This is a genomic window from Rubritalea tangerina, from assembly GCF_042683245.1.
GTDB classification, from domain to species: domain Bacteria; phylum Verrucomicrobiota; class Verrucomicrobiia; order Verrucomicrobiales; family Akkermansiaceae; genus Rubritalea; species Rubritalea tangerina.
The window spans coordinates 1-41,394 of record NZ_JBHUJB010000023.1 but is presented as its reverse complement, the minus strand read 5'-3'; the positions used below and the strand labels follow the sequence as shown (position 1 = coordinate 41,394).

Genomic DNA, 41,394 nt, shown 5'->3' with positions numbered 1-41,394 from the left:
AGCCATACTGAGCTGTCAGCAATATTCGCACCAATATGAAGAGGACTTCGCTGACAGCACACTAGTATAGCTCAGTCACATACTGCTCTTTTACACCGCCTCCACTTACGCGGACCAAATACACCCCACGAGAGTTTAGCAGCTTCGCTGGCTCAAAGTTGATAGTGTTCCCATAACTGTGCACATACTGCACCCCTATGCTGCGACCCTCCACCTCATCATTCCAACTGATCGATTTGATCGGGCGCTTCTTTAATTTATACACTTCCACTGTCAACTTGCCCGTCGGTGGTGCATTCTCCGTTAGGTAGAGCGACCATGCATTACCTAACACAAATTCCTTCGGGAACAGCCCCATTCCTGGGTAGGCATGCGGATCGCGAATCCCTCTCCCACCATGAGAAAAAACATGCATCGCTGAATAATTACCCGAACCGCCAAATCCAGTCTTATCAAGCTTCGGATAGAGACACCATCTCCGGTGACCGCGCTTCTCACGGTTGTTCGCTCCTGCATCATTGATGTACTGGTCGACAGAACTCGCCAAATTCCCATTCGATGCCATCGCCAGATTACACTCGTTTGTGTAGTGGCCAAAATCATGACTCAAACTTCCCTTCTTCTGACAGATCGTCCCCGCGGCAGTCGCCTTCTGGTTCAACCCTGGTGTCAATTCCACATCGTCACTCACCCCACAAAGGTAGCGGAAAATGTTCAGTCGAGTCAGCGCATCAAATTGCGCCTGGCTTGCAAAGGAGGGGCGCTCACGGCGCTCAATCTCTTTGATAGCCGCTTTGATCTCCTCCTTCGTCTTTGGATAATACTTCTTGTAGAGCTTCTCGTCAGACCCACTCACCCCTTCCTCTGGGCGCGAAGCTGCCTTCCCCCCCTTCAATTCCTCTTCAATTCCCTCAGCAATATTCTCATTGCCCCACGCCACGACCGCCTCCTGCGACAATTCATCAAGCTTGCTATAATCAAGCTGGAAGGTGCGCCGGTCTTTCTTGCGCATCACCTGCACTTGCGACCCTTTGATGTCCATAATCTTAACCACTAAAGAACGCCCTTTAGTGTCAGTTAGCATCTCCCAGCTATCAGCTTGGGCCGTCGTCATCCCGCCTATGCTAGCGCACATTGCCAGTGCTCCAGCCATCCAGATTGTTTTCATTTTCATAAGTAGGGTATAGGTGTGCAATGGGTTAAAACATGCCCTCAATCTAGAATCAAGCGACAAGCCCAAGGTCTACCATTGGCACCAATCCGCAATATTTCAAGAATACCACCCCAAAATTCCCCTCCTCATCCAACAAATGACTCCATAATGTTTTGACTCGGCTCTAATCTCGACCAACATCCCCACGTCCCCCCTATTACCCATCCTTACTTCATCTTATTATGGCTACGCATCACATCGGTATCGGCATGGCTGGCTTCGGCACAGTCGGCACAGGCGTCTGGGAAACCCTCGAACGCAACGGCCAACTCATTTCAAATCGCGCAAAAGAAGCATTCTCGCTCAGCATTAAAAAAGCTGCCGTCCGCGATATCACCAAAAAGCGTATCGATGATGCACCTGCAGACCTCTTCACCACCGACTGGCAAGAAGTAGTCAACCACCCAGAAGTGGACATCGTCGTCGAACTCATCGGTGGCACTACCACCGCTTTCGACATCGTCGCTGCCGCCATTAAGCTTAAAAAACCAGTCGTCACCGGCAACAAAGCTCTCCTAGCCGAACGCGGCGAAGAACTCTTCGCCCTCTCCCGCGAATTCAATACCCCAATCCATTTCGAAGCTGCCGTCGCCGGAGGAATCCCCGTCATTAAGGCAGTCCAAGATTCCTACGTTGGCAATCGCATCGAAACTATGTCCGGTATCATCAATGGCACCTCAAACTATATCCTTGAGCGCATGACCACCGCCGGACTCGATTACCAAACCGCCCTCAAGGAAGCCCAAGACCTCGGATACGCAGAAGCCGACCCCGCACTCGATGTCAATGGCTGGGATGCAGCACACAAAGCCATCCTCCTCGCCACACTCGCCTATGGCTTCACCATCCCCGCCGACCAAGTCTACGTTCGCGGCATTGAACGCGTCCGCACCATCGATATCGATTTCGCTACGAAGCTCGGCTATGCAGTCAAGCTCCTCTCAGTCGTCCGCGAACATGCTGACGGCTCAGTCGAACTCCGCACGCAGCCCTCGTTCATCGCCCAATCCCACATCCTCTCCTCAGTTAATGGCGTCTTCAATGCTGTCGCTGTGCGTGGAGATGCCTCCGGCGAAGCGCTCTTCTACGGACGCGGTGCAGGTAAAGAACCTACTGCTTCATCTGTCGTCGGTGACCTCGTCGAAGCCGCCTACACTTTCGTCCACACTGCCGGCCATCGTGGCTTCCTCCCCTACGCCCAATCAGGCAAAGTCCTGCCCGTCGACCAAACCGAAACTTCATACTACGTCCGCTTCGAAGTCGAAGACCGCCCAGGTGTGATCGCTGAAATCGCCAATATCCTCGCAAACGACGGAATCGGCATTTCGGGCACGCATTCCCCGGTCGACCCTGAAGACCCAGATAAAGATTTCTGTGATATGGTCTTCCTCCTCCACACTTGCCCCTTCGGAAAACTGCGTGAAACGCTCAAAAAATGCGAAACCCTCGACTGCGTCACCTCCGAGCCAGTCGTCTTCCGTATCGAGAAGCTAGCGACAAGCTAAGCCACACGCACTCAACACTCTCCAACATCCCGCAAGCTCCCACCCAGAGCTGCGGGATTTTTTTGTCCCCTAATCACCACTTGACGAGCCTAACACAGTTGCTTTGACTCAATAGCGTCGTTTGAACTACTATGAAATATTCATTCCTCCTGCTCACACTCTTCATTGCATCAGCTTCCGCCCGCCCATGGACCAACAACGCCGGGAAAACAATCGAAGCCGAATTCGGTGGTATCGAAGGCGACAATGTCGTCCTCCTGCTCAAGAAAAAAACCTATAAAGTCCCACTCAGCAGCCTCTCTGAACAAGATCAACAATACGCCAAAGAACAGGTCGCTCTCGCAGCCAAAGCCAAACAAGAAGCCGCTGAAAAAATTCGCACACAAGGATACCCCTTCGGTGACACACACATCAAACCCGGTGAGCTGAAAACTACCACCCTCCCCCTCTCCGAAGCAAACCAATCCCTCGCTCTCAAAGGGGGCAAAGGTTGGAAAGAAAGCTGGATCAATAACTACCGCGGCCAATGGCTAAAAGACATGGCCAAAGGATACCCGATCAGCGAAACAAACACACTCATCGGCCTCCCCCCCGCATTCGATCCCTCCCAGCCCACCACCATCTTCATCCAATGGGCCAGTGGAGATTCAAAAAATAATATCCGCGGCGCCAAAGCATACTGGAATAGCTGTAAGGAAAACAACTGGATCCTTCTCAGCATCGACTCCACCCCTGATTCAAAATCTGCTTGGTCCTTCTCCGCCTTCCTCGCCAGCATCAATACCGCACTCGACGCCCTCCATTCCCAATGGCCAAATGCAAAACAATGGCCCATCGTCTGCGGTGGCTTCTCAGGTGGCGCAAAGAACTCCCAAATTATGGCCGGCCTCCTCAGCCAATATGACCACAATGTCAAAGGCCTCTTTATGGGAGGATGCAACGAAACCTTCTTCGAACTCGGCACTCAAGACTACAACATCAAAAAAGCCACCTGGAGAAAACTCAAAGCCTTCGAATCCAGCGGCACTAAAGACCACCTCGTCGATAAAGCCTGGCGCGCCAAAGTCCGCAAAGGACTCAAAGATGCTAGCCTCAAAGACTTCAAAACAAAAACCTACGACGGCGGCCATTCCCTCCACCACGGCCAATTTGTCGAGGCAGTCAAATGGATCCTCACAGAGGATTCTTAGTGTGATGTCAGCGGACACCATACAAGTACACACCCCTTAAAGGAATGCCCCCGACATACAAGCGACAGACCAATCAAGAAATTCCACTGGCTGCCTACCACTACCCACGCTAAACTCCCTCCTCATGAAGGATACATTCGGCAATAGCTTTACCAAAACTCTCGCCACCGGTGCCGTCGTCACTGTCACAGCAATTCTTTTTATCACCACTGCCGCCGCTGGTCCTAATCTCGGAGGCTTCGCCGCATACCTCCCCATCATCATCCTCGTCACAAGCTCCGCATCCATCGCTAGCATCTGGTTCTTCGGACGCCCCAGAAACCTCGATTCCCCCACACTCAAACAACTCCACCAACTCGAACTCCGTATCCAAGAACTCGAACAACGCATCGCCAATGCCGAAATCGTTAACGACTTCGAAAATAGACTCGCGGAAAAAGAAATAAAATCGCGCCACAACCAGTTTGATACCCCCACCAATCCCTCCCATACCCCCACTCATCCCATCTCACAATAATCCCCAACCCACCCTTTTAATCATCCCCTAACTTGACTCTATCAGAGATTTTGTTAGCTAAGGTAGGCAACCCTATTACCTTAGTATGGCACGATTAATTATTGGACACACAACACACTCATCCACCAAAATCTGGGTCCGCGGCGACCGTAACTTCCCCCACGCCTTCGTTACCCTCACTGATCCTAACAAAAAAAACACCCAGAAAGTCAGCCTTGAGGAACGCCACTTCTATACAGGAGTCGTCGAATTCAGTAGCTTGAAACCCTCTACAAACTACAATGTTTCTGTCACCTTCGGCGAGGAAAGCACCGACACTGAAATAGAACAAGTCACATACGGGGACTGCACGGGAACACTTGAGACCTTCCCATCTCCCACGAGTAACGAAACGGTACGCTTTCTTCTAGGTAGCTGTAACCTTCACTCCCTAGGGATCCTCTCAAACCCAGACAAAGCCTTCCAACAAATCCTCGAACTCTCAAAGACACATAAGGCTCAGTTCATGATGCACTGCGGTGACCAGATCTACTACGATATTCCCAACTACCGGAAAGCTCCAGACATCCAAGAATACCGCGATAAGTACATCGACGCGTGGGGCCATAGCCGGCGGACCCGAAAGTTTCTTACCCAACTGCCGCAATACATGATCCTCGACGACCACGAGATCACAAATGACTTCTCTAACGATATGGATTCCGCCAGAACGGGATCAACCCCAAAGTCATTCCGCGACGCCTCACTGAAAGTCTACCGAGAATTCCAGCACATCCGCAACCCTCAGGTCTACGGCAACCAAGCACTCTACTACCCTTTCTCAGTAGGCAAAAACCAATTCTTCGTCCTCGACACACGCTCAGAACGCTACTGCTCGAGCGGTGAAATGATCGGCACCGAACAACTTAAAGACTTCCTCGCTTGGCTCAAAAAACATAAAGACGCCATGAAGTTTGTCGTTACCTCCGTCCCCTTCGTCTTCCACGTCAAACATGGTGATGACAAATGGTGTGGCTCCCAGTTCGCCAAACAGAGAGAAGCAATCCTTCAGTTCATCCTACAACATGACATCACTGGTATCACCTTCCTAACAGGTGACATGCATTGCTCAGGTCATGCACAACTTGAAGTGCGCCAAAATAACAAAGCCATCACCCTCCACGAAATCATGTCCAGCCCAATTAACCAAATCGGGAAAAGCTCTATCAATGACTTCACTCAGGACACCGGTTGGTCCAAATCCAAGGACACCCCCACACTCACCTACCGCTCCAGCTTCAAACGCAGCGAGTTCTTCGATGGCCACTCCAATGTCACACTCGTCACCGTAGATGGACGTAATATCAGTTTCGATATCCATCGCACTAAACGAAAAAAGAAAGCCCTTCCACGTAAGAAATTTTCAGTCTAATACCAATGAGCAAAAATTTCTGCTAGTATTTTCAAGCTGATTTTGCCGTTTCTTAAGGAATGAGAAAGAAGTGGTGCGTGCACCATGACTGACGAATAACGCAGAGAAAAGGCAAAAGCAGCCGAAACTCCTAAACGATGGCGTAGCCCAATCCATAACCTAACAATCATAAATACTACCAGAAAATTTTGTGAGTTGGTATGATACCATTGAATGATACGGAATAGACGAACGCTCAGAATCAACTTGCAGTAGATCAAGTCGGAGTGAAGGAGTCCCCCACGCGCGGGACAACTAAATGACAACGATGACATTGTGTATGATAATCCGACTTACTCTAAAATCGCGGAGCGCAAACCTCTCAAGACTTAACCACACCCCATTCGTCTATTCCGAGTCGAGAGATGACATAACACACCGACCACCCGTTACATAATAAGAGCTGGAGTATTTTCTCATATTACTTTGTTAGATTGAACACATGCAATCTTATCGACAACCTAACAAAAAAATAAAAACTTTAGCTCTTTTTTTCTAACAAACAATCACACACCCCAGTGATCGCCACTACTTAATGCCCGTGTTGTACCCTTCCTCATAGCCTTTCGCGAAATCTTTCGCCTCGCTTTGCTCATACATTGATGCATGCCGTGATGGAGTTCTAGATAAACCACAAGCCCCATCTTCGACTCCGCGCATCACCCCCTTCTTGTATGCACGCGTTGGCTGAGGCACCTTGATTCCACGCTTATAACCCGCTTCATAACCCTTTGCAAATTCACCCTTCGTAAGCTCAGAATAAAGAGAGTCATACCGCTTGGGACTCCGTGACATCCCGCTCCAACCATCGTCCACTCCACGAGAGTAAGCTAAGAAATAAATCGGCATCTCTCTCGCCTTTGGCAACTCCTCCCCCTTTCCGTCAACAAGCTCAACCCCGATCTCGTAACTCGCTGATTCATCCCGCCGTGCAGCATTGCGCATCATCAATACGCGTATGGTCAAGACTCCGTCCGCATCAACTCCTCCCTGGTACTCATTCCCATTTACTGTGCCATTAAAGAGCGCGGCATCTTTCCCAGCTATCTTCCCAGCCCCATACACCAAAAACGAAGTCGATAAATGCTTTGTCTCTAAAGTGACCACTAAACGCTGCCCTTTCTTCGCAGTCACTTTGTAGTCCTTGAAAGCATAACCTTTAATCTTCCCCTCTAGACTCACTCCCTGATGCGTCTTCGGAAACTTTACCGACTCCACCTCTTGGGCACGAACTACTCCACCGACTAACAAAGCCAATGCACTAAAATAAATAACTCTCCATTTCATAATATAATAAATAAGCACGCCATCCACCTCAGGGTCAATCCCACAAACCACTTCCCCCCCACTAAAAAACTTCCTCCCCAGCCAACTACTCCTTCTCTATCAAACTCAACATGCTCTCCACCGGCACACAGTTTCGAATCACCATTTGAAACGGCCCTTTCCCCTCTCCCTTCTTCTCCGAGGTGTAGTAAATCGATTGCGTGTTCGCGACCATCCCAATCACGTTCCCCCTAGAATCTATAACAGGACCACCACTTGAGCCGCGTGCAAACTCAGCAGTGACCGCCATCCACACCACTCCCCTCCGCGAAGTCCGATAATAACGCGACACCTTTCCATAAGTGTAAGTGAAAAAGCGCCCGTCTGGATGGGCAATAATATGCGCATCCCCCCCCACTTTACTAGCTTCCCCAAATGACAGCGGCTTGTAGCCCTCACCCGCAACTTTGAATATCGCTATATCCATCTCCTTGTTCGCAGCCAAAATCTCCTTCACCGCCGACACTTTCCCATCCCGTGTCAACACCCCCCAACCAGAATGCTCAGCATTCGCAAAAACATGGTAGTTCGTCACCATCACACCATCCGCGCTTAATACCCAACACGTCGCAGCCCCAGACCGATGCCAGTCGTCACAACGCCCACATTTGTAGACAGACGCTATGATCCCAACACTGTCCACCGCACCTCCATACACATCTTCAGAAATTTCCTTTCTCGCTTCCGCTAGTTCTATGGCAACCCTCTCCCGCTTCAATTGCTCACCCAAGTCTTTGGCACTCGTCGTCTGCCCTGCATCCACCATCGCCCCAATGCGATCCCCAAAATCAATCGAAAGCGCTCGATCATCAATCACCACAGGTGCCTCAGCTAACAGCCGAACACTCAGCCCTAAAAATAGTATACTCCGCCTAAATAAACGCATTGCTCACACTACTCCACCCATCCCATCCATCAACCCGATTCTCCACCACACATAAAAATAGCCACGAGGAACCTCCCCGTGGCCAAAAAACACGATAGATACCTCCCGGTACTAACCGTGATCAACGGCCTCACATGGCACGTCTTCCACAGGCTGAGAACCCTTAAGCTCCCATCCTCCCTTGCCACTCCAATCGCTCTTCAGACCAAAATGCGCTGTGAATGGCGCAAGATAAGACCCAATCGCTGGTGGTGGGAAAGAGACAAAACCTTCTCCCTCAAGTGATAACACCTTCGTGTATTCACCAAACCCAGTCGCACGTACTTGCCCCTTGATGTTGCTGATCGGCACGTCGCCACTCTCTACAGCCTGCGTAATGCGCCCCTGACCAGTCACTTCACCTGTCGCCGCATTTACTAAAAGCGAAAGACGAAGAATCGGTGCACCTGGTACGCCCTCGTTGCCCGCAATAAGGTCCACCTTGTATAGGCCAATCTTGTTTGCTGCTGCTGATGGATCTGCTGTCTGTGTTGTACTCATTTTCTGTTTCTTGTTGGTTTTTTTGTTTTCCAAATAACTTTGCTCAAAATCTCATGACCTTTCACAAAATTATCAGCATTATGAGCTACCTAACAACTAACAGAAATCAAGACAAAACTGTTAGAATTGAGAAATTTAGTGAAAATTTAAAATAAACAACATCAATCTAACAAACATCATCTACAGTCTAACATTCATTATGATATCCGATCAAAAGCCTCCCAAACCACTTCAACAAAACACCCTAAAAAACATGCCAGCCACACTCACATCCTCTAGAGAGCTCATCGTACCCTATTTCGAAAGCCTTCTAAAAACAACACCTGTAGGCCCCCACTCCTCAGAGTTAGCCTACGCCCTTGGTTGGATCACCCCCAATGGCGATGACTCCACATGGGCCATTCAAGACAGCGCCTACTTCGGCAGTTACCTCAAAGACCCATCAACCAATGAAGTAGTGCGTCCCTCCGATTCCACGCTCTGGGAGATCGGATCCTGCACAAAAACCTTCGCAGCCATGAGTTACGCCTTCCACCTCGCAAAAGGACATGTCCAGCGCGACGATAAAGTACTTCCAACTATCGCCCCCTACCTCCCCAGTACTGACAATCTCCCCGCAGCTCTCACTACCATGACCTGGGACGATTTGCGAACCATGCGCTCCCAGCTAGTCGGCAATCAACATAAAGGCCCCTCCATCGAAAGCTCCTCATCTGTCGAAACATTTTTCCAAGATCTAACTAACAAATCTAACTACACAGGAAACTCCCTATTTAACTACTCAAATTCTTCTTATGCGCTTCTGGGGTTCGGTATGCTCATCGTCGCCCACTCGCTTAAATCCTCAACACCGCTGAGCTTCGACGAGTTCCTCCCAAAGCTCAGAGAATACTGGTATGACACCCTCTTCAGCCCGATCGGCATGCCAGACACCCAACTATTTAATCAACAGAAGGTAGACAGTTACGATATCCCTCACTGGCAAAATAGCCCCCTCAAGAAAGCAAACTGGCCCGCCCATACTCCCGCTGGTGGCCTCCTCACCACCATGCCCGATGCACTCAACTGGCTCACCGCAAACATGAAACCCAATGGCGCCGTCCCAGCCAATGTCATCGAAAATATGCGTAGCCATCCATCCCATACACAGACCAGTAAATCTAACCCCCGCAAACGTAGCGGAGAAGGACAGTACATCGCCAATGGATGGTTCGAAAAATTCTATCCAAGCCTCTGTGCTCCCGGAAAACAAAACAGCATCTTTATCAAAGGCGGTAGCGTCCCACACTTCCGCGCCTCCTTCGCCTACGCCAAACCTGACAATGGCGCCATCTCTCAAAAAGGCATCGTCATCCTCACCAACGATGACGAACTCTCCTTGCAGCCCATTACTCAAAATCTCATGGATCTACTCATCCATGAAATCCCAGACTAAACCTACTCGCCCCCCACCCACTCATACTCGATCAACAAGGCTGCATGGTCGCTAGGAAAGGCCCTATCCTCCACCGGTATCGCATTGTCCTCCAATACCTCTGGGTACACCTTCGCCGATACCGCACGCAACATCGGAACCTCCCGATTCGACTTGTAATACAATCGATCAATCCGGTTCAGCGGTAACACCTCACCATCTTTCTCTCGAAATAATGGTGACCAAGTGTCCCCTGGTTGCTTCACCGGGTCAGGGTAAACTGCCCGAAAACTATCAACAAAACCCGCCTCTAGCATAGACCAGCTCACCGGCAATTTTAGCGCCCTGCGGTACGGGAACGCCTTCGCAGTCGCCTCAGTCCAATCAAGATGTGAAGGACAATTCCAGTCTCCTCCCACTAACAGTGGAGTCTTTAAACCTAACAAAGACTGAGCCTCCAGATATTTCAAAATACCCGCAGCCTGTGCCACCCTCCCAGACCGCTCACTCTCCCCATCTAACACTTCTTGATCGCTTGCGGATGGATGCGCTCGTAAATAAGCTCCAGCGCCACTCCGGTAATCAATCCAAATACTAAACGCGTGAAGTTTCCGACCCTTCGGGTCAGTAAGTTCAGCACCTATTGCGTGCCACGCCTTATGAAAAAAAGTCTGATCCATTGTGTAGGGACTCATCACACACAAATGCGGGCTCTTCCCCTGCCACACGTTCCAGCCTAACTGCTCAGCTGCCCAAGGGCCAAACTGAGGCCTTTCCCCCTCAATATCATAGCTCTCCTGTAATAGACAGACATCCGCCTTACTCTCCTTAATCAAAGCCAATGCCTTCTCTGGCCCCTGATCCACCTTGTTCGTCCCGCGCCAAACATTCCAGACCAACACTCTCAGCCTGTCATTCTCCGCTGCCCCAACAAACTCAGCACCCATCCCCCCAAGAACCACTCCCACCACCACTACCGCTCTGCATATCCATTGCTTTCTCATTCCCCAATGTACTAGCAAATTCACCCAAGCTATCAATAATACCATTGATCGAAACGGAATGGACGAATGGTCGGAATGAGCTTGCAGAATATCAAGGCGGAATGAAGGAGCCCCGCACGCGTGGGACAACTGAATGACAACGATGACATTATGCAAGATAATCCGATGCTCTCTAAAATCGCGCAGCGCAAAATCACAAGACTTTACCACACCCCATTCGTCTATTCCGAGTCGAGAGATGGTATAAACTCCTAGCAGATTGCGCCGCACACCTGCAGAAACCACATCCAAAAATCGCCTCTCTTACCGAAAAATTCCCTCTTGTCACCCCCTCCAAGCGTGCTACTTTCAGTCAATTCAGCAAAATATCGTGCAAACTCTGACTCGAACCATCGTCGCCCCTCTCGCCTACCAGATTCCATCTAAGCGCCCATTCTTAGACTAAGTATCCCTAGCTGCACGCACCCGATACCATGGAATTACTCATCTTCTACGTCGTTCTCGCCCTGGGCGTATCTTTCCTCTGCTCAGTCCTAGAGGCTGTCCTACTCTCCGTAACCCCAGGCTTTATCCAGCACGAGCTTAGCTCTGGCAAAAAATACGCCAAGCAACTCGCGGAAATGAAAGAAAATGTCGATGAACCACTCTCGGCAATTCTCACCCTCAATACTATCGCCCACACTATGGGCGCTGCCGGTGCCGGCGCTCAATGGAAGGCGCTCTACAATGATACAGGCGAGGCTATTTTCGCCAGTTTCCTCACCCTCCTCGTGCTCATTCTCTCCGAGATCATCCCCAAAACTCTCGGCGCAAAGCTCTGGAGACAACTCGCCAGCCCCACCACCTACACCCTCAGGATCATGACCTGGATCCTCACGCCCGTGCTCTTCTTCCTTAAAATGATCACCAAACTCTTCGGTGGACACGGCGAAGGACATGGCGTCAGCCGTATGGAACTCGCTGCCATGGCAGACGTCGCAACCCAGTCCGGTGGCCTCGAAGACGATGAAAGCCAGATCCTCAAAAACCTACTCATGTTTAAGTCCACGCAAGTGCGTGACATCATGACACCCCGCACCGTCGTCTACGCCGTGCGCGAGTCCACGGATCTCGACACCCTCCTCGAGGACTCCATGCAAAAGCCATTCTCCCGTATCCCTCTATTCGGCAAAGATCGTGACCACATCACTGGCTTTGTCCTCAAAAGCGACCTCATGTCCGCCAAACTCAAGGGCACCAATCACCCCCAAAACCTCACCGAGTTCATCCGCCCCATCAAGGCCGTCCACAGTGGTGACTCCATCTACCAGGTCTTCAAACTCATGACCCAAGAAAAGCAACACCTCATGCTTGTCGTTGATGAATTCGGCGGCATGGAAGGCGTCGTCTCCATGGAAGATGTTGTCGAAACCCTCCTGGGCATGGAAATCGTCGACGAGGCCGACCGCAATGAGGACATGCAGGTGCTCGCACGCAACCTCTGGGCCCAACGCGCCAAATCTATGGGGATCAACCCAGCATCAACCCAAGCTCGCGAAAACCCTCCGTCCTCATAAAAAAAGGGACCTGCGGTCATCACCCGCAAGCCCCTTCTGGGATGTGGCCACTTACTCCCCCTCAGGAGGTAAAATGACTGTGTCTATCACATGGATCACCCCATTTTTACCCACGATATCGGTCTTGATCACTTTGGCCTTACCTACCATCACATTGCCACCCTCGGTCCGCACCTCAAAGCTTCCCCCCTGCAAAGTCTTCACCTCCCCAGGCTTCACATCTTTTGCCATCACCTTCCCGGCCACGACATGATACTTCAAAATGTCCGCTAGCTTCCCTTTGTTTTCGGGCTTCAGTAATGTCTCCAATGTGCCTGCAGGCAATTTTTCAAATGCAGCATCCGTCGGCGCAAATACCGTGAACGGCCCATCGCCACTCAGCGCTTCCACCAAGCCCGCCGCCTTCACAGCAGCCACCAAAGTTTCAAAGTCACTGTTGCCTGCCGCGATCTCTACAATCCCAGGCTTGCTCTTATGATTGTCCGCGATCACTGGCTGTACACACAGACAAATGCTCGCTCCTACTGCTGTTACGATCTTCTTCATGGTCTTCTTTAATTTGGGTTCAGTTCTGACGCTTTTCTCTCACGCCATCCTCACCCATTCCCCCATTTTCCTAAACCGTCAAATTATTTTGTCTATGTTTTGTCTATATTTTTGAAAACGCCAGTTTTTCCCCCTCTTTACCCCCCTAAAATGCTACCCTCTAGTATGGCTCACTCCGCCCAAGATATGGTCGACACAGACCTACGCGCCCGAGGCATCACCTCACGACCGGTCCTCAATGCTATGCTCCACACGCCCAGAGAAGCATTCATACCTAATGAACTCCACGACCAAGCCTATGCCGATCGCGCCCTCCCCATCGGGCATCAACAAACCATCTCTCAGCCCTACATTGTTGCACGCATCCTTGAACTCGCTGAACTCAAACCCCACTTCCACATTCTCGATGTCGGCACCGGCTCTGGCTATCTTGCCGCCGTCGCTAGCCGCCTCGTCCAACAAGTCTCCACTATCGAACGCATCCCCGAACTCGCCCAACAAGCCCAGCGCCGCTTCCAGTCACTCTCCCTCACAAACATTCAAATCCACCTTGGAAATGCCACTCTCGCTTGGACTCCCCACACCCTCTTCGATGCCATCCTCGTGTCATGCGCCATCCCCGAAGCTCCCCCCACATTGCTAGACCAACTCGCCAAATCTGCCCGCCTCATCATCCCGATCGGTCACCCACACAAAACCCAACAACTTTGCTGCTACCAGAAACTCCCCAATGGCACCCTCAACTGCACTGAGCACCTTCCTGTCCGCTTTGTCCCAATGCTTTAGTGTGACCTCAGTTGTGTAATGAACATAATTGCGAAAGCCAAATGACTGACCAATACGGCCAGAGCATTCCTCCCGTTCCACATCCGAAACCTCCCCCCACCTCCCGACTTTACTCTCCACGGGCTGCGTGGAGAAATACATAGGTAGCCCCACCCCACGCAGCCATGAAACTTGCCACCTTCCTCACATGCTCGACCTTCTGCCACGCTTCCCCCACCACACTCTATAAAGACACCTTCGAAAACGATCTCTCCCAATGGATCATCGAACAGGCTCCCCCGGGCAACACCTTTCTTAAAAAGGGCAAACTCGTCATCCTCGATGCCTCCGGCTGCACAGTCTGGTTTAAACATAAACTCAAAGGCCCAATCAAAATTGATTTCGAAGCCACGCTCGTAGACCAAGGCGGCCCTTATGATCGAGTCAGTGACCTCAATTGCTTCTGGATGGCGACGCACCCCAAACAACCAAACCTCTTCACCCAGAACTCGAGAACTGGCACCTTCACCCAGTACCACCCACTGCGGCTCTATTATGTAGGATACGGCGCTAACCATAACACCACGACCAGATTCCGCCGCTACCCCGGGGACGGCACCCGCCCCTGCCTCCCACAACACGACCTCTCAGACCCTCAATTCCTCCACACCCCAAACACCACTCTCAAAATCACCATCCTCTCAGAAGGGGCGCGCCAACGCTACCTCTGCAATGGAAAAACAGTCTTCGACTATACCGATCCCTCCCCACTCACTGAGGGATGGTTCGGGTTTCGCACCGTCAATAATCACTTAGTCATCGACAACTTCCATGTCACCCTACTCCCCCCTGCCAATAACAAGTAAATAGCAGCTCTACCCTCCACGCACCTCACTTTCTAGTGGGTGTGATCTCCCGTACACACAGCCAGCTTCTCCACATAACCCTCATTGTCCTGCACCCAATACTCACCACAGGCCTCCTTCGGTAAATTGCTGTAGGTATAAATCATCGTCCCAAGAGGTGGCACATCCCCCCCAGCTCGCGTCTTGATTGCCTGCACATCCTCCAAGGCATAAGGCTCTTTCTTCTCCCCCCCCGCGCTCGTCGGAATCGGTGCCACCGGGTGCTTCCGAACGGCTTTATCCGGCTCAACGACCTCTTCCTGCTGCTCTTCAGGAACCACTTCCTCTTCTGACTTTACAGGCGCTGGTGGCTGATCCACAGCCGCTTTCTCTTCCTTCTTAGATTCTGGGGCCACACTCTCACTGCGCTCACAGCTAACCAAGGCCAAACCAATTGCCGAAAAAATAATGGGGATTCGCGGTTTCATCACCCAGCATGCTCCACATTCCCCCCACTCACCACAAGCACATTCCACCGATCCTTTTAACAAACCACTTTCAAAATCCACCTGATTGGTCGACTCTTCCAACCATTCCTCTCAGGCTTACGCCACCCCAACACTCTGCCATCCTCCCAACCATTACGTCCATGAACACACCTATCAACACCCTAACAACACCAAACCTCCCTCAGTCCATCCTCGTCCTCTGCCCCCACCCTGATGACTTCGATGTCGCAGGCGTCACCCTGCACCACTTCCATTCCCGTGCTTGCCCCATCCACGTTGCCATTGCCCCCACCTCATCCGGCGTACTCGATTCCTTCTTCCCCTCCTCTCCCACACCCGAACAATGCATCCACACTCGAGAAGCGGAACAAGCTGCTAGCCTCGACTTCTTCGGCCTCACAGAAAACCAACGCACCTTCTTCCCTCACTCCATGGACCTCGATGCCAATGGAGAAATGACCCACTCCCCCACCAACCTCCTATTGATCGAAGAGATTCTCCTAAAATCCTCCCCCGACACCGTCTTCCTCCCCCACCCAAACGACAATAACCCCGCCCATGAAGCAATGTACGCCATGCTCAGCGAGATCATCGTCAAACACCAACTAGACCTCACCCTCTACCTCCAAATGGACCCCAAGACGCATTCCCTCCAAATCGATGCCTTCACTCCCATCGATGAAAATATGTCTCAGTGGAAAACCCAACTCCTCACCCACCACCAAACCCAAGACCACCGAAACCAACAATCACGCGGCATCTCACTCGCCCAACGTATCCTCTCAAAAAACCAAGAAGCCGCTTCCCAACTCGCTCTTGCTTCCCCTGCTGCAGAAGCATTCGAACTCAGATCCAGCCGCAGCCTGCGCTTTCCCATCAGCCCAGCCACGGAACTGACCCCAGAGATCACTGAAGCCTTCCATCGCCTCACCCCACAACTAGCCGATATCCCCGTCCCCAACGATGCCCAACTCACCACAGTTATCCATTCGGAAGCCTCCACCCTCTTCCTCATGCACGATGCTTCTAACAATGCGATCATCGGCACCGCCACCCTCGCCACCTATCCCATCCCTACAGATAACCGCACTTGGATAGAAGATGTCATCATCGATCACACATACCGAGGAAAAGGCCTCGGACAACACCTCATCAATCACCTCCACAACTTCGCTCGCCAAAGCGGCATCCACACCATTAACCTCACATCCACTCCCTCCCGCCTGCCAGCTAACAAACTCTATCAGAGTCTCGGTTACGCCCAGCGAAACACTAATGCTTACCGGATCTCCCTCTAAAAAATCACATCCATCCCCACACGAGGGGCATTATTCGTTGTTGCCCAGCACCTTTATCTCCCCTTATCATAGTCCCCAGCTATGGCATCCCACCCAGAATCTAAACGTATCCTCGTCATCGATGTTGGCGGGTCCAATATCAAATTGATCGCTACGGGAATCGAAAAACGCCTCAAGATTCCATCAGACCCGGACCTCACCGCAGCCCAGCTCGTCGAACAAGTCCTCGATGTCACTAGCCACTGGAAATATGATGTGATCTCACTCGGCTGCCCCTGCGCTTGCCGCAATAACCGTCCAGTCAGAAACCCCCATAACCTTGGAAAAGGCTGGAAAGACTTCGACTTCGAAGCCGCCTTCCAACTCCCCACCAAAGTCATCAATGACGCCACCATGCAAGCCATCGGCTGCTACGAAGGCGGAACCATGCTCTTCCTCGGCTTCGGCACCGGACTCGGAACCACCCTCATCAAAGACGGTACCGCCATCCCACTCGAAGGTGGCCACCTCCCATACCGAAAAAAACAAAGCTTCGAAGACTATGTCGGCAAAACCGGCTTCGCACGACTCGGAGTCGAAAAATGGAACACCCACGTCCAACGCGTTATCAAAACCCTTCGCCTCGCTTTCAATGCTGACGATGTCGTCCTCGGTGGAGGCAATGCCAAACTGATAGAGCATCTCCCCCCACATACCCGCCGCGTTAATAACCACGCAGCCCTTACTGGAGGCTTCCGCATGTGGGACCACCAATGGTAAAGCCTCACCTAGATGAGCGCTCTCCGCAAACGATTCACCACGCTGCCTCCCCACGCCACCATGAGCCAGCCATTACATGCCTCCGCTTGGCTCAAGCACTTTCCCGTCCCCTGGTGGGCTCGTAGCCCACATGTCCAAACCATCCTCCCTACCCTCGTTCACACTCCCTCAGTCCCACTGCGCCGCGAACGCATGGAACTCCCAGATGGCGACTTCATCGACCTCGATTGGGCCGATGCCCCAGACTCCCCCTCTCGCGTCGTCCTCATATTCCACGGCTTAGAAGGCGGCTCAGACTCCCCCTATGTCAAACGGCTCATGGCCACCTGCCTCCAGCACAAACTCAGCTCAGTCGTCCACCACCACCGCAGTTGCTCCGGCGAAAATAACCGACTCGCCCGAAGCTACCACAGCGGAGAAACCCAAGACATCCAACACACTCTCCTCCACCTCAGACGCCTCTACCCAGAGGCTCATATCGATGCCGTCGGCTACAGCCTCGGTGGAAACGCCCTCGCCAAATACCTCGGAGAACAAGGCTCCAATAGCCTCATCGATCGCGCCACTATCATCTCCGCCCCACTCCAACTCTCCGCCTGCGCCAAACGACTCGAAGGCGGATTCTCCACCATCTACCAACGCCACCTCATCAAACGACTCCAACAAAAAACTCTCGAAAAAATTCACCACCCAGAGCTCAGCGAGGCAATGCCCGTCACCGCTGAACAAATCCCCTCACTCAATACCTTCCACAGCTTCGACCACCACGTCACCGCACCCCTCCACGGTTTCGACAGCGTCGACCACTATTACCAATCCTGCAGCGGACTCCAGTTCCTAAAAAAAGTCACCACACCCACACTCATCATCCACGCCGCAGATGACCCGTTCATGACCGACGCCGTCATCCCCACACCCACCGACCTCTCCCCACATGTCACCTACGAACTCTACCCGCTCGGTGGCCATGTCGGATTTATCTCAGGAGGCTCACCACTCCGCCCACGTTACTTCCTCGAACAACGTATCGCATCATATCTCAACCTAGACCGTGTAGACGCATTGACTCAGTAGCTGATGGGATGTGCCCACACCCACCAAGGATCTCTATTACCACTTCGTGATGCAAAAGAGTCAAATGACGCTGCGATTTGCTATAACATTCCATTTCCATCCTTGTCCCTCCACCACATCTGGTAAAACCTCCCCCCATGAAGCCATACCAAAACCTTGCCGAATCCACCATGCCCGACGGCACCACCTTCTCACTCCATGAGCACGACGGTGATTTCTACCTAAAGTACAATGGCTTCGAACTCATGAGTACCTCCCAGACCTACTCAGAACGTCACCTCGCGGATATCGGTTGTAAGCATATCCTAGAGCACTCTCCGTCACGCCCCTCTCACCCACGCGTCCTCATCGGTGGTCTCGGTCTAGGCTTTACCCTCAAACGCACCCTCGAACTCGTCGGCTCTCCAGCCACTGTCGAAGTCGCTGAACTCATGCCCCCCATCATTGAATGGAACCGCACCTTCCTCGTCGAATATAACGGCCCACTCCTCGAAGACCCGCGCACACAAATCACCCAAGGTGACTTTCACGACACCCTTCAGTCGAAACCTAAAGCCTCCTACGACGCCATCCTCATCGATATCGATAACACCCCCGATGACCTCATCACCTCTGGGAATAATAAAATGTACTCCCCCAGCTTCCTTAAAAAACTAAAGCAAACCCTCACTCCCAATGGTTGCCTCGCATACTGGCTCTCAGAACCCGCTCCCAAATTTAAAAAGTTGCTCGGCCAAGCCGGATTTAAAGTAGAAGAATACGCCTCAAAACCTCGTGAAAATGCCAAACGCGCACGCCACTGCATCCTCCTAGCACGTAAATAACTCTGAGCTTCTCCGACTTCCATTGCTAAGCCCCCTAACTACCTCTCCCGCGCGACTCCGGGCATCGGCACCACGCAACCACCCAAAAACAGTCCCCCGAGAAACCCTCCCAAGTGAGCACTGTAGGCCACTCCCATTGTTCCGCCTAAAAAACCCATGTAGTCCGTCACTAAGCCCATAATCCCCACTGCTGCCAACTGCGCCGGAGAAATCGGATGTGACATAGGCCAGATGTCTGGGTCCGGTAAACGCCAACGTACTGCCATCGCTAAATACAAACCTTCAAAACCTAACACTGCACCCGATGCTCCTAACATAGGAACTTCGCTTTCAGAGTTCAGCACAACATGCAGCAATGTCCCACACACCGCCGTAAATAGAAAACTCATAATCATCCACTTGCTCCCTAACAGCTTCATCGCGAGCCCTCCAAAAATCCACAAAAAGAGCATATTGAACATCCAATGATCAATCCCACCATGCAGCAAAGCGCAGCTCATCACCGGTATGAATGACGCCCAATCGACATCTCCAACTAAAGCATTCTCCCAGGCATCCACAAACTCCGCAGGTACCATCATAAAACGCCAATACCAACTAGGCCCAAAAACTTCCTGCCCCAGAAAAACCACCCCCATGAAGCCAATCAACCCCAATAAAACCCCTTGCTCTTTCCAGTGATTCCCACCCTGATATGCCATAATCAGCAGCCAACATACTCAGCTACAGTCATCCCTCAAGCCCATTATTCCCCCATCTCAAGCCCACCTCACCACGCTATATCAAATTCCTACACCCCCACCTTTATACCGAAACGAACAATATAATCGACCAAATCAGCACAAATCACGCAATTCCCTACCGCTACCTGTTACCCGATGCTACAAGTGCGCGCTATGCGAACTGTTAGAGAGAGAAAGCACCCACACCCAGCTGGCAATGCCGCAGGCATCTTCGTACTCCTACTCATCCTCGTCATTCTCGCGGGCCTCTCCTATCTCCAGAAACTGAAGCTAGAAGAAGATCAAAACCAACAAGCCACAGAAGAAGTCGCCCCAACTCCAGTCGCCGAGCCCGTCAAAGAAGTAGTCAAAGAACTCCCCCCAGAACCAGTCATCGAACCAGAGCTCGAGCCTGAACCCGCCATCGATGAAGAACCTAAAATTGTCGACGCCCCCACCCCCGAACCTCCTAAAGAGAAATCAGAACTCGACCTCTACTTAGAAAAAAAATTCCCTTTCCCCACCTTCACCCCTCTCGAAAAGATTGTTCAAAACTGGCAGAGCGTCCCCGAGCGCGCCTTCCCAGAACACATTACCGTAGCGATCGCCACAGATTATCAGAATGGCGGAGAAGTGCTCCACAAAGAAGCCTCCCACCAAGCCATCCCCGTAGAATATAGCCCCGAACAACTCCAAGTAGCACTCCCAGATAACGACGGATATACCGCCTCCGTCAAAGTCGAAGATACCAACTTTAAAGAAGCTGTCGCCACTCTCTACCAACAAAAAATCGACGCCCGTAACCAAAAAATCATCGCCCAAAGAGAAGCCTACAAACCCAAAGCTGAAAAAGAACTCGCTGCCATCAAACTTAAAGAAGAACGCGAACGCGAGAGAATGCAGTTAGAGGCAAACCAATTTGACCCAAAACGCTACGGCCGCCGCTTCCGTGGAGACTTCTGGCCCGTCACAAAAAATAACAAAAACGAAGAATACGAACACGAAATCCCACTCGGCCCACTCTGTGGTACTGGAGCCGTCCTCTTCGAAAAACGTGAGTTCAGAGTCGTCGACCTCTGGGATAAAGGTCCAGCTGCCAGAGCCGGCCTCGAAGTCGATGACGTCGTCACTAAGGTCAACGGCAAACGCTTTGCCGAATATGCAAAATCTAGCGCAGGCGGTGGCGAAGGTGTCCCCATCGACCTAGCAGAAGCAATACTAGATGCCCAGGCCAGCTCCAGCCCACTCATTCTTACTGTGCAGCGCGGTGAGGAATCCCAAGAAATCTCTATCGAGCTCCCTGCCCTCCCCAAGTTCTCCGAAACCTTCCCAAATGCCTGCCCGCGCTCATACGCACTCAGCGAAGCCGCTGCCGAATACATCGTTGAAAACCAACAAGACCAAGGCAATTGGCGCATCAATGACTACTCAGCAGCCTGGTGCGGACTCGCCCTCCTCTCCACCGGCAGTAAAGACTATAGCAGAGAAATTAAGAAAGCCGCACGCTTCTACGCCGATAAATACGACCTAGGACCAAATCCCTCCACTGCGGAACTAGTCAACCCCAGCAAAGGCAAAGGTGGTGGTAGCAACTGGCAAGTCTCCATGATGGGCATCTTCCTCGCCGAGTACTACCTCGCTACCGGTGACCGCCAAGTCCTCCGCGCACTCGACCATTGCTGCCGCAGTATGGAAGCACGCCTCTCACCAGGTACTGGTCGACTCGGCCACAATGGCCCCGACCTCCCCTACGAAGGCAAAGGACTCATCGTCATCAACACCCACGCCCACCTCATGTGGGCACTAGCCTCACACATCCATGGCCAAGATAACTGGAACTGGGACCCTTGGAAACTCTCATACAAATCCATCGCCGCCTCCGTCGCCGGTGACGGTGCTGTCGGCTACAATTTCAGCGCCAGAGGAGGATCCCAAAGTGCTAACAGAACCGGCGCCACAGTCACCTTCCTCAAACTTGCCGACAAGCGCGCCCCAGAACTCCGCTCAATGTCTGACTGGCTCGTCGATAACCCAAACCACTACCTTAATGTCCACGCCATGAGCTTTATCGGCCCCATCTATTCCTTCATGGGGCTGCGCAATATCTCAGAACGCAGCTACAAAAAGAATATCTCTGCCTACCAATGGCTCTTCGCACTCGTCCAACCTGCCAACTACGACCACGGCAGCTACTACTACGGTGGCCGCGGTAATACCGGTGGTGACGAATACTGCAACAAACGCTTCTGCGGAAATATCATGAGTGTGCTCGTGCTTAACTCACATAAAAGCGACACACTCTGGCTCTACGGCAACCGCAAAACCGAATGGCTGAAATACCGCTAATCCCCATCAATCAAATGCCCCCCTTTGGCTTGCCTCACCGCTGAGACACTGTACAAGCTCAACTTATGCTCATTCTCACCACCGGAGGCACCATCGATAAAATCTACTTCGACGCCACATCGAAGTACGAAATTGGTGAACCCACTATCCCCCACATCTTTAAAGAAGCAGGTGTCACAGTCCCTTACCAACTCGTCTCACTCCTCCAAAAAGATAGCTTGGAAATGACCGACGAGGATCGCGCCCTCCTCCACAAGCATTGCTCGGAGACTGCCGAATCCCAAATACTCATCACCCACGGAACCGACACCATCTGCGAAACCGCGGAATACTTGCAAGACATCCCCCATAAAACTATCGTCCTCACCGGAGCTCTCGCCCCAGCCCGCTTCCGTGAAACCGACGCCATCTTCAATATCGGCACCGCCCTCGGTGCCGTCCAATCAAAAACACATGGGGTCTACGTCGCTATGAGTGGCCACATATTCCCCGCCGGAAGCGTCAGAAAAAATCGCGAAGCCCAATGCTTCGAGCCCATCACACCACTGCCACTTGCTTAGTCTTCACGTATTCTAACAGATAAACTAAGCACCTATATAGAGAGACCCGTTAAATTGCTAGAGACATGATAAACCTCTAACTTTTCGTCCTTACTCATATCCCCCGGATTAGACCCTGCTTTGCCCTCTGGTACAGGCATGCCAAAATATCCGTAATAATCCACCCAAGCCGGGTGCACCTCGCCAGTAGCAATATCTCTGAAATCCATTGGAGACTCTGGAAAAAATACACCTCCACTCGCATGCTTGAACATGTCGACAATCAGCTCACTACAATACAACGCTGACTCATCTGGTAAATAACGCGCATCATAGGGTACATCACGCTGCTGCATTCCATATGCCAACGCCCCCTCAATCAAATCACGATGCTGCGCTTTCAACCTAGCCCCTATGTACCGGTGCCCCCCACCTTCCCAACGCGAACGATTCAAATAAACATGAATATGCGTCAGCCGCACTTCTGGAGGAAATGCCTCCAATACAAACTTTCCCAATTGCGTCTCCACTAACATACCAACGTGATTCACCCTCGCTCCTCCATACCCCTCAGTCACCGATGAAATCGCATTATCCGGTGAACCAATCTGTGTAAAAATTAAATCGCCTGTAACCATACTTACTAACACTTTCTATATTCAAAGCACGTGGTAGTGCACCAAAAACCACATGACAAGCCTCATAGACATTAAATAAAATATTCCATCAAAAATACTGTTAGACTTGAGAGGGTGCTTTTGCCATATTCCCCACCCTCCCACCACTCTGCACCTTAGAGCTTCAACAAAGGTCCATTCGCACAAACACCACTAATAAAAACCACTACCCTAATGACTGAAAAATCAGACCTCTCAAATATTGTTAGAGCCGAAATCCACCCATCCATAGGAGTTGGGCGTGTGGGAAATGCTGAAAGAGAATACTACCTCACTCCACAAGTTCCCAACCCAGCGCCGAAACCACCTCACAGCTACCGAGATGCCACAGGTGCGATCAAACGTGAGGCCGTTCAGTTTAGAATCTACGGATATAATGCAGAGGGAGAAGTTGTCGCTGAGCTAACAGCCGACAACGCGCAAATTGAATGGCAGGCCCATATCGCAAACTTAAAATCCGCATGGTACGAGTTCAATGGAGCTCTCGACCTCCCAGAGGCGAAATCCAGCAAAATGCCACGCCGTAACCCTAACATGGTCTCGCCAGAACAACGTTCCACCTTGGCCATAGACCCTGGAAAACGAAATATCTCAGGAAAAAATACACAGACAGGTGCTGTCTTTGACACAGGCCAATTCATGGGCGAAGCCGTTTACCTCGGTGAACTCCATACCGACCCACAAGGTAGACTCATCGTTCTGGGTGGACATGGACATTCAAATTCCCCCACCGGCATGCCCGCTTTCAATCCAGCACAAGAAAACGGCTTCGGCAATGCCATTGCTTGGCACGATGACACATCCGACGGTCCAGTAGATGCCAACGTTTCTATCAATGGAAAACCCATCCCAGTCGAAGGAGCTTGGGTCGCTTTCGCCCCCCCTAAATTTGCTCCTGATATCATCGGTTGGCGCTCCATGTATGAACTTATGGAAGGCCTCTTTATAAAAAATGCCATGATCGATCCCCCCACTACCGTCTCCTTTACGAAACACGTCTATCCCATCCTACAACGCATGTCCGCACTCCAGTGGGTCAATGCAGGCTTCGCAGCCATGTTCGGCGCTGATGGACCACTCAACTTTAATGACCCCAAACTCATTGACAAGCTCTGCCGCATCCATGGCCCCAGAGATGCCTACGCAGGACTGAGGCGTGAAATATACAATGCTTTCCGACCTTCTGAAAAAAATCCTGGAGCAAATCCCCGAACCTGGCCATGGCTATATGGCGATGCTTTCGGCTCCTACGATGACGACCTCAGCGCAGAAATCTACCTCCTACTACCCGAATTGCTCGAAACTTCTCTCAAAGCGTGGATGCTTGGAAAATTTGATGCCGATTGGGGCACCATTCCCACTCCCCCCAAAGACATCAATGACGTGCCACTCGCGGATCAGCCAGCCTCCCTATCCAAATCCTCCCTACATTTCTGTGCCGCTGATGCTTTTCACCCGGGAATTGAGCTGACCTGGCCTATGCGCCATATCACCATGTACCAGGCCCCTTTCCGCATACGCCGAAACCAAGGTGAACTCCCTAAGCTCGATTACGGAACCTACCTAACTCAGGAGACCGCTCTAGCCTTTGACGGCCCACTCAATGAACAAGGCCCAGGAAGCCTGACCCGCTGGATGTTAGTCCCATGGCAAGTAGACACTGCAGGTTGTCGATCTGGCTACACCAAATCTTATGACGATACTATCCCCTCCTTCTGGCCTGCTCACGTTCCAAATCAAGTACTCACTGAAACCGATTACCAAACCCTCATGGATGCAGAGAAGAGCCCTTCCGACCGCAGGAATGCCTTCCTCCATCGCGAATCCTGGTACGCAACAATACCAACACAAAGTAGCTTAGAGCAACTCTCCGCGATGGTCACCTACTTTGGTAAAATGGGTATCATCGAAGCACGCCCGGGCCCATCCGACCTCGACGGCATCCCTGATACTATCTACGTACAAACACTCCCACAAAAACTCGAAAAGTCAGTCCGTGCTGCTGCTGCCCTCGCGAGCCAGAAGGCTGACACCTCTCATCTAACACAAGCTGGATTCAATAACGAAGAGGAACGCCGTGCCATGCATCAAATGCGCTTCGGAAAATAATTCTCCATGGCCACCGATACCCTTATCTACGGGGCCGGCCCCGCTGGCTGCATAGCCGCAACTTGGCTAGCTCAAGCTGGCCGCCCCGTAGCCCTTCTCCACAAACCACCACGCACTCCCCTTTGTCGTATCGAGTCCCTAGGTCCAGATATCCTCCCCCTGATAAATAAAATTGGCCTCCATAAACAATGGCTGAACGATCTAGCACTACCCATCCCAGGAACAATCTCACGTTGGAGTTCAGATAAAATCGAATACCACGATGCAGTGATGTCCCCCCACGGCCATGCATGGAGTGTGCACCGCCAACACTTCGACTCCAAACTCTTAGATTACGCCAAACGCAATGGGGTGACCATCGTCGACAAAAAAATCCCTAGCCAGCGCCAATTGATCGCAACAGGATCAGACCTCCTCCCTAACGGCATCGTCCACGACAAACTCGTCGCCCTCACTCGCAACTACACTCACCTCCCCCTCGCTGACAAGCGCCTGCGTATCGAGGCTGTCCCCCAAGGTTGGTGGTACGCCATCCCCGCCCGTAACAATACCTTTGGCCTAGGGTTTGTCACTGACCGGCAAATGCTCCTGAACCAATCCCCTCAACAACTATGGAATCAAGCTCTCCCAGATTCCTTAGCCCTCCTACTCATCCCTTCTTCTGTTAAAGCCTCCCCCATCAGATCCTATCCAGTCCGCTGTGCCATCTCTAAACTTCAAAGTAACCGCATCGGAAATGCCAGAGCCTCATACGACCCACTCACAGGTAGAGGCACCGCCGAAGCTGTGAAAAATGCCCTAACGACCGTCAGCCTCCAAACTCAGGATAGGAGCAACTATCAGCTAGATCTTGACCATCAATATTCAGATTATCTTACCAAACGTCACCACCTCTACCTCGCTGCTGAACGACGATTCCAAACAAAATTCTGGTCCAGAAGAATAGCTACTCTTACTACCTCCTAACAACCACGATCGCCCATAAACGATCTAAGGAGTAAACGTATTCTTAACACGCTCCGATTTAAGAAAATACGGAATCCATATCACAGCCCCCACAACTGCACTCACTATATCTCTGAGCGACTCAGCATTCCCAGCTTCGTCCATCATCGGAATAAACCCAACCAGTATCATATCAGTTACCAAAAATATGATGTTGGCCACGTAAAATATAATCATACATTTCGGAAATAAATAATGCTTCCGAAAAACCATTACTAACAAGGCCGCCGTATACAGCAAAAAAAGAACATTCCCTACAGCCTCGTAAATTAATACAGGCCCCCACATTGAGTGGTAAACCTCACTAGAAGGATCCGTTAGGTACTCCCATGTCCCATCTGTAAAAATCGGAAAATAAGTCGTCAGAAGACCAAAAAATAAACCGATCAAACTCACTGTAAGCCCAATAATCGGTAAAACAATCCAACCTTTTAAACCATAGGGCTCTTTTCGCTCTGTGACCAGAGACGACACTGGAGATTCAACAGCTGCTGAGGGGGTAGTATAGGGAGATTCCATGTAGGGTATGGACTTAACTCCTATCACCCAACTTGTCACGCATATACCTCTTAGCCACTTCTACAATCACACTCTGCCCCCTAGAGCTATTTCTCCATCGCCATTTAGCTGACACCACACTAGCAACCGTAACACTTCTATGCTAACAATGCTGAAATTTACATCGTCCTATGTCCACACTTCAGCTCCTCCTCACTCTAGTCCTCTGTGCTTTTGCACTTGGCTCCACGACATCCCACGCGAACTCCCAGCCCAAAGCAACGGATATCGGCTCACTCAGAGGCGCTAAAATTGCCCTCCCTCTCACTGACAAAACACAACAAATTACCTACTTCGCTCACTCTCTAACAGATGAACAGAAGACCCTACTCAATAAAGAGGCCCCCATGCTCAACCTCGTCGTTGGCCTCACCAAACAAGAAGCCCTCACTCGCGCTAGCGAAGCACACGGAATAGACGCCCACTACGCAACTCCCGAGTTTCTCAAAGCCGCCAACCAACTCCACTGGATTCAAGCCTACAGCGCAGGCGTCGATCGCTATATCAACAACCCCGCCATTATGAAAAATGAGCGCATTGTCCTAACTAACTGTCGCGCAGTGCACGGCCCAGCCATCGCAGACCACGCCATGGCCATGCTCCTCACCCTCACTCGCAACCTCGACTTCTACGCTAAAAACCAACAATCAGAGAATTGGAACCGCGGCGCCACTCCCAGAACCCCCATCGCCCTCAAAGGCAAAACTATGCTCGTCATCGGACTCGGTGGCATCGGCACCGAAATTGCCCATCGAGCACACGGCTTTGGCATGCGCGTCATTGGCACCAGGCGCAGTGACTCCCCCTCCCCTGCATTCATCCAAAAAGTAGGCAAACCACATGAGCTACTCAACATGCTCCCAGAGGCCGATGTCGTAGCCATCGCCGTCCCCCTCACCCCTGAAACCAACAAGCTCATCGACGCCAAAGCCCTCAACGCCATGAAAGACTCCGCCTACCTCATCAATATCGCCCGCGGAAAAATTGTCGATACCAACGCACTCGCCACCGCCCTAACAGAAAATAAAATCGCCGGTGCCTGCCTCGATGTCACCAACCCCGAACCCCTCCCAAAATCACATCCACTCTGGAAAACTCCCAATGTCGTCCTCACCCCACATGTCGCCTGGCGAGCCTCCCTCACCCATGAACGTCGGGCCATTCTTATCCAAGAAAACCTCCGTCGCTTCGGCACCGGCCAACCACTCCTCAATACCGTCAATAAACAAGACGGCTACTAAGCCTAGCAATCGATGGTATGGAGCTACTAGAGTCAATGCTTCCCCTTGCTAAGCAGAAACATAAACCTACCCACAACCGCCACATCCACCACACCCGCCTCCGCAACCACCGTCACCTCCATCATTCCCACCATCCCCGCTGCTAGAGTGATGTGCATTGTAGAAATGGCGAGTCACGTCATTTCCTAGCCCTCGGGCAAAGCTGGTACCTGCAATTCCCAACCAGCCAAGGCAAGCATAGGCTGTAAGCGCCTCAGGCACCCCTCCTCTTACTGCATTTCGTGAACATTTTCTGGACTCAGTAACCAGACGCTTCCCTTTGCTGGTAAGTGGATTCACTTTAGACAATGCACCTAAAATCGCAGTTCCTATAACCCCAATAAGTACCACAAAGAAAAATGCCTCATTAGCCACCACTCCTTGATAAACTCGCAACACTCCAATAAACGCAAAAAAAGTAGGCACCCATATGAGCTTTTTTTGAACCGCCCTCTGCTCCGCTCTCACTGCTCTGAGACCTCTCACTGCCAGCCCTTCCTCCATAGCCATTCCCGAACGCTCAACCAGTGTCGTGAGATCCTTCATGGGTACTCCCCCTTTGCCCCTGGCTTTTATTGCAATTAACAAAGTTTCCTCTCTCTCGCCAAGATCGATACTTGGAGCTTTCTGGTGAACTAATGCGGCACTTCCAAGAAAACCTTTCTTGAACCGCACAGACTTACTGTGCAAGAGACGCAAAGCCATTAAATACGCCAAACGTGACCAGCCACCCGCCATCAATGCCAATGCGTCGTCACTCACTCCCACATCAGAATCTACCCCTCGCGACCACTCTCTTCGTGCACGCTGGCGAATGACTAGCAGAACCAAAACACAAAGTATAAATAGACCAGAATAGCCAGCAAGAAACGCACCAGCACTCATTTCAATCATTAGCAAACTGCCACTCATCTACGCCACATCCTGAAGAGTTCTCGCCACCTTGGCAGTAATAAATATCTCCCAGAATTATAACTCTTCCACTCACCTGCATACCGAAACCTCTCTTCTGGGATCGGCCAGATATCTACAGGTGGAGCCTCCTGGAAAATCCGCTCATAGCTATCCAAGGTTTTCTCGTACCAATCGACAAACTTATCCTTCTCTTCTATTCCCCCAACTGTCGGACCATGGTGCAGCTCCTGTCCCAAAACATCCCTGCATAAGGCATGCCAATAACTCCGCGTATAAAGCAAGTGTAAGTGCCACACATGATCCACATCCTCAGAAGGAGTCACTGGGTGACCCGCCAAAACAGCAAGTAAGATAAAGCGTTTATACTCAAAATACGTACGCCCACCATAGGCTCGACTCCATCCTTGCTCGCGACAAAGTCGGCCCAAAAAACTCAGCCGCACATCAGCTGACCCAACCTCAAATTCCATCACCCGCTTTTCTAGATCATCCACAATCACAAACTACCCTCTTCTAGCCAGCAAACACAACCGCGGACTTCTCACCCTATTAAGCCTCCCGCTACACATACTCCACCGGGTTCTTGGAATCCCACGACCATCCGTAAAATCCATCGTCATAATTCTTTGCCCGGTACCCCAACAAATGCGCCACTAACAACGACAAACTCGAGCGCCAACCGGTCCCGCAGTAGAAGACCAAACACGTCACCCCACTCGCGACACCAGCATCCACAATCCCCAAATCAATCCATCGCTGCCTCACCACCTCAAGTACAGGGGAAATCTCCCCCGAATCGCCATCCACCAAACTCACCCAATCACCCTGCTAAATCGCTCCAGGCACGTGCCCCGATTTTGAGAAGAATGAATAACATCGGGTCAGTGAGCCATCAAACTCACCTGACCTCCGCACATCAACCAGCTTGGCCTCACCTCCCGCCACGCCACCCGCAATCACCTGAACGTCAGCTCTGTCTGCAACCAACTCCCCTCGCATCTGCCATCCCCCAGCGACCGACTTATCTCCCCTCGTCTGCCCTAAATCAACGGCTCTCTTCACTGACGGCACAGTCTCGCCACCCATAGCTACCCAGGCATCAATCCCACCATCGAGCATCACAACCGAACGCACTCCCGCCACTAACAAGCCCCAGGCTAAGCGTGCTGCCGCCATCGGGCCATCCTGCTCGGTCCCATACACCACCACTTTGCTCTCCGAACTCACCCCCAATCCCTCAAGCTCCTGCACTAATTCAGCATGCTCTAACAAATTACCATCTTGCGGACATTCGTAATGCGGGTAGTACCTCGCTTCATCGCCCCCCGCCTCCAAAAAGGATGGATGAATCTGTATCGCTCCACGCAAATGCCGTCGCACTGCAACATCCCCATCCAGTGGGTGGTCCCACGAAGAAAAATGCGCCTCCAACACCGCAGCTTCGCTCCCCTCACCACTCTGGCACAATAGCGCCTCAAGCTCGGCAGCATTCACAAGTTGGAATGGAATCTTCAATCACCCCGACTTAGCCGAACGGCCAGATCTTACAAGCGGATATCTTCTACATAATGACAGGCATCGCCTTTCTACTGGGCAGGGACGTTTGTCCTCTGCACAGTCCGCAAACGTCCAGCTCAATTGATGCCTCATGCTAGCACAAAGGACTGCAGTCTAAGCAAACGAACTTCACGCCACTCCTTCACATTTTCAACTATGCTTCTCTCTCCATGCAATGACAGCCGCTTGAATTTGTCCCTTAAGTTCTCCGGCCACTTTTCCATTACGCTTGCTATCGAAACGGTCATAGCGCTTCAGAATATTCTCAAGTTCCATGACAATGGGCTGAGCTTCCTCACCCATACTTCCAATAAACTTCAATACCCCAGGTTGCCAACGACTTCCGCTGATCAACCAAACGCTGTGTTGATGATAGGGCTCCCACACCTTCAGGTAATCAGCAATTCCAGGAATCATGTCTTCATCAATACGTGAGTCAAAATGCTTAGCCACCATCATCGTACGGTGTGCGGCCTCGTGCAGAGCAGCCCTGCCGTATTCTGGAACGACTGGAATATCATGCATGGTTTTCCCTAGCTTGCGCCCCACAGCACTTTCACTCAACTCCCCCAAAACCACTCTATCACTTTTCAAGATCGTCCAGAACCCTCGATCAAACGACGAGCGCTCAAACACGTGACGCGAACGCGCATACATGTCAGTCAGTTTCTCAAATTCCTCGCCTGTCATCGACTTACGTAAACCGACCAAGGCCCAGAAGGCACCCTCCCTCAGGTACCACTCCTCATGCTTAGAAAATTGATCGATAAGACCCACATGCCTTCGGATATCTTCAGGTTCAGCACGACCAAGCGCAAACAATGCACCATCTATCTCCCACCATGAGGATTGTGGATTGTTCAGCGTCTTCAAAATCGCTGGGAGAAATCTCCGTGATACCTCCCTGCGACTGATGGCACTTTTAAAAGGACGCCTCCAGTTATCGTAACCCGAAATAATATCAAAGCCAGCTCGACGCACGCGTGGGTCTCCATGCGCCAGAGCTTTTGCTATCACTTCGAAGGTCTCGTCAGAGTTTTTATCTTTGAGTACTCGCGCACACCAGCTACGCACCAGTGGATTAGCATGCCGCAGGTGTTTGGCATAGAGTGCAATCTGTGCGTTGCCCATTTGCTTGCCAATGGTGAGATCGTAAATCTCATGAGGTTCCAGCTCTTCCTTCCCAAAGCCTTTTGCGTGCTCCGTACTGAGAAAAGCCCTGTCAGCCTGCGTCCCCCATTGAATAACCGGCGGCTTCCTCGTGACACTGTGCTTGGTCGGAGGCCCGCCTAGAATGCGCAGCTGCCGTAGTGGTGCCGTGTATGTTAAACCAATCGCCCCACTGCCCCAGGCCGCTCCAGCATAGCGGACATTGTTAGGTGGTGTTGGTAATATAGAGAACCCCCCGCCAGACTGACGACTGAGCTCGTAATACCACTCCAGCTTCCTCATCTGCCGACTATAGCTCGATCGTCTATCAGATGGTACATGCACGGAGGCCATGCCACGCCACATAACGTTGAACCCTCCACCAGTGTGGCCAAACTCTGGCTGAAAATAGGAATCCACCACCATCGTCGCTAACAGGCCAGAGGCTTGCTGGAAAATGGGGTCATCAAATAAAGCAAACGCACAGGCAAGCATGGCATTACGCCCATTAGTGTTAGACCACCACAATTCACTGCGATGGTCACCGTATGGCACACAGCCATGGCCGACCATGCGATACATGAACTTCACTGCTTGAGCGTAGGCTTTCTGATCGATCTCGACCCCACATTCATTGGCTAAGATCAGAGTGGTGAGCACTGGGACACCAGCCGAACTCATCAAGCCACTTTGCACATAGCCAGGTCCGGGGATTCCTCCATGCCCCCAGCCACCAGCCACTTGAGAACGCACTGCTTGATCACACAGCGACTTAAGACTGGGAAGCACACTGCGATCACCAGTTTTTAGATAATACTCAGCAAGCAAAATCCCCTGGTAGCCAAGGTGCCAATTACTTGTCGTCGGCTGCTTCTTGAGTTTCTTGATCAGCGCTTGGACATGACGCTCGACCACTGGTAGAACCTCAGGCTCTCCAGTAGATAGCAAATAGAGGCTCGCTAGGCAGCCCTTGAGCCCAGCAAGCTCGGGCCGAGCATTTCCAAAGACATAGGAACCATTTTCCTGCTGGCTCTCCACGATATAGCGCGTGGTCGACTTGATGATGCTAGCAGACTTGCTACATTTCTCAGGCCAACCCTCTGCGTAGCCACCCAGCTTCTGCAGAATCACAGTCGCGTGCTTCTGCATCCCACCACGCTCGATAGTGAAAACAAGCTTGCCATTGGTAGCTTCAGCTTCAGCTATCGCAGTTCCTAGAGCGACGCGAGGATCGCCCACCTTGAGTGACTTATAATTGATTGCTAGAATCAAATCCCCCTTCATCAGTTGCGCCTCTGCTGCGGGTGTTGAAGCTGCTACCTGCTCCACAGTAACCGCGCCCCCTTTCTCAATGGTCGCATAAAGTCCAGTCGGGCCGATGGGGAAGCGTGGGTACACTTTCTCTGGGTCCATTTTCTGTGCACGAACAGCCCCGCTAGTGAGTAATGCGAAGACTGCTGAAACTCTAATATACCTGAGAATTGAAAGCTCCATAGTTCGTACTTATTTTGCTGAATTACTCTGAAGCTGCGCCATCGCATCTGCAAAACCTCGGCCAATGCCAGCCATGATTTTTGCCGAGCCCAAATAGTGAAATGGGTAATTCGACACCCCCTTCTCTAAGGCCGCTAACTCACCTTGATTAAACTCTTGCTTGCGAAGTTTCACGAGCATCGCTTGCGCCTCTTTCCCTTGAAGCTTTTGCTTTTTCACCTCATGGCGCAATTTGCCGTCTCGGGCCACTATTGCCCCAAGGTCTTGATCCCAGTATTTCTCGGTAAAAACTGCCGTCACATTGCCTTTGAATTCGGCTAGGTCTGCCGTTGCAGCCATGGCATCGCGGAAGTTTTGATGCAGCTTTTTGTACCTCTGCTGGCTCTCTCCATATTGCGCTGTTGGCCCACCCACTCCCATCACGCCAATCACCACAGGTAGCTTCGGAGCTGATAGCTCCTTGCGAACATCACGAATGAAATGAGCTAACAACTCAGTGTACTCCTCATAGCCACCAACCTGATTGCGATTCGGGTAGGAGTTTTGATCCACCATATCATTCCAACCTTGAAACCAAACCATCCCCGCAAGCTCATACCCTTGTGAGGGCTCATAATTGGGATAAACCTGCTGAATATTTCCTAACACCTCCTTCACATGATCTACCGTCAGACGGTAATAATGGCCCGACGCTTTCTTCTGAGCGGCTTGAACTTTCGCGGTATCTTTTCCCTGTTTTTTAAGTAAAGCAAGGTGCTCTGGATGGAACACATAGACCCCCGCGCTTGGAGGCCTGAAGTCGGTGTGAAGACTCTTACCTCCCCAAGCTGTTTTGATCAGCAGTATCGGCTCATTCAAATGCTTCTGCATCGTGATCCCAAATGTGAGTTCGGGGCCTATCTTGCCGGCATCCGCCCCAAAGCCTGCAGTCAGCGGCCCTTGTTTCACTCCCTTGGTCGACAAATACGATACCCATACCTCCTTGCTAAGCTTGGGTGATCCATCTTGGTTCTGCATATCCTCCAACCAAGGCGCAGTCGTGGGATCCATCCCGATGTGCTCAAATGTCTCAATCTTCGCATGCCCCTGCATGTTTGACTGCCCCACCAAGACATAGACTTTTAGCGGCTTTTTACCCTCCGCTTGAACAGCATTGATGCCCATCATCCACCCAAGTAAAGCGGTGGCTAGTAGTATTGAGGTGCGCTTCCCATTCCGAAATATCATCGACATATACTATGCTAAGTGCAGGCACATGGGAAGGTTACATCAAACCGATAACGCTTACTTTGACACGCGCTGACAAGCTGACACCTCAGTCTTCATCTGTACACCTGTGATGCTCATTCCAATGATCCTCCCATGCCCTCTTATGCATACGAGCTCCATTGGACACAGAATGACTCTGGGGATCTTGAAGCCAGCTCTCCTTTTGTTAAAAAAAGCGCCTAGACTTTATCACTGCGTATTACCCATAAGATGTCTATAATCGTGTAAGCTGTGGACACAAGGTCCGTGCATAACATCCTACCTACTAACACTATGTCCACTGACACCCACTCAAAAACTATCGGCTACATCCTCTGGATCTTCGGCTTCACCGGAGCACATCGCTTCTACTATGGTAGACCCATCACTGGAGTCATCTGGTTCTTCACCGCTGGATTGTTAGGCATCGGCTGGCTCATCGACCTCTTCCTCATCCCCTCCATGGATAAGCAATGCGACTTCCGCTACCGCCCGGGCAACATCGACTACAACATCGCCTGGATCCTCCAGACCTTCCTCGGCCTCTTCGGCATCCACCGCTTCTACATGGGAAAAATCGGCACCGGCATCCTCTGGCTCCTCACCGGTGGCATCTTCGGTATCGGCTACGTCTACGACTTCTTCACCCTCAACGAACAAATTAGCCTGCGCAATAGCCAAGCATAGCTAAATCCATACTAAATCTCGCATACATAATGCGGCACTCAATACTCTACCTGATAGAGTGAGCACACACACACTTGATAGGTCTTCGCCATTCAAATTTATCACATGCAAACGACTTATTAATCTTGCCAGAGGTTTTTTGAAAACTAATCTCGCTCAGTGTCTAGTCGTTGCTCAATGAAAACTCTCTACTGTATTCTTGCTTTTTTCTCCCTATTTTCGGTTTCAATCATCTGTGCAACCCCCACAGTCACAACCAATCCGGCCACTACTGTTACAGATCTAAACGTCACCCTAAATGGCTCCGTACAGGTAAACTCAATCGGACAATGGTTATGTGATTTCGAATATGGTGAAACAAACGAACTTGGAGCCACTGAATTCGGCACACCATACTACATTGAAGGAGCCGCAGCAGGAAATGACACTATCAACACCAGTCTAAACCTTAAAACCAAACCGAACACCACATACTACTTCAGGCTTAGGTTGCGAGATATGGACAATGACCTAACTGCAACCTACGGAGATATACACTCATTCACAACACAAGTTGCTTCGACTGTTCCCTCAGTTACCATTCTTCCACATCTCACTCCTGTACCCATTACACATGAAGCAGCCGAACTAAGATCAGATATTTTCTCAGGGAGCTCCTTCTGTAAAGTCTACCTGCAATACGGGCTAAGCCCAGAAATTCTCGACAAAGAAGCCGCCTTAGAGGCACTCATATCACCTAACGAAACTAGAGAAAGTCGTATTTATATCTCAGAGCTCACTCCTTCAACTCAGTATTACTATCGCTGGGTAGGGTCGAATGCTGAGGGGAGTACCTACAGTGATGTTAGCAGCTTCACAACTACTGCTGCACCCACTATCGAACCTACTCCAGCCACCTCAGTAGTGGCGGACTCCGCCGTAGTACACGCCACAGTTTCTCGAAATGGCGGTCTCTTCCCTTTTATTTATCTCGAGTATGGTGAAACCACAGATTATGGAAAAACCATTAATATCGGAAATCTCTATGATGCTGAAGGTGTTGCTAGTATCAGCCAACAACTCACCAACCTAAAGTCTGATACCACATACCATTACCGCTTCTATACACAACAAAACCAAAAAAGAACCACAGTCTATAGCCAAGACCTAACCTTCACTACGAGAGTTGATGGGGAGGCACCCACATTCCTTGGCCAATCTCAAAGCATCCCAGGTGTCAGCCATTCACACGTAACCTCTACTAGCCTTTTTTCAGGAACTGCAGACACCATTCTTAAAGTAGAATACGGCACTACCAACAGCTTTGGTAATGTCCAACAACTCGATAATCAACTAGAAGGCTTTACCACACATCTCGATACGCAAATCCGCATCCCTGAACTCACCCCCGAAACCGAGTATTTCTACAGATTTGTCGCTTCTAACGCAGCTGGTACAACCTATTCCGACACCGAAAGTTTCACAACACTTGCCCCACCGACAATCATAAACAATGGAGTGGAAAGCCTAGGTAGCTACTCCTCCAAAGTAAGCGCTACCTTTACTAACTTTGGGAACACCGCTAGTCCAGGTGTCGAGTGGGGAACGACACAAGAGTACGGGTCTAGCAAAGAACTTTACAAAATCTCAGGAGCAACAACTTCAACCCAAACAGCAAATATTGGAGCTGAACCTAGTACGACCTACCACTACAGATTCTACATCTTTGATGGTACAAATTACCATTACAGTGAGAACAAAACCCTCACCAGTGCTCCAATACCCCTCCTCCCTAACCTCAGTGATGTGAAAATTCGGGACATCCCATTTGGGGTATTCAATAACCCTTACCGTAAACAAATCTCTTCGGACTCTGCACAGATGACAGTCTGGCTCCACCCCGGAGCTAGCGACACGACCCTTACGCTTCAATACGGGCTCACTAACTCATTAGGTCAGAGGAGTCACGAAATCAGCCACTTAGCTGCCGGCTCAGATACAGAGCTGAAATATGTAGAACTCTTCAACCTCCAACCAGAAACTACCTATTTCTGGAGATTCAAGGCTACCAATGCTCATGGTACTGTCTACTCAGATATCCAAAGCTTCCAGACGCATAGTGACCCACTCACAGTATCGGATACCCCAATCTCAGTTACCGACTCCAGTGCCACGCTTGTCGGGAAAATCACTCCCGATTTGTGGCACTACGACTTAGACTTTGTCTTTGGAACAAGCCCAGAACTCACTGAGACAATCGAACAAACGAGCCCAGATTATGTCTACGGAGTTTACGATGGCATTGTCGACATATCCACTCGCAATGTCACAGCTCCTGTCGCTGGCCTACAACCAAACACTACCTACTACTACAAGCTCAGAGCTAAGACCAACCACTTCTTCCCTCCCACTTATTTCTATGGTGCACTTCGCTCATTCACAACCTCAGCACCAAGTACCCTACCAACCATTACTCAGGGCCTCGGACTATTAAATAAAACCGATAACTCTGCTCAAGTTATTTTAGGCGGGTTTCGTAGTAATTCATCTGACGCTTCCGTGACTTTTGAATACGGAAAAACTTCTAGCTTTGGCTCTGAATTTATCCACCCTGAAACATTTCCAGCGTACACATCACAATCACCAAATGCTGAACTAACAGGACTTGAGCCAAACACTCTCTACCATGTACGAGCAAAAGTGACGAACGCTGCTGGCTCCAAATATACAGCCCCCCTGCTTTTTACCACTCACCCACCTGGTAATGCTCCCTCCTTTTCAGGACAACCCCTCACTGATACTGTTGGCACTAACTCAGCCACCCTCCTTGGCGGCCTGCTCAATACTGGAGATGCTGACACTGTAATCACTTTTGAATATGGAACCGATAACTCCTACGGATCTGAGATAACTCTGCAACTAGATGGTAATCTGACGACTACTCCTCAAGCGGGTGTCACATCTCTACAATCAGGAACTACCTACTACTTTAGAGCTAAGGCGACTAACATTTATGGCTCAGCCATATCACCCGAAGCTAGCTTTACCACAGCTTTTTCTCCTCAGGCAGAAACCTTGGGGACCTCCGACATTACTGACATTACCGCCACCCTCCATTCTGAATTTAGCCCTAACAATGTGTTCGGCTTCATGTATTTAAAATGGGGTGAATCTTCTGTAGATGAAAACGAAGCCTCACTAGGAAATACCGGTAACAACGAGGCTTCCATTATTGCTAGGTCCTACACACTCACAGGCCTCAAGCCGAATACATCCTACAAGTACCGCGCGGTTTTCAGAGACCGCTATGGTATGCTCTACCACGGAGATGAAAAAAGCTTTACGACGCCCGATCCCGCTACCCTACCCTCTATCATTGGGACTCCATATACTACAGAGCTCTCCCAAACTGCTACAAAAATTCAAGTAGAAGGCGTCAACGCTGGAGGCAGTGCTGCCACACTCTCTGTTGAATACGGTACTACCTCGAACTATGGACTAGTAGCTACACTAACAGAGACTACACCTGCAGGTCAAAATGGCGATAAACCTACCATCCAACTCGAAAACCTCACAGCCAATACCCTCTACTACGCGCGCTTCAAAGTCTCCAACAACCAAGGCATCACCTACAGCGAGCAAATCACCTTCTCTACCAACTTCGAAATTTCCACCCTCGCAGCTACTGACCTTACGCACCATGAGGTTACCTTCAACGGAAGCATCAACCCTGCTGGTCAGCAACTAAAAGCATTCTTCCAATGGAAACCTGAATCGAGCCAGAATTTTTATTCTTCTAGCATTCATACCGAACTCGATGGATTCAGTAGTGCATCCCTCGATCTTCATAACCAAGGCTTTCCATCCTCATCTACCTATACCTATAGAATTGCAGCTACCGACCAAGGCGGCTTCACTCATTATGGTAATGAACAAAGCTTTACTCTAGACCCACTGCCCACCTCTCCCTCTATTCTAGGAGATATTTCTATCTCTAGCCAGCCCACCTACAACGCAGCCTCATTCCGGTCGCGTACCATCTCCGCGGGTGATCAAGAAACTACACTCATTGCTGAATACGGAAAAAATAACAGTTTTGATCAAACTCTTGAAATCAAAACCCTCATCCCCAACCAGACTACAAGCATTAGCTTCAACCTAACCAATCTTGACCCCAATTCTGAATATCAAGTGCGCTTGAGAGCTCAGAGCTCTCTCGGTGCAGACACATCGAATGTGGTGACTTTTTCCACTAAAGCCAATCCCGTCTTAGCAGTTCTACCCGCCTCTGGAGTGGCAGACCACTCTGCAACAATGAATGCAACACTCATTCCAAACGGTGGATCTGTATCAAGAGCAAGAATCATATACGGCACAGAAGGCCTGTTTAATCGTACCATCTACTCCCCCACATATACCAGCAACCCCGATACCGGAGAATTCGTACTCTCTCACAACCTCACAAACCTCATACCTAGTACGGTCTACAATTACAAACTCGTCATCGATAATTTCGAGACTGAAATCATGTACTTCACCACTAACCCAGCGAGTACACTTCCCTCTATCAATAGCCCCATCACCATTGTAAGTAGCTATGTTTCCAGCAGCACACCCGGTGCACCTAGACAACGCCTAAATCTCTCCGATACAAAAGTTAGAATCGACTCAGGCCAAATTAGCTCAGGCAGTACCAACGCTCAAGTATACCTACAATTTGGAACGACTACTAGCTACGGAAACGAAGTATCACTTGGCACAGCCCCGACCTATTACAATAACAGCTCATTCACAAAGGTTCTAGAAAATCTCAGCCCAAACACCAAATACCACTTGCGCATCAAAGCCTCAAACGAGCAAGGCACAACCTTTTCTGAGGACTTCTCATTCACAACCTATGCTACCCCCACTCTATCCATCAATAGCGTTACTCAAATTACCGACACCTCGGCTCTGGTAAATGCCACTGTCGACCCCAAGGGGAGATTACTCTCAGTCCGTGCTAGCTTCAAACAAACTTCAGACGCTACCTATAACTACTCCGCATCCTCTTCCAAACCCGTCAATTCTCCGACAACCTTATACTTATTTATAGATAAAAATCTAGAGCCGGAAAAAGACTACCAAGTGCGCTTGTCTACATCTGACGATTTTAACTCTTATTATAGTAATGAAGAAACATTCACTACCCTTATAGCAAACACCCCACCAAGAATTACGGGCCAACTCCTAGTGTCAGATATTAGCAATGAACGCGCTGCATTGAGTTTCACTAACTCTACTGACACCATTGTTTTCACTGGCAGCAGCGACACATCTGTTTCATTCGAATATGGTACAGATGAAACCTTCTCTAGCTCTTATAACTACCCTAGTGCCTATGCTCCCGGCCAAAAAATCTCGTCCCTATCCACACTTCACCTCAGCAACCTAACAGCTAACACAACCTACTTTGTCAGACTCAAAGCTCAAAACGCCCAAGGGATTACCTACTCTACTCCCACGCAGTTCACCACTCTGCCTCCAATTCTAGTTAAGACGGGTGAAGCCTCTGAAATCACCGAGTTCTCGGCAAAAATTACTGGTGAAATTAACAGGATGCTACCCGAAGGCGTATCCAGCCCAACCACACGAACCTATATTGAGTGGGGCATCACGGAGAGCCTAGGTTCTACAACATCTTTTTCCTGGAGTCCAACAACTCTCACAAACCTCACACCCGGCACTCAATACTACTACCGATTGAAATCTAAATACTTCTACGACACCCAGTACCACTACGGCTCAGTGAAGAGCTTTACCACTCTTCCTGCCACGAGCCTCCCGTCACATGGTGACAGACCCGAATGGCACGGACTTAAGCGGTTTTTCGTGTAGCCCCTCTATGCGGGATTTCTCTAAAGGTTTT

Annotated in this window: 35 protein-coding genes; 19 read left to right on the top strand and 16 right to left on the bottom strand. The window is 50.7% G+C overall.

Features of this window, described 5'->3' with window-relative positions:
- Positions 1 to 61: 61 nt before the first annotated feature.
- Positions 62 to 1,174, bottom strand: a complete 1,113-nt coding sequence (locus ACFSW8_RS05985) for a CAP domain-containing protein (protein ID WP_377088692.1) — start codon at positions 1,172 to 1,174, stop codon at positions 62 to 64.
- Between the two features lie 221 nt (positions 1,175 to 1,395).
- Here ACFSW8_RS05985 and ACFSW8_RS05980 point away from each other — a divergent pair, with 221 nt between their 5' ends.
- The 4 genes from ACFSW8_RS05980 to ACFSW8_RS05965 all read left to right on the top strand — a co-directional run bounded on the left by ACFSW8_RS05980 (position 1,396) and on the right by ACFSW8_RS05965 (position 5,836).
- Positions 1,396 to 2,718, top strand: a complete 1,323-nt coding sequence (locus tag ACFSW8_RS05980; protein WP_377177704.1) for a homoserine dehydrogenase — start codon at positions 1,396 to 1,398, stop codon at positions 2,716 to 2,718.
- A 131-nt stretch (positions 2,719 to 2,849) separates the two neighbouring features.
- Positions 2,850 to 3,908 (top strand): alpha/beta hydrolase, encoded by a 1,059-nt coding sequence (locus ACFSW8_RS05975; RefSeq protein WP_377088689.1) that lies wholly within the window; start codon positions 2,850 to 2,852, stop codon positions 3,906 to 3,908.
- 124 nt (positions 3,909 to 4,032) lie between these two features.
- Positions 4,033 to 4,425, top strand: a complete 393-nt coding sequence (locus ACFSW8_RS05970; RefSeq protein ID WP_377088688.1) for an ABC transporter C-terminal domain-containing protein — start codon at positions 4,033 to 4,035, stop codon at positions 4,423 to 4,425.
- Positions 4,426 to 4,510: 85 nt separating this feature from the next.
- On the top strand, positions 4,511 to 5,836 hold the full coding sequence (locus ACFSW8_RS05965; RefSeq protein WP_377088687.1) for an alkaline phosphatase D family protein: 1,326 nt from the start codon (positions 4,511 to 4,513) through the stop codon (positions 5,834 to 5,836).
- A 567-nt stretch (positions 5,837 to 6,403) separates the two neighbouring features.
- Here ACFSW8_RS05965 and ACFSW8_RS05960 read toward each other — a convergent pair.
- The 3 genes from ACFSW8_RS05960 to ACFSW8_RS05950 all read right to left on the bottom strand — a co-directional run bounded on the left by ACFSW8_RS05960 (position 6,404) and on the right by ACFSW8_RS05950 (position 8,627).
- A complete protein-coding gene (locus ACFSW8_RS05960) occupies positions 6,404 to 7,162 on the bottom strand; it encodes a hypothetical protein (RefSeq protein WP_377177702.1) in 759 nt (252 codons plus the stop codon).
- Between the two features lie 85 nt (positions 7,163 to 7,247).
- The gene (locus ACFSW8_RS05955; protein WP_377088683.1) at positions 7,248 to 8,087 is read right to left on the bottom strand and encodes a S1 family peptidase; all 840 of its coding nucleotides are present in this window, start codon (positions 8,085 to 8,087) and stop codon (positions 7,248 to 7,250) included.
- A 111-nt stretch (positions 8,088 to 8,198) separates the two neighbouring features.
- The gene (locus ACFSW8_RS05950) at positions 8,199 to 8,627 is read right to left on the bottom strand and encodes a DUF1842 domain-containing protein (protein WP_377088682.1); all 429 of its coding nucleotides are present in this window, start codon (positions 8,625 to 8,627) and stop codon (positions 8,199 to 8,201) included.
- Between the two features lie 253 nt (positions 8,628 to 8,880).
- Here ACFSW8_RS05950 and ACFSW8_RS05945 point away from each other — a divergent pair, with 253 nt between their 5' ends.
- Positions 8,881 to 10,062 (top strand): serine hydrolase domain-containing protein, encoded by a 1,182-nt coding sequence (locus ACFSW8_RS05945; protein ID WP_377177700.1) that lies wholly within the window; start codon positions 8,881 to 8,883, stop codon positions 10,060 to 10,062.
- A gap of 2 nt (positions 10,063 to 10,064) precedes the next feature.
- On the opposite strand, the gene ACFSW8_RS05940 is transcribed toward ACFSW8_RS05945, so the two are convergent.
- Positions 10,065 to 11,045, bottom strand: coding sequence for an endonuclease/exonuclease/phosphatase family protein (locus ACFSW8_RS05940; protein WP_377177698.1), 981 nt, complete (start codon positions 11,043 to 11,045; stop codon positions 10,065 to 10,067).
- A gap of 473 nt (positions 11,046 to 11,518) precedes the next feature.
- Here ACFSW8_RS05940 and ACFSW8_RS05935 point away from each other — a divergent pair, with 473 nt between their 5' ends.
- Complete coding sequence (locus ACFSW8_RS05935) at positions 11,519 to 12,601, top strand: CNNM domain-containing protein (RefSeq protein WP_377088674.1); 1,083 nt, start codon at positions 11,519 to 11,521, stop codon at positions 12,599 to 12,601.
- A gap of 51 nt (positions 12,602 to 12,652) precedes the next feature.
- Here the strand turns inward: ACFSW8_RS05935 and ACFSW8_RS05930 are convergent, their stop codons facing one another.
- Positions 12,653 to 13,147, bottom strand: coding sequence for a fasciclin domain-containing protein (locus ACFSW8_RS05930; RefSeq protein WP_377088672.1), 495 nt, complete (start codon positions 13,145 to 13,147; stop codon positions 12,653 to 12,655).
- 165 nt (positions 13,148 to 13,312) lie between these two features.
- On the opposite strand from ACFSW8_RS05930, the gene ACFSW8_RS05925 reads away from it, so the two are divergent.
- A complete protein-coding gene (locus ACFSW8_RS05925) occupies positions 13,313 to 13,933 on the top strand; it encodes a protein-L-isoaspartate(D-aspartate) O-methyltransferase (protein WP_377088670.1) in 621 nt (206 codons plus the stop codon).
- A 164-nt stretch (positions 13,934 to 14,097) separates the two neighbouring features.
- Positions 14,098 to 14,778 carry a DUF6250 domain-containing protein gene (locus tag ACFSW8_RS05920; protein ID WP_377088666.1) on the top strand — a complete coding sequence of 227 codons (681 nt, stop codon included), beginning with the start codon at positions 14,098 to 14,100 and terminating at the stop codon, positions 14,776 to 14,778.
- Positions 14,779 to 14,810: 32 nt separating this feature from the next.
- On the opposite strand, the gene ACFSW8_RS05915 is transcribed toward ACFSW8_RS05920, so the two are convergent.
- A complete protein-coding gene (locus ACFSW8_RS05915) occupies positions 14,811 to 15,245 on the bottom strand; it encodes a hypothetical protein (protein WP_377088664.1) in 435 nt (144 codons plus the stop codon).
- 161 nt (positions 15,246 to 15,406) lie between these two features.
- On the opposite strand from ACFSW8_RS05915, the gene ACFSW8_RS05910 reads away from it, so the two are divergent.
- The 4 genes from ACFSW8_RS05910 to ACFSW8_RS05895 all read left to right on the top strand — a co-directional run bounded on the left by ACFSW8_RS05910 (position 15,407) and on the right by ACFSW8_RS05895 (position 19,221).
- On the top strand, positions 15,407 to 16,564 hold the full coding sequence (locus ACFSW8_RS05910) for a GNAT family N-acetyltransferase (RefSeq protein WP_377177696.1): 1,158 nt from the start codon (positions 15,407 to 15,409) through the stop codon (positions 16,562 to 16,564).
- Between the two features lie 81 nt (positions 16,565 to 16,645).
- Complete coding sequence (locus ACFSW8_RS05905) at positions 16,646 to 17,323, top strand: ROK family protein (RefSeq protein WP_377088660.1); 678 nt, start codon at positions 16,646 to 16,648, stop codon at positions 17,321 to 17,323.
- A gap of 60 nt (positions 17,324 to 17,383) precedes the next feature.
- Positions 17,384 to 18,397, top strand: coding sequence for a hydrolase (locus ACFSW8_RS05900; protein ID WP_377091432.1), 1,014 nt, complete (start codon positions 17,384 to 17,386; stop codon positions 18,395 to 18,397).
- A gap of 137 nt (positions 18,398 to 18,534) precedes the next feature.
- Positions 18,535 to 19,221 (top strand): spermidine synthase family protein, encoded by a 687-nt coding sequence (locus tag ACFSW8_RS05895; protein ID WP_377088657.1) that lies wholly within the window; start codon positions 18,535 to 18,537, stop codon positions 19,219 to 19,221.
- Positions 19,222 to 19,259: 38 nt separating this feature from the next.
- Here the strand turns inward: ACFSW8_RS05895 and ACFSW8_RS05890 are convergent, their stop codons facing one another.
- Complete coding sequence (locus tag ACFSW8_RS05890; protein WP_377088656.1) at positions 19,260 to 19,922, bottom strand: rhomboid family intramembrane serine protease; 663 nt, start codon at positions 19,920 to 19,922, stop codon at positions 19,260 to 19,262.
- A 195-nt stretch (positions 19,923 to 20,117) separates the two neighbouring features.
- Between ACFSW8_RS05890 and ACFSW8_RS05885 the strand changes: the two genes are divergently transcribed.
- Both ACFSW8_RS05885 and ACFSW8_RS05880 read left to right on the top strand, forming a co-directional pair.
- The gene (locus ACFSW8_RS05885) at positions 20,118 to 22,289 is read left to right on the top strand and encodes a DUF6288 domain-containing protein (RefSeq protein WP_377088654.1); all 2,172 of its coding nucleotides are present in this window, start codon (positions 20,118 to 20,120) and stop codon (positions 22,287 to 22,289) included.
- Between the two features lie 65 nt (positions 22,290 to 22,354).
- Complete coding sequence (locus ACFSW8_RS05880; RefSeq protein ID WP_377088652.1) at positions 22,355 to 22,849, top strand: asparaginase domain-containing protein; 495 nt, start codon at positions 22,355 to 22,357, stop codon at positions 22,847 to 22,849.
- Between the two features lie 32 nt (positions 22,850 to 22,881).
- Here ACFSW8_RS05880 and ACFSW8_RS05875 read toward each other — a convergent pair whose 3' ends face one another.
- Positions 22,882 to 23,466, bottom strand: a complete 585-nt coding sequence (locus ACFSW8_RS05875) for a YiiX/YebB-like N1pC/P60 family cysteine hydrolase (protein ID WP_377088651.1) — start codon at positions 23,464 to 23,466, stop codon at positions 22,882 to 22,884.
- Positions 23,467 to 23,679: 213 nt separating this feature from the next.
- On the opposite strand from ACFSW8_RS05875, the gene ACFSW8_RS05870 reads away from it, so the two are divergent.
- Both ACFSW8_RS05870 and ACFSW8_RS05865 read left to right on the top strand, forming a co-directional pair.
- A complete protein-coding gene (locus ACFSW8_RS05870; protein ID WP_377088648.1) occupies positions 23,680 to 25,614 on the top strand; it encodes a LodA/GoxA family CTQ-dependent oxidase in 1,935 nt (644 codons plus the stop codon).
- Between the two features lie 6 nt (positions 25,615 to 25,620).
- Positions 25,621 to 26,580, top strand: coding sequence for an NAD(P)/FAD-dependent oxidoreductase (locus ACFSW8_RS05865; protein WP_377088647.1), 960 nt, complete (start codon positions 25,621 to 25,623; stop codon positions 26,578 to 26,580).
- Positions 26,581 to 26,604: 24 nt separating this feature from the next.
- On the opposite strand, the gene ACFSW8_RS05860 is transcribed toward ACFSW8_RS05865, so the two are convergent.
- Positions 26,605 to 27,138, bottom strand: coding sequence for a DUF2569 domain-containing protein (locus ACFSW8_RS05860; protein ID WP_377088646.1), 534 nt, complete (start codon positions 27,136 to 27,138; stop codon positions 26,605 to 26,607).
- Between the two features lie 170 nt (positions 27,139 to 27,308).
- Between ACFSW8_RS05860 and ACFSW8_RS05855 the strand changes: the two genes are divergently transcribed.
- The gene (locus tag ACFSW8_RS05855) at positions 27,309 to 28,418 is read left to right on the top strand and encodes a D-2-hydroxyacid dehydrogenase (protein ID WP_377088644.1); all 1,110 of its coding nucleotides are present in this window, start codon (positions 27,309 to 27,311) and stop codon (positions 28,416 to 28,418) included.
- A 66-nt stretch (positions 28,419 to 28,484) separates the two neighbouring features.
- On the opposite strand, the gene ACFSW8_RS05850 is transcribed toward ACFSW8_RS05855, so the two are convergent.
- The 6 genes from ACFSW8_RS05850 to ACFSW8_RS05825 all read right to left on the bottom strand — a co-directional run bounded on the left by ACFSW8_RS05850 (position 28,485) and on the right by ACFSW8_RS05825 (position 34,805).
- Positions 28,485 to 29,351: a TIGR04222 domain-containing membrane protein gene (locus ACFSW8_RS05850; RefSeq protein ID WP_377091431.1), complete on the bottom strand. Its 867-nt coding sequence runs from the start codon at positions 29,349 to 29,351 to the stop codon at positions 28,485 to 28,487.
- Between the two features lie 14 nt (positions 29,352 to 29,365).
- Complete coding sequence (locus tag ACFSW8_RS05845) at positions 29,366 to 29,866, bottom strand: glycine-rich domain-containing protein (protein WP_377088642.1); 501 nt, start codon at positions 29,864 to 29,866, stop codon at positions 29,366 to 29,368.
- A 67-nt stretch (positions 29,867 to 29,933) separates the two neighbouring features.
- Positions 29,934 to 30,188 carry a rhodanese-like domain-containing protein gene (locus ACFSW8_RS05840; RefSeq protein WP_377177694.1) on the bottom strand — a complete coding sequence of 85 codons (255 nt, stop codon included), beginning with the start codon at positions 30,186 to 30,188 and terminating at the stop codon, positions 29,934 to 29,936.
- Positions 30,189 to 30,200: 12 nt separating this feature from the next.
- The gene (locus ACFSW8_RS05835; protein WP_377088640.1) at positions 30,201 to 30,887 is read right to left on the bottom strand and encodes a sulfurtransferase; all 687 of its coding nucleotides are present in this window, start codon (positions 30,885 to 30,887) and stop codon (positions 30,201 to 30,203) included.
- A 192-nt stretch (positions 30,888 to 31,079) separates the two neighbouring features.
- The gene (locus ACFSW8_RS05830) at positions 31,080 to 33,491 is read right to left on the bottom strand and encodes a DUF6288 domain-containing protein (RefSeq protein WP_377177692.1); all 2,412 of its coding nucleotides are present in this window, start codon (positions 33,489 to 33,491) and stop codon (positions 31,080 to 31,082) included.
- Positions 33,492 to 33,581: 90 nt separating this feature from the next.
- Positions 33,582 to 34,805 (bottom strand): sialate O-acetylesterase, encoded by a 1,224-nt coding sequence (locus tag ACFSW8_RS05825; protein WP_377088636.1) that lies wholly within the window; start codon positions 34,803 to 34,805, stop codon positions 33,582 to 33,584.
- Positions 34,806 to 35,114: 309 nt separating this feature from the next.
- On the opposite strand from ACFSW8_RS05825, the gene ACFSW8_RS05820 reads away from it, so the two are divergent.
- Together ACFSW8_RS05820 and ACFSW8_RS05815 are read left to right on the top strand one after the other, a co-directional pair.
- Positions 35,115 to 35,507, top strand: coding sequence for an NINE protein (locus ACFSW8_RS05820; RefSeq protein WP_377091429.1), 393 nt, complete (start codon positions 35,115 to 35,117; stop codon positions 35,505 to 35,507).
- 177 nt (positions 35,508 to 35,684) lie between these two features.
- Positions 35,685 to 41,363: a phage tail protein gene (locus ACFSW8_RS05815; protein ID WP_377088635.1), complete on the top strand. Its 5,679-nt coding sequence runs from the start codon at positions 35,685 to 35,687 to the stop codon at positions 41,361 to 41,363.
- Positions 41,364 to 41,394 lie beyond the last annotated feature (31 nt).

What these genes read in the sequence shown, in the direction of transcription:
- ACFSW8_RS05935 (WP_377088674.1), top strand. Translation starts at nt 11,519, where the DNA reads ATGGAATTACTCATCTTCTACGTCGTTCTCGCCCTGGGCGTATCTTTC.
- ACFSW8_RS05920 (WP_377088666.1), top strand. Translation starts at nt 14,098, where the DNA reads ATGAAACTTGCCACCTTCCTCACATGCTCGACCTTCTGCCACGCTTCC.
- ACFSW8_RS05825 (WP_377088636.1), bottom strand. Translation starts at nt 34,805, where the DNA reads ATGTCGATGATATTTCGGAATGGGAAGCGCACCTCAATACTACTAGCC.
- ACFSW8_RS05865 (WP_377088647.1), top strand. Translation starts at nt 25,621, where the DNA reads ATGGCCACCGATACCCTTATCTACGGGGCCGGCCCCGCTGGCTGCATA.
- ACFSW8_RS05950 (WP_377088682.1), bottom strand. Translation starts at nt 8,627, where the DNA reads ATGAGTACAACACAGACAGCAGATCCATCAGCAGCAGCAAACAAGATT.
- ACFSW8_RS05815 (WP_377088635.1), top strand. Translation starts at nt 35,685, where the DNA reads ATGAAAACTCTCTACTGTATTCTTGCTTTTTTCTCCCTATTTTCGGTT.
- ACFSW8_RS05880 (WP_377088652.1), top strand. Translation starts at nt 22,355, where the DNA reads ATGCTCATTCTCACCACCGGAGGCACCATCGATAAAATCTACTTCGAC.
- ACFSW8_RS05955 (WP_377088683.1), bottom strand. Translation starts at nt 8,087, where the DNA reads ATGCGTTTATTTAGGCGGAGTATACTATTTTTAGGGCTGAGTGTTCGG.
- ACFSW8_RS05945 (WP_377177700.1), top strand. Translation starts at nt 8,881, where the DNA reads ATGCCAGCCACACTCACATCCTCTAGAGAGCTCATCGTACCCTATTTC.
- ACFSW8_RS05890 (WP_377088656.1), bottom strand. Translation starts at nt 19,922, where the DNA reads ATGGCATATCAGGGTGGGAATCACTGGAAAGAGCAAGGGGTTTTATTG.
- ACFSW8_RS05985 (WP_377088692.1), bottom strand. Translation starts at nt 1,174, where the DNA reads ATGAAAATGAAAACAATCTGGATGGCTGGAGCACTGGCAATGTGCGCT.
- ACFSW8_RS05910 (WP_377177696.1), top strand. Translation starts at nt 15,407, where the DNA reads ATGAACACACCTATCAACACCCTAACAACACCAAACCTCCCTCAGTCC.
- ACFSW8_RS05975 (WP_377088689.1), top strand. Translation starts at nt 2,850, where the DNA reads ATGAAATATTCATTCCTCCTGCTCACACTCTTCATTGCATCAGCTTCC.
- ACFSW8_RS05930 (WP_377088672.1), bottom strand. Translation starts at nt 13,147, where the DNA reads ATGAAGAAGATCGTAACAGCAGTAGGAGCGAGCATTTGTCTGTGTGTA.
- ACFSW8_RS05860 (WP_377088646.1), bottom strand. Translation starts at nt 27,138, where the DNA reads ATGGAATCTCCCTATACTACCCCCTCAGCAGCTGTTGAATCTCCAGTG.
- ACFSW8_RS05905 (WP_377088660.1), top strand. Translation starts at nt 16,646, where the DNA reads ATGGCATCCCACCCAGAATCTAAACGTATCCTCGTCATCGATGTTGGC.
- ACFSW8_RS05850 (WP_377091431.1), bottom strand. Translation starts at nt 29,351, where the DNA reads ATGATTGAAATGAGTGCTGGTGCGTTTCTTGCTGGCTATTCTGGTCTA.
- ACFSW8_RS05940 (WP_377177698.1), bottom strand. Translation starts at nt 11,045, where the DNA reads ATGAGAAAGCAATGGATATGCAGAGCGGTAGTGGTGGTGGGAGTGGTT.
- ACFSW8_RS05855 (WP_377088644.1), top strand. Translation starts at nt 27,309, where the DNA reads ATGTCCACACTTCAGCTCCTCCTCACTCTAGTCCTCTGTGCTTTTGCA.
- ACFSW8_RS05925 (WP_377088670.1), top strand. Translation starts at nt 13,313, where the DNA reads ATGGCTCACTCCGCCCAAGATATGGTCGACACAGACCTACGCGCCCGA.
- ACFSW8_RS05875 (WP_377088651.1), bottom strand. Translation starts at nt 23,466, where the DNA reads ATGGTTACAGGCGATTTAATTTTTACACAGATTGGTTCACCGGATAAT.
- ACFSW8_RS05965 (WP_377088687.1), top strand. Translation starts at nt 4,511, where the DNA reads ATGGCACGATTAATTATTGGACACACAACACACTCATCCACCAAAATC.
- ACFSW8_RS05980 (WP_377177704.1), top strand. Translation starts at nt 1,396, where the DNA reads ATGGCTACGCATCACATCGGTATCGGCATGGCTGGCTTCGGCACAGTC.
- ACFSW8_RS05820 (WP_377091429.1), top strand. Translation starts at nt 35,115, where the DNA reads ATGTCCACTGACACCCACTCAAAAACTATCGGCTACATCCTCTGGATC.
- ACFSW8_RS05915 (WP_377088664.1), bottom strand. Translation starts at nt 15,245, where the DNA reads ATGAAACCGCGAATCCCCATTATTTTTTCGGCAATTGGTTTGGCCTTG.
- ACFSW8_RS05830 (WP_377177692.1), bottom strand. Translation starts at nt 33,491, where the DNA reads ATGGACCCAGAGAAAGTGTACCCACGCTTCCCCATCGGCCCGACTGGA.
- ACFSW8_RS05885 (WP_377088654.1), top strand. Translation starts at nt 20,118, where the DNA reads ATGCGAACTGTTAGAGAGAGAAAGCACCCACACCCAGCTGGCAATGCC.
- ACFSW8_RS05900 (WP_377091432.1), top strand. Translation starts at nt 17,384, where the DNA reads ATGAGCCAGCCATTACATGCCTCCGCTTGGCTCAAGCACTTTCCCGTC.
- ACFSW8_RS05895 (WP_377088657.1), top strand. Translation starts at nt 18,535, where the DNA reads ATGAAGCCATACCAAAACCTTGCCGAATCCACCATGCCCGACGGCACC.
- ACFSW8_RS05870 (WP_377088648.1), top strand. Translation starts at nt 23,680, where the DNA reads ATGACTGAAAAATCAGACCTCTCAAATATTGTTAGAGCCGAAATCCAC.
- ACFSW8_RS05970 (WP_377088688.1), top strand. Translation starts at nt 4,033, where the DNA reads ATGAAGGATACATTCGGCAATAGCTTTACCAAAACTCTCGCCACCGGT.
- ACFSW8_RS05960 (WP_377177702.1), bottom strand. Translation starts at nt 7,162, where the DNA reads ATGAAATGGAGAGTTATTTATTTTAGTGCATTGGCTTTGTTAGTCGGT.